The sequence below is a fragment of the Kitasatospora sp. NPDC086791 genome (assembly GCF_040685975.1).
Classification (GTDB): Bacteria; Actinomycetota; Actinomycetes; order Streptomycetales; family Streptomycetaceae; genus Kitasatospora.
The window spans coordinates 1-56685 of the sequence record NZ_JBFBOC010000010.1; the positions used below are offsets into that span (position 1 = coordinate 1).

General features: G+C 74.3%; 50 protein-coding genes and 1 riboswitch (1 of these 51 only partly in view). Of the genes, 20 read left to right on the plus strand and 30 right to left on the minus strand.

Annotation, left to right across the window (positions count from 1 at the left end):
• Positions 1 to 118: 118 nt before the first annotated feature.
• From moaA to AB0Q99_RS16100, 4 genes are all read right to left on the minus strand, one after another.
• Entirely contained in the window at positions 119 to 1108 is a 990-nt protein-coding gene (moaA, locus tag AB0Q99_RS16085; RefSeq protein ID WP_363572105.1) for a GTP 3',8-cyclase MoaA, read from the minus strand.
• A gap of 74 nt (positions 1109 to 1182) precedes the next feature.
• Entirely contained in the window at positions 1183 to 2802 is a 1620-nt protein-coding gene (locus tag AB0Q99_RS16090; protein WP_363572107.1) for a cation acetate symporter, read from the minus strand.
• On the minus strand, positions 2799 to 3155 hold the full coding sequence (locus AB0Q99_RS16095) for a DUF485 domain-containing protein (RefSeq protein WP_363572109.1): 357 nt from the start codon (positions 3153 to 3155) through the stop codon (positions 2799 to 2801). The genes AB0Q99_RS16090 and AB0Q99_RS16095 overlap by 4 nt, the downstream gene beginning before the upstream one ends.
• Positions 3156 to 3418: 263 nt before the next feature.
• Positions 3419 to 4462: a zinc-dependent alcohol dehydrogenase family protein gene (locus AB0Q99_RS16100; RefSeq protein WP_363572111.1), complete on the minus strand. Its 1044-nt coding sequence runs from the start codon at positions 4460 to 4462 to the stop codon at positions 3419 to 3421.
• Between the two features lie 127 nt (positions 4463 to 4589).
• Here AB0Q99_RS16100 and AB0Q99_RS16105 point away from each other — a divergent pair, with 127 nt between their 5' ends.
• Both AB0Q99_RS16105 and AB0Q99_RS16110 read left to right on the plus strand, forming a co-directional pair.
• On the plus strand, positions 4590 to 5573 hold the full coding sequence (locus AB0Q99_RS16105) for a DEDDh family exonuclease (RefSeq protein ID WP_363572113.1): 984 nt from the start codon (positions 4590 to 4592) through the stop codon (positions 5571 to 5573).
• Between the two features lie 31 nt (positions 5574 to 5604).
• A complete protein-coding gene (locus tag AB0Q99_RS16110; RefSeq protein ID WP_363572115.1) occupies positions 5605 to 6402 on the plus strand; it encodes an SURF1 family protein in 798 nt (265 codons plus the stop codon).
• Positions 6403 to 6418: 16 nt separating this feature from the next.
• On the opposite strand, the gene trxA is transcribed toward AB0Q99_RS16110, so the two are convergent.
• Positions 6419 to 6751, minus strand: a complete 333-nt coding sequence (trxA, locus tag AB0Q99_RS16115) for a thioredoxin (RefSeq protein ID WP_363572117.1) — start codon at positions 6749 to 6751, stop codon at positions 6419 to 6421.
• 3 nt (positions 6752 to 6754) lie between these two features.
• Complete coding sequence (locus AB0Q99_RS16120; protein WP_363572119.1) at positions 6755 to 7171, minus strand: MerR family transcriptional regulator; 417 nt, start codon at positions 7169 to 7171, stop codon at positions 6755 to 6757.
• A gap of 152 nt (positions 7172 to 7323) precedes the next feature.
• Here AB0Q99_RS16120 and AB0Q99_RS16125 point away from each other — a divergent pair, with 152 nt between their 5' ends.
• On the plus strand, positions 7324 to 8085 hold the full coding sequence (locus tag AB0Q99_RS16125) for an SDR family oxidoreductase (protein WP_363572121.1): 762 nt from the start codon (positions 7324 to 7326) through the stop codon (positions 8083 to 8085).
• Between the two features lie 16 nt (positions 8086 to 8101).
• Here the strand turns inward: AB0Q99_RS16125 and AB0Q99_RS16130 are convergent, their stop codons facing one another.
• From AB0Q99_RS16130 to AB0Q99_RS16170, 9 genes are all read right to left on the minus strand, one after another.
• Positions 8102 to 8749 (minus strand): alkaline shock response membrane anchor protein AmaP, encoded by a 648-nt coding sequence (locus AB0Q99_RS16130; RefSeq protein ID WP_363572123.1) that lies wholly within the window; start codon positions 8747 to 8749, stop codon positions 8102 to 8104.
• On the minus strand, positions 8746 to 9465 hold the full coding sequence (locus tag AB0Q99_RS16135; RefSeq protein ID WP_363572125.1) for a DUF6286 domain-containing protein: 720 nt from the start codon (positions 9463 to 9465) through the stop codon (positions 8746 to 8748). Before AB0Q99_RS16135 ends, AB0Q99_RS16130 begins: the two co-directional genes overlap by 4 nt.
• Positions 9462 to 9779, minus strand: coding sequence for a hypothetical protein (locus AB0Q99_RS16140; protein WP_363572127.1), 318 nt, complete (start codon positions 9777 to 9779; stop codon positions 9462 to 9464). Before AB0Q99_RS16140 ends, AB0Q99_RS16135 begins: the two co-directional genes overlap by 4 nt.
• 53 nt (positions 9780 to 9832) lie before the next feature.
• Complete coding sequence (locus AB0Q99_RS16145) at positions 9833 to 10024, minus strand: hypothetical protein (protein ID WP_363572129.1); 192 nt, start codon at positions 10022 to 10024, stop codon at positions 9833 to 9835.
• Between the two features lie 48 nt (positions 10025 to 10072).
• The gene (locus tag AB0Q99_RS16150; RefSeq protein ID WP_363572131.1) at positions 10073 to 10585 is read right to left on the minus strand and encodes an Asp23/Gls24 family envelope stress response protein; all 513 of its coding nucleotides are present in this window, start codon (positions 10583 to 10585) and stop codon (positions 10073 to 10075) included.
• A 178-nt stretch (positions 10586 to 10763) separates the two neighbouring features.
• A complete protein-coding gene (locus AB0Q99_RS16155; protein ID WP_363572133.1) occupies positions 10764 to 11570 on the minus strand; it encodes an enoyl-CoA hydratase/isomerase family protein in 807 nt (268 codons plus the stop codon).
• 252 nt (positions 11571 to 11822) lie between these two features.
• The gene (locus tag AB0Q99_RS16160; protein WP_030059940.1) at positions 11823 to 12056 is read right to left on the minus strand and encodes a helix-turn-helix domain-containing protein; all 234 of its coding nucleotides are present in this window, start codon (positions 12054 to 12056) and stop codon (positions 11823 to 11825) included.
• A 327-nt stretch (positions 12057 to 12383) separates the two neighbouring features.
• Entirely contained in the window at positions 12384 to 13982 is a 1599-nt protein-coding gene (locus AB0Q99_RS16165) for an ABC-F family ATP-binding cassette domain-containing protein (protein WP_363572135.1), read from the minus strand.
• Between the two features lie 233 nt (positions 13983 to 14215).
• Positions 14216 to 15319 carry a hypothetical protein gene (locus tag AB0Q99_RS16170; protein ID WP_363572137.1) on the minus strand — a complete coding sequence of 368 codons (1104 nt, stop codon included), beginning with the start codon at positions 15317 to 15319 and terminating at the stop codon, positions 14216 to 14218.
• 368 nt (positions 15320 to 15687) lie between these two features.
• Between AB0Q99_RS16170 and AB0Q99_RS16175 the strand changes: the two genes are divergently transcribed.
• Positions 15688 to 16794 (plus strand): glycosyl hydrolase, encoded by a 1107-nt coding sequence (locus AB0Q99_RS16175; RefSeq protein ID WP_363572139.1) that lies wholly within the window; start codon positions 15688 to 15690, stop codon positions 16792 to 16794.
• 4 nt (positions 16795 to 16798) lie between these two features.
• Here the strand turns inward: AB0Q99_RS16175 and AB0Q99_RS16180 are convergent, their stop codons facing one another.
• From AB0Q99_RS16180 to AB0Q99_RS16220, 9 genes are all read right to left on the minus strand, one after another.
• A complete protein-coding gene (locus AB0Q99_RS16180) occupies positions 16799 to 17974 on the minus strand; it encodes a GNAT family N-acetyltransferase (RefSeq protein WP_363572141.1) in 1176 nt (391 codons plus the stop codon).
• A complete protein-coding gene (locus AB0Q99_RS16185) occupies positions 17971 to 18825 on the minus strand; it encodes a Wzz/FepE/Etk N-terminal domain-containing protein (protein ID WP_363572143.1) in 855 nt (284 codons plus the stop codon). Before AB0Q99_RS16185 ends, AB0Q99_RS16180 begins: the two co-directional genes overlap by 4 nt.
• Positions 18826 to 18874: 49 nt before the next feature.
• Complete coding sequence (locus tag AB0Q99_RS16190; RefSeq protein ID WP_363572145.1) at positions 18875 to 19990, minus strand: glycosyltransferase; 1116 nt, start codon at positions 19988 to 19990, stop codon at positions 18875 to 18877.
• On the minus strand, positions 19987 to 20838 hold the full coding sequence (locus AB0Q99_RS16195) for a polysaccharide deacetylase family protein (RefSeq protein ID WP_363572147.1): 852 nt from the start codon (positions 20836 to 20838) through the stop codon (positions 19987 to 19989). Before AB0Q99_RS16195 ends, AB0Q99_RS16190 begins: the two co-directional genes overlap by 4 nt.
• Positions 20828 to 22624 (minus strand): lipid II flippase MurJ, encoded by a 1797-nt coding sequence (locus tag AB0Q99_RS16200; RefSeq protein ID WP_363572149.1) that lies wholly within the window; start codon positions 22622 to 22624, stop codon positions 20828 to 20830. Before AB0Q99_RS16200 ends, AB0Q99_RS16195 begins: the two co-directional genes overlap by 11 nt.
• The gene (locus tag AB0Q99_RS16205; RefSeq protein WP_363572151.1) at positions 22621 to 24144 is read right to left on the minus strand and encodes an O-antigen ligase family protein; all 1524 of its coding nucleotides are present in this window, start codon (positions 24142 to 24144) and stop codon (positions 22621 to 22623) included. The genes AB0Q99_RS16200 and AB0Q99_RS16205 overlap by 4 nt, the downstream gene beginning before the upstream one ends.
• 5 nt (positions 24145 to 24149) lie before the next feature.
• Positions 24150 to 25670, minus strand: a complete 1521-nt coding sequence (locus tag AB0Q99_RS16210) for a sugar transferase (protein ID WP_363572153.1) — start codon at positions 25668 to 25670, stop codon at positions 24150 to 24152.
• A gap of 395 nt (positions 25671 to 26065) precedes the next feature.
• Positions 26066 to 27220 carry a glycosyltransferase gene (locus tag AB0Q99_RS16215; protein WP_363572155.1) on the minus strand — a complete coding sequence of 385 codons (1155 nt, stop codon included), beginning with the start codon at positions 27218 to 27220 and terminating at the stop codon, positions 26066 to 26068.
• 230 nt (positions 27221 to 27450) lie between these two features.
• Positions 27451 to 27891 carry an SRPBCC family protein gene (locus AB0Q99_RS16220; RefSeq protein WP_363572157.1) on the minus strand — a complete coding sequence of 147 codons (441 nt, stop codon included), beginning with the start codon at positions 27889 to 27891 and terminating at the stop codon, positions 27451 to 27453.
• Positions 27892 to 27982: 91 nt separating this feature from the next.
• Here AB0Q99_RS16220 and AB0Q99_RS16225 point away from each other — a divergent pair, with 91 nt between their 5' ends.
• On the plus strand, positions 27983 to 28882 hold the full coding sequence (locus AB0Q99_RS16225; protein ID WP_363572159.1) for a HipA family kinase: 900 nt from the start codon (positions 27983 to 27985) through the stop codon (positions 28880 to 28882).
• A 96-nt stretch (positions 28883 to 28978) separates the two neighbouring features.
• On the opposite strand, the gene AB0Q99_RS16230 is transcribed toward AB0Q99_RS16225, so the two are convergent.
• The 4 genes from AB0Q99_RS16230 to AB0Q99_RS16245 all read right to left on the minus strand — a co-directional run bounded on the left by AB0Q99_RS16230 (position 28979) and on the right by AB0Q99_RS16245 (position 33871).
• Entirely contained in the window at positions 28979 to 29344 is a 366-nt protein-coding gene (locus AB0Q99_RS16230; RefSeq protein ID WP_363572161.1) for a hypothetical protein, read from the minus strand.
• Between the two features lie 164 nt (positions 29345 to 29508).
• Positions 29509 to 30999 (minus strand): S8 family serine peptidase, encoded by a 1491-nt coding sequence (locus tag AB0Q99_RS16235; protein ID WP_363572163.1) that lies wholly within the window; start codon positions 30997 to 30999, stop codon positions 29509 to 29511.
• Between the two features lie 283 nt (positions 31000 to 31282).
• A complete protein-coding gene (locus AB0Q99_RS16240) occupies positions 31283 to 32401 on the minus strand; it encodes an amidohydrolase family protein (protein WP_363572165.1) in 1119 nt (372 codons plus the stop codon).
• A 3-nt stretch (positions 32402 to 32404) separates the two neighbouring features.
• Positions 32405 to 33871, minus strand: a complete 1467-nt coding sequence (locus AB0Q99_RS16245) for a glutamine synthetase family protein (RefSeq protein WP_363572167.1) — start codon at positions 33869 to 33871, stop codon at positions 32405 to 32407.
• Positions 33872 to 34424: 553 nt separating this feature from the next.
• Between AB0Q99_RS16245 and AB0Q99_RS16250 the strand changes: the two genes are divergently transcribed.
• From AB0Q99_RS16250 to AB0Q99_RS16290, 9 genes are all read left to right on the plus strand, one after another.
• Complete coding sequence (locus AB0Q99_RS16250; RefSeq protein WP_363572169.1) at positions 34425 to 36200, plus strand: 3-hydroxybutyryl-CoA dehydrogenase; 1776 nt, start codon at positions 34425 to 34427, stop codon at positions 36198 to 36200.
• A 242-nt stretch (positions 36201 to 36442) separates the two neighbouring features.
• Positions 36443 to 37363 (plus strand): TetR family transcriptional regulator, encoded by a 921-nt coding sequence (locus AB0Q99_RS16255; RefSeq protein WP_363572171.1) that lies wholly within the window; start codon positions 36443 to 36445, stop codon positions 37361 to 37363.
• 378 nt (positions 37364 to 37741) lie between these two features.
• A complete protein-coding gene (gene ccrA, locus AB0Q99_RS16260) occupies positions 37742 to 39079 on the plus strand; it encodes a crotonyl-CoA carboxylase/reductase (protein WP_363572173.1) in 1338 nt (445 codons plus the stop codon).
• Between the two features lie 10 nt (positions 39080 to 39089).
• Entirely contained in the window at positions 39090 to 41120 is a 2031-nt protein-coding gene (locus AB0Q99_RS16265; protein WP_363572175.1) for a protein meaA, read from the plus strand.
• 43 nt (positions 41121 to 41163) lie between these two features.
• On the plus strand, positions 41164 to 42141 hold the full coding sequence (locus tag AB0Q99_RS16270; protein WP_363572177.1) for a CoA ester lyase: 978 nt from the start codon (positions 41164 to 41166) through the stop codon (positions 42139 to 42141).
• 11 nt (positions 42142 to 42152) lie between these two features.
• Positions 42153 to 42656, plus strand: coding sequence for a MaoC family dehydratase (locus tag AB0Q99_RS16275; protein ID WP_363572179.1), 504 nt, complete (start codon positions 42153 to 42155; stop codon positions 42654 to 42656).
• Positions 42657 to 42820: 164 nt separating this feature from the next.
• Positions 42821 to 44029, plus strand: a complete 1209-nt coding sequence (locus AB0Q99_RS16280; RefSeq protein ID WP_363572181.1) for an acyl-CoA dehydrogenase family protein — start codon at positions 42821 to 42823, stop codon at positions 44027 to 44029.
• A gap of 489 nt (positions 44030 to 44518) precedes the next feature.
• Complete coding sequence (locus AB0Q99_RS16285) at positions 44519 to 45211, plus strand: phosphatidylserine decarboxylase (RefSeq protein WP_363572183.1); 693 nt, start codon at positions 44519 to 44521, stop codon at positions 45209 to 45211.
• 40 nt (positions 45212 to 45251) lie between these two features.
• Positions 45252 to 46076, plus strand: coding sequence for a CDP-alcohol phosphatidyltransferase family protein (locus AB0Q99_RS16290; RefSeq protein ID WP_051710986.1), 825 nt, complete (start codon positions 45252 to 45254; stop codon positions 46074 to 46076).
• A 151-nt stretch (positions 46077 to 46227) separates the two neighbouring features.
• On the opposite strand, the gene AB0Q99_RS16295 is transcribed toward AB0Q99_RS16290, so the two are convergent.
• Positions 46228 to 47553 (minus strand): hypothetical protein, encoded by a 1326-nt coding sequence (locus AB0Q99_RS16295; protein ID WP_363572185.1) that lies wholly within the window; start codon positions 47551 to 47553, stop codon positions 46228 to 46230.
• Between the two features lie 605 nt (positions 47554 to 48158).
• Complete coding sequence (locus AB0Q99_RS16300; protein WP_363572187.1) at positions 48159 to 49271, minus strand: prolyl oligopeptidase family serine peptidase; 1113 nt, start codon at positions 49269 to 49271, stop codon at positions 48159 to 48161.
• 311 nt (positions 49272 to 49582) lie between these two features.
• Positions 49583 to 49743, plus strand: a riboswitch (cobalamin riboswitch).
• 182 nt (positions 49744 to 49925) lie between these two features.
• On the opposite strand from AB0Q99_RS16300, the gene AB0Q99_RS16305 reads away from it, so the two are divergent.
• The 6 genes in view from AB0Q99_RS16305 to cpt are tightly spaced (at most 9 nt apart) and all read left to right on the plus strand, a layout consistent with a single transcriptional unit that may run on beyond the window.
• Entirely contained in the window at positions 49926 to 50912 is a 987-nt protein-coding gene (locus tag AB0Q99_RS16305) for a cobalamin biosynthesis protein (RefSeq protein ID WP_363572189.1), read from the plus strand.
• Positions 50909 to 52447 (plus strand): cobyric acid synthase, encoded by a 1539-nt coding sequence (locus tag AB0Q99_RS16310; protein WP_363572191.1) that lies wholly within the window; start codon positions 50909 to 50911, stop codon positions 52445 to 52447. The genes AB0Q99_RS16305 and AB0Q99_RS16310 overlap by 4 nt, the downstream gene beginning before the upstream one ends.
• Positions 52444 to 54603, plus strand: coding sequence for a putative cobaltochelatase (locus AB0Q99_RS16315; protein WP_363572193.1), 2160 nt, complete (start codon positions 52444 to 52446; stop codon positions 54601 to 54603). Before AB0Q99_RS16310 ends, AB0Q99_RS16315 begins: the two co-directional genes overlap by 4 nt.
• Positions 54604 to 54606: 3 nt before the next feature.
• Positions 54607 to 55212, plus strand: a complete 606-nt coding sequence (gene cobO, locus AB0Q99_RS16320; RefSeq protein WP_363572195.1) for a cob(I)yrinic acid a,c-diamide adenosyltransferase — start codon at positions 54607 to 54609, stop codon at positions 55210 to 55212.
• Between the two features lie 4 nt (positions 55213 to 55216).
• Positions 55217 to 56611, plus strand: coding sequence for a cobyrinate a,c-diamide synthase (locus tag AB0Q99_RS16325; protein WP_363572197.1), 1395 nt, complete (start codon positions 55217 to 55219; stop codon positions 56609 to 56611).
• A 9-nt stretch (positions 56612 to 56620) separates the two neighbouring features.
• Positions 56621 to 56685, plus strand: the 5' portion of a protein-coding gene (gene cpt, locus AB0Q99_RS16330; RefSeq protein ID WP_363572199.1) for a chloramphenicol phosphotransferase CPT. 481 nt of this gene lie beyond the right edge of the window; 65 of the gene's 546 nt are visible here — the first part of the coding sequence; its start codon is at positions 56621 to 56623; its stop codon lies beyond the right edge, outside the window.

Consider the following 56685-nt stretch of genomic DNA (forward strand, 5'->3'; position numbering starts at 1 on the left):
CCTCCCCCCCGGGCCCCCCGGCGGCCCCGGCCCCCCGGGCCTCCCCGGTCAGAGCACCCCGGCTCGGCCGAGCCGGGGTGCTCTGACCGCTCAGGCCGCCCCAGCCGCTCCGGCCGCGCTAGCCGCCGATCGCGGACATCGGCCGCTCGGGCTGGTGGAACTCCGGGTCGTCGATCCCGGCCCCGGCCTTCTTGCCCCACATCGCCGCCCGCCACAGCGCGGCCAGCTCGGCGTCGTCCGCGCCCGAGCGCAGCGCCGTGCGCAGGTCCGTCTCCCCGGTCGCGAACAGGCAGTTGCGCACCTGGCCGTCGGCGGTGAGCCGGGTGCGGTCGCAGGCGCGGCAGAACGGCCGGGTGACGGAGGCGATCACGCCGACCCGGCCCGGACCGCCGTCCACCAGCCAGCGCTCGGCAGGCGCCGCGCCCCGGCGGGCGGACGGCTCCGGGGTGAGCGCGAAGCGGGCCCGCAGCAGGTCGAGGATCTCCTCCGCGGTGACCATCGAGCTGCGGTCCCAGCCGTGCTGGGCGTCCAGCGGCATCTGCTCGATGAAGCGCAGCTCGTAGCCCCGCTCCAGGCACCAGGCCAGCAGGTCGGCCGCCTCGTGGTCGTTGACCCCGCGCATCAGCACGGCGTTCAGCTTCACCGGCGTCAGCCCGGCCCGCTCGGCGGCGGCCAGCCCGTCCAGCACGTCCCCGTGGCGCCGGCGGCGGGTGAGGGTGTGGAACACCTCGGGGTCGAGGGTGTCCAGCGAGACGTTGACCCGGTCGAGCCCGGCCTCGCGCAGCGCCGTCGCGGTGCGGGCCAGCCCGATGCCGTTGGTGGTCAGCGAGAGCTCGGGGCGCGGTTCCAGCTCCGCGCAGGCGGCCACGACCGCGACCAGTCCGGGCCGCAGCAGCGGCTCGCCGCCGGTGAAGCGGACCTCGCGGACGCCCAGGTCCCGCACGGCTATCGCGACCAGCCGGACGATCTCCTCGTCGGTGAGCAGGTCCGGCTTGGCCAGCCACTGCAGGCCTTCCTCCGGCATGCAGTAGGTGCAACGCAGGTTGCACCGGTCCGTGAGGGAGACCCTCAGGTCGACGGCCCGTCGTCCGAAGGTGTCGAGCAGCACGTACGTCCTTCCCGAGATGCGGCCGGCCCGGCCACCGTGAGGCGGGCCGGGCCAGCATAGTCATCGCGGGACGATCAATGGGCGCCCAGTCCGGTCAGCGAGCGGACCTCCAGTTCAGCGTACTTCGCCGGGTCGGAGCGCTCCCCGGACAGCAGGGTGCCCAGCCAGCCGGCCAGGAAGCCGACCGGGATGGAGACCAGGCCGGGGTTCTCCAGCGGGAACCAGTGGAAGTCGACGCCCTGGAACAGCGAGTTCTTGCCCCCGGACAGCACCGGGGAGAAGATCACCAGCACCACCGAGGAGATCAGGCCGGCGTACACCGAGCTGACCGCGCCGGCGGTGGTGAAGCGCTTCCAGAACAGCGAGTAGAGCAGGGTCGGCAGGTTCGCCGAGGCGGCCACCGCGAAGGCCAGCGCCACCAGGGCGGCGGTGCTGAGCTTGCCCGCGTAGAGGCTGAGCACGATGGCGACCGCGCCGATCGCCACCGCGGCCCACTTCGCCGAGAGCACCTCCTCCCGCTCGCTCGCGTTCCCGCGCCGGATCACGTTCGCGTACAGGTCGTGCGCGAAGGAGGCCGAGGAGGCGAGGGTGAGCCCGGCCACCACGGCGAGGATGGTGGCGAAGGCGACCGCCGAGATCACCGCGAGCATGACCGCCCCGCCGGTGGTGCCCGCCCCGCCGCCGAGCTGCTCGGCGAGCAGCGGCGCCGCGGTGTTCCCGGACGGCGTCTTGCCCTCGACGGCCACCATGCCGCCGCGGCCGACCAGCGCCGCCGCACCGAAGCCGAGCGCCAGGGTCATCAGGTAGAAGACGCCGATGATGCCGATCGCCCAGAGCACCGACTTCCGGGCCGCCTTGGCGGTGGGGACGGTGTAGAAGCGGACCAGGATGTGCGGCAGGCCGGCGGTGCCGAGCACCAGGGCGATCCCCAGGCTGACGAAGTCGAGCTTGGAGGTGTTGGTGGCCCCGTACTTCAGGCCGGGTTCGAGGAAGGCCGCGCCCTTGCCGCTCGCGGAGGCGGCCGCGCCGAGCAGTTCCGAGGGGTTGAAGTGGTACTTGGCGAGCACCAGGACGGTCATCAGCGCGGCGCCGGCGATCAGCAGCAGCGCTTTGACGATCTGCACCCAGGTGGTGCCCTTCATGCCCCCTATCACCACGTAGATGATCATCAGCGCGCCCACCGCGAGGATGGTCCAGCGTTTGGCGCCCTCCCCGGTGACCCCCAGCAGCAGGGCCACCAGCGCCCCGGCGCCGACCATCTGGGCGAGCAGGTAGAAGATCGACACCACGATGGTGGAGACGCCGGCCGCGGTGCGCACCGGGCGCTGGCGCATCCGGAACGCGAGCACGTCCGCCATGGTGAACCGGCCCGAGTTGCGCAGCGGCTCGGCGATCAGCAGCAGCGCGACCAGCCAGGCGACCAGGAAGCCGATCGAGTAGAGGAAGCCGTCGTAGCCGTTGAGCGCGATCAGCCCTGCGATGCCGAGGAAGGAGGCGGCGGACATGTAGTCGCCGGAGATGGCCAGGCCGTTCTGGAAGCCCGTGAAGCCGCGGCCGCCCGCGTAGAAGTCGGCGGCGCTCCGGTTCTGCCGCCCGGCCCAGACGGTGATGACCAGGGTGGCCAGCACGAACGCCCCGAACAGGGACATCGTCAGGCCGCGGTGCTCGGTGGCGGAGCTGGCGAGCGATGTCATTCGGCGGACTCCCGGGGGGCGTGGACGACGGCTCCGTGCGCCTCGCGGATCGCGGTGGCGGCCGGGTCGATCCGCCGGTCCGCGTAGCGGGCGTACCAGGCGGCGATCGCGAAGGTGGTGGCGAACTGCAGCAGCCCGAGCACCAGGGCGAGGTTGACGTGCCCGAGAACCTTGGTGCTCATCAGGCCGGGGGCGTAGCACGAGAGCAGGACGTAGAGCAGGTACCAGAGCACGAAGCCGATGGTGACCGGGAAGGCGAAGCTCCGGAACGAGCGCCGCAGGACACGGAACTCCTCGCTGTTCTCGATGAGTTGGACTTCCGTAGGGGTAGTGGTGATCGGCGGCGAATCCACTCTTTCTCCTCACTCCTTCGGCGTAGCTGTCACACGGGGGGAACGATCGAGCGTGAGGGGCGTCACATTTCGCGGGCGCGCCGCGCAATGCTAGGAGCGTGGTGCCCACCCCGAAAGGGGATGACCGCGATCGGCCAGTCGTTCACCCCCTCGCACCATTCGAATGGCCGAAAACCACCATCCGCACCACTGCGCCCGGACCGCCCCCGTCCCATGCGAGAGGGGCGGCACCGACCAACGGTGCCGCCCCTCTTGACGATGCGTCAGAAGGCGATCCGGACCTTCAGCGCCGAGCGGTCGTCCATCGCCCGGTAGCCGTCCGGCACGCCGTCCAGACCCACCGTGCGGTCGAAGACCAGGCCCGGCTCGATGGCCCCGGAGAGCACGTCCGGCAGCAGCTCGGGGATGTACGCGCGGGCCGGCGCGACGCCACCGTTCAGCGAAACGTTTCGGCCGAACATCTGACCGATGTCCACGCCGGCGCTGCCGCCGTGCGGCACCCCGACGTACCCGACCGCGCCGCCGTCCCGGGCGATCGAGACGGCCGTCCGCATCGACTCCTCGGTGCCGACCGCCTCGAGCACCGCGTGCGCGCCCTGGCCGCCGGTCAGCTCCTTGACCGCCTCGACGGCGGCGTCCCCGCGCTCGGCCACCACGTCCGTCGCCCCGAAGCGCCGGGCCAGCTCGGTCCGGGCGGTGTGCCGGCCCAGCGCGATGATCCGGCCCGCGCCCAGCCGGTGCGCCGCCAGGACGCCGCACAGGCCCACCGCGCCGTCGCCGACCACCGCGACCGTCGCCCCGGGCCGCACCCGCGCCGAGACCGCCGCGTGGTGCCCGGTCGACATCACGTCGGACAGCGCCAGCAGTCCGGGCAGCAGCTTCTCGTCGCCCGCCGCCTCCTTGGGCAGCTTCACCAGCGTGCCGTCCGCGAACGGCACCCGCACCGCCTCGCCCTGGCCGCCGTCCGAGCCGACCTGACCCCAGAACCCGCCGTGCGGGCAGGAGGTCTGCAGGCCTTCGCGACAGAAATCACACGTCCCGTCCGACCAGACGAAGGGCGCGACCACCAGGTCGCCCTTGGCGAAGCCGCGCACCTCGGCGCCGACCTCCTCGACCACGCCCAGGAACTCGTGCCCGATCCGCTGCCCGGCCACCCGCTGGGCCACCCCGCGGTAGGCCCACAGGTCGCTGCCGCAGATGCAGGCGTTCAGCACGCGGAGCACCACGTCCGTCGGGTGCTGGATCACCGGGTCCGGAACGTCCTCGATCCGGATGTCGTTGGGGCCGTGGATCACGGTGGCACGCATGCGTTGTTCCTTCGCTGAGAACGAGCTCGACCAGGTGTACGACACCCCTGTCGACCACTCTATTCCGGGCGGTCGATCGGAACATTCCGGCCGGGCCCCGCGCGCCGCCCCCTTATCCTGTTGGACCATGCAACCGATCCAGCCCGCGCCGAGGACCGCCACGGTCCCCGCCCAGCGCTCCGCCGCCCCCACCGAGGGCTTCGCGGTGGTCGACGTCGAGACCACCGGTCTCGGCCGCTCCGACCGCGTCATCTCGGCGGGCGTCTACCAGCTGGACCCGGAGGGCGAGGTCACCGACCACTGGTACACCCTGGTCAACCCCGAGCGGGACCCGGGCCCGGTCTGGATCCACGGCCTGACCGCCGAGCTGCTCTCCACCGCCCCGACCTTCCCGCAGGTCGCGGACGAGTTCGCCGACCGGCTGCGCGGCCGGGTCCTGGTCGCGCACAACGCACTCTTCGACTGGAACATGATCTCCCGCGAGTTCTCCCGGGCCGGCCTGCGCGCCCCGGTCGAGCAGCGGATCTGCACCATGGTCCTCTCCCGCGACCTGCGCCTGCCGCTGCCCAACGGCAAGCTGGCCTCGCTCGCCGCCCACTTCGGCGTCCAGCAGCGCCACGCCCACAACGCCCTGGACGACGCCCGGGTGCTCGCCGAGGCCTTCCGCCCCAGCCTGCACCTCGCCCGCCTCGGCGGCGTGCCGCTGCCGCTGCAGAAGTGCGTCGCGGTCACCGACCTCGGCGAGGACGAGCCCGCCACCCCCGGCCGCGCCTCCTGGACCGGCGCGAACTACCGCCAGGCCAAGAAGCGGCCGACCTGCCCGTACCCCAACCCGGGCCGCTGGCAGGACGGCGAGCCGCTGGTCCAGGGCATGCGGGTGGCCTTCACCGGCGACACCTCCACCGACCGCGAACTCCTGGAGGACCGCGCCGTCGAGGCCGGCCTGCACATCGCCACCTCGGTGAGCCGGCTCACCAGCCTGCTGGTCACCAACGAGCCGGACAGCTGGAGCGGCAAGGCCCGCAGGGCCCGCGAGGTCGGCACCCCGGTGGTCACCGAGGACGCCTTCCTCCAGCTGCTGCGCGAGGTCGCCCCGCACCCCGGTGCGTGAGCCCGCCGTGAGGTCGGCGTACCGTTCCCATGTGTACCGTTTTCTGCTGACCCGCCAGTGGCTGATCACCATGCTGATCGCACTGCTGCTGATCCCCGCGACGATCAAGCTGGGCTTCTGGCAGCTGCACCGCCACGAGGCGCGGGTGGCCCGGAACGAGCTGATCGGCAAGGCCCTCACCGCCTCCCCGGTCCCCTTCGACACCCTGTCGCCGGCCCCCGGCTCCGCGATCCCCCAGGACGTCACCTGGCGCGCGGTGACCGCCACCGGCCGGTACGATCCGGCGCACGAGTTCGTGGTCCGCAAGCGGACCGACTCCAGCGGGACCATCGGCTACTTCGTCGTGACCCCGCTGAAGCTCTCCGACGGCAAGGGCACCCTCCTGGTCAACCGCGGCTGGGTCGCCTCCGGCGCCGGCGCCACCCAGTACCCGCCGGTCCCCGCCGCCCCCGCCGGCGAGGTCTCCCTCACCGGCCGCCTGCGCGCCGACGAGACCTACGGCGCCAGCGGCATCAAGGACCGCGCCGGCCTGCCCGACCGCCAGTTCAACCTGATCAACACCGCCGAGCAGGCCAAGGAGAGCGGCACCCCGCTGCTCGGCGGCTACCTCGAACTGGCCGCCACCACCCCGGCCCCGGCCGACCAGCCGGAGCTGGTCCCCGCGCCCGACCACTCCGACATCGGCCCGCACATGGCCTACGCCATCCAGTGGTGGCTGTTCACCGCGATGATCCCGGTCGGCGTCTGGATCCTCGCCCGCCGTGAGGCCAAGGACCGCGCCAAGCAGGCCGCCGAACCCGAGGTCGTCACCGAACCCGTCCCGGCCTGAGGCCCGTCCGCACCCGCTAGAGCACGTCCTCCAGCTCCCGCAGCAACCGCGCCTTCGCCCGCGCACCCACCACCGACCGCACCGGCCGGCCGCCCCGGAACACCATCAAGGTCGGCATCGACAGCACCGCGTACGCCGCCTGCGTCCGCGGATTGCGGTCCACGTCGACGCTCACCACCCGCAGCCGGTGGGCCTCCTCCCGCGCGACGTCAGCCAGCACCGGCGCCATCATCCGGCACGGCGGGCACCAGTCCGCCGTGAAGTCCACCAGCACCGGACCCTCGGCCGCCAGCACCTCCGCGGCGAACGTCTCGTCGGTCACCGCCGGCACACCCGCGATCTCCACCATCGCCTACTCCTTCGTCGGTCTCGTCAGTTCGCACCGCGGTGGCTGCTCCGAGGCCGCGAGCTCGTCCCGCGCCCGTACCGCCCGCTCGAACTGCCCGGCCACCCGGGCCCGGGCGTCCCGCAGCCGGGCGATGCAGTCGTCCAGCTCGGCGAGCTTGCGCTCGTACACCTCCAGCGAGGCCGGGCACGAGTCCCCCTCGGGGTGGCCCGCCCGCAGGCACTCCACGAACGGCCGGGTCTCCTCGAGCCCGAACCCGACGTCCTGCAGCATCCGGATCTCCCGCAGCAGCCTCAGGTCCCCCTCGTCGTACGCCCGGTACCCGTTGCCCGCCCGCCGGGCCGGCAACAGCCCCAGCTGCTCGTAGTACCGCAACGCCCGGGTGGTCGTCCCCGCCCGCTCCGCCAGCTCCCCGATCCGCATCCCGAACCCGCTCCTCCCGAACCACCGGTACCGACCGTAAACCTTCCCCCGGGCGTCAACGCCAGCCCCGCCACCGCCCTTCCGCGGGCCCCCGGCCGCCACCTCCCCCACCTGCGCCCGCCGCACTCCGCCCCACCCGGCAAGATGTCCCCATGGATCTCGGACTGAAAGACCAGGCCTACATCGTCACCGGCGCCACCCGGGGCCTCGGCCTCGCCGCCGCCCGCGAACTCGCCGCCGACGGCGCCCGCGTCCTCGTCAGCGGCCGCACCCGGCAGGCCGTCGACCGGGCCGTGGCCGAACTCGACACCCTCGGCACCGCCCGGGGCGTGGTCGCCGACAACGCCTCCCCCGACACCCCCGAGCGCCTCATCGCCGAGGCCCGGCAGCACTTCGGCCGGCTCGACGGCATCCTGATCAGCGTCGGCGGCCCCCAGGCCGGCCCGGTCGAGACCACCCCCGAGGAGGCCTGGCGCGACGCCTTCGAGTCCGTCTTCCTCGGCGCGCTGCGCCTGGCCCGCGCGGCCGCCGCCGTGCTCCCCGCCGGCGGTGTGATCGGCTTCGTGCTCTCCAGCTCGGTCCGCCAGCCGATCCCGGGCCTGGGCATCTCCAACGGTCTGCGCCCCGGCCTGGCGATGGCCGCCAAGACCCTCGCCGACGAGCTCGGCCCCCGCGGCATCCGCGTGGTCGGCCTGCTCCCCGCCCGGATCGACACCGACCGGGTCCGCGAGCTCGACTCGCTCGCCGCCGACCCGGAAGCCGCCCGCGCGGCGGCCTGCGCCGGCATCCCGCTGGGCCGCTACGGCACCCCCGAGGAGTTCGGCAAGGTCGCCGCCTTCCTGCTCTCCCCCGCCGCCTCCTACCTGACCGGCCTGATGGTCCCGGTCGACGGGGGCGCCCTGCGCACCCTCTGATCTCCCACGGCCTCGACTACTGCACCCTCGGCTTCCTCCGCCGCCGCCGGAACCACCGGTGCCGCGGCTCGGCGGGGGCGGCCTGCAGGACCCGGATCCGCAGGTCCGCGGGCAGCTCGGGCAGCCCCAGGCTGCCGCGCGCATCGATCCGGGGTCCGTCCTCGAAGTGCTCCACCAGCGCGGCCGGGTCCCCGCCCGGCGTCAGCCGCACCGCCCCGCGCAACCGCGGGTGCCGTGGCGCCCGCACCAGCCGGACCCTGACCCGCTCGACCTCGGGCAGCACCACCGTCCCGGTCTCCAGCGCCTCCTCCAACGCCCCCGCGTGGACCCGCAGCCGCAGCCCGCTCACCCCCGGAGTGGGCACCGCGATGCTCTTCAGCCCGGTCCGCCGCAACTGCGCCACCAGCCACCACGCCGTCCCCGCCATCAGCACGACCAGCCCGCCGATCACCGTCGGCCACCACCACGAGGAGGACACCCACCGCCCCCGCGAGCGCGCGCTCACCACCGGCTGGTGCGGCGAGGTCAGCGGCCACCACTGCGGCGGTTGCGCGCCCGCCCGCCGGTACAGGTCGAACCCGCCCAGCAGCACCAGCACCCCCACGCCCAGCAGCGCCACCCCCACCACCCCGAGCAGCACCCGGTTGACGAGTACCCGGCTCACCCCGCCGCCCCCGTTCCCGACTCGGGCCCCGGCCCTGACACCGGCCCGTCACCCTGCTCCGTGGCCTCCTGCTCCGGACTCTCCCCGGCCTCCGTGCTCTCCGCCGCCCTGCGCCGACCGGGCGTCCGCACGTCCAGCCGCAGCGGCCGCGCCAGCCCCACCCGGTCCAGCTCCTCCCGCAACTGCCGCTGCACCGACGCCGGGTCCGCCGGCCCGATCAGCGACACCCGCACCCGCCGCCGCCCGACCCGGATCCGCAGCTGGTCGATCCCGGCCAGCCCGGCCGCCCGGTCCGTCAGCAGGTGACCGATCCCGGCCCGGTCGACGGCCGCGGCGGTCCCCCCGTAGGGCCGCAGCACCAGCCACCGCCCCAGCCCGGGCGCGATCGCCAGCCAGAGCAGCCACCCGCCCAGCAGCGTCGCCGCCCCGGCGCCGACCAGCACCCACTGGTCGTCGAGGTGCCGGGTCGCCAGCTCGTCGGCGATCTGCGTCCGCCACCTGCGCGCCTGGTACCCCGCCCGGACCGCGATCACGTCGTAGAGCAGGGCCCCGGAGGCCACCAGCACCACCGTCGACACCAGGGTCGCGGCCGCCGTGCGCGGCGCCCGCAGCCGGTGCACCCGGACCGCGCGCGGCCGGTCGGCCGTCCCCTCGACCGCCTCCGCACCCGGGTCGCGCACATCGCTCGCGTCGCTCGCCTCGCTCACGTCGCTCATGAGGCCGCCCCCGTCACCAGCTTCTCCACCACGACCACCACGTCCGACACCCTGGTCCCGGTCAGCCCCAGCACCCGCGCGGCGACCGCCTCCCGCAGCGCGCGGGCCAGGCCCGCGATGTCCGCCGGGAACGGCAGCTCGACCTCGACCCGGACCGTCACCGTGCTCCCGGGCACCGCCACCGAGACCCGCGGCGGCGCCCCCTTCGCCCGCCCGGCGGGCCAGGCGGCGATCTGCACCTCCCGCGCCGCCCGGGCCGCGATCCGGGCGTAGACGCGGTCGGCGACCCGCAGCCGCCCCCGGCGTCCCGACACCGGGACCGGACCGGGGGCCGGGGCAGGAGCTGGGGCAGGGGCAGGGGCCGCCATCAACGGCGCCGGTCGCGGCCGCGGAGCAGGTCCCCGAGCTCGCCCAGCTCGATGTCACCCTCCAGCAGGCGCCCTCCCACCCAGCCGACCAGCCCGAGCGCGGCCACCAGCAGGAACGCCGCGAACCCCCCGAAGTACCCGGCGAAGCCGAGGGCCATGCCCACCACCAGGCCGACGATGGCCAGGTTCATCCGCTACTCCCTCGTTCCGCGCAGCGTCTGCCCCGCCGGGGCCGCCCGCTACTTGAGCTTGGTCCGCTGTCCCGGCGCCGTCGCCGTCTCCTCTTCCTCCTCGAACTCCGGTTCGTCCGGGAGGTGGACGTCGTTGACCGCGATGTTGACCTCGACGACCTCCAGGCCGGTCATCCGCTCGACCGCGGTGATGATGTTCTCCCGCACCTGGCGGGCGAGTTCGGGAATGACCACGCCGTACTCGACCACCAGGGCGATGTCGATGGCGGTCTGCTTCTCGCCGACCTCGGCCTTGATGCCCCGCCCGATGCTCGACTTGCCGCCGGGCACCCGGTCCCGCATCGCGCCGAACGTCCGGGCTAGCCCGGAGCCCAGCGCGTGGATCCCGGAGACCTCCCGGGCGGCCATCCCGGCGATCTTCTCGACCACGCCGACGGCGAGCGCCGTCCGGCCGCGCTCGTCGACCGGCTTCGCAGCGCCGGAGACACCCGGCGGCGGACCGGGCAGCGGGTTGCCGCCGGAGTTCTTGTGCAGGGTCGCGGGCGTCGGAGTGTCAGGCATGGGTGTATCTCCCGTCGTACGGCTCCAGCTATATCGCAAACCTCCCCAACTCTGGCATTTCGCCACGTTTCGCGCCTGCCGAGCGCCCGCCACGGACGCCGGGCGGAGCACCCGGGAAACGCCGGAGGCCCGGCCCCGGGACATCCCCGGGGCCGGGCCTCCGATCGGAACGGCGAGGTCAGTCGCCGATCCCGGCGAGCTCCCGCAGCCGACGGGCCTGCGCCACCCGTTCGGCCGAACGCTGCTCCTCGAAGGAGCGCCCGGCGGCCCCCTGCAGCAGGGCCTTGGTCTCGATCACGGCGCCGCGCGGAGCTGCCAGCAGGGCCGCTGCGAGGTCACGGGCGGCGGAGTCCAGCTCCGCGCCCGGCACCGCCAGGTTGGCCAGCCCGGTCGCGACGGCCTCCTCGGCGCCGACCCAGCGGCCGGTCGCGCAGATCTCCAACGCCCGCGCGTAGCCGACGAGTTCGGTGAGCGGCTTGGTGCCGGCCAGGTCCGGCACCAAGCCGAGCGAGGTCTCCTTCATCGCGAACTGGACGTCCTCCGCGACCACCCGCAGGTCGCAGCCGAGCGCCAGCTGGAAGCCGGCGCCGACGGCGTGGCCCTGGACGACGGCGATGGAGATCAGGTCCGGGCGCCGCCACCAGGTGAAGGCCTCCTGGTACGAGGCGATGGTGTCGTCCAGCTCCTGGTCGCCCGCCCCGGCGAGCTGCAGGAAGGTGGGTTCGCCCGGGATGCCCTCGGCGGTGAACATGGCCCGGTCCAGCCCGGCCGAGAAGGAGACGCCCTCCGCGCGCAGCAGGACCACCCGGACGCTACCGGGAAGGTCACGGCCGGCCCCGGCGAGGGCGCGCCAGAGCGCGGGCGACTGGGCGTTGCGCCGCTTGGGCTGACAGAGGGTGACGACGGCGAGTTCGCCCTCGATCTCCAGGCGGACGCCGTCCCGCTCCCAGCTCGGGGCCTGCGGTTCGGTGGCGGGGGCGGTCATGCGGGAACCTCCGGTGGCGAGGGATGTGGCTACCGGAGAGTAACAAAACTGCGCGCGGGTGGGCAGGGGCCCGGCCCGGAAAGATCGTCGGGACCCGCACGGAAGGAAGGGTCGGGGGCTGGCGACACCCCGGACATGACGATCGGCGGCCGGTCCACACGACCCGGGGGCGGACGCCCAGCTGTCGGTCAGCTGCCGTCTCCTCGGTCGGCGCCCTGCCGCCGCGTCATCCAGCCAATGGCTGACGAACCGTCAGGAACCGGCCCCGGCAGTCGCCTTGTTCTTGCCCCGCGTGGCACCGCCGCGGCCCCGGAGGATCACTCCGGACTCGCTCAGCATCCGGTGCACGAAGCCGTACGAACGACCGGTCTCCTCCGCGAGAGCGCGAATGCTCGCCCCGGAGTCGTACTTCTTCTTGAGATCGGCCGCGAGCTTCTCACGCGCGGCACCGGTCACCCGGCTGCCCTTTTTCAGAGTCTCGGCCACCCGTGCCTCCTCGTAGCGTTGCTCGGTCAGATTCCCATGATCACCCATCCACCGCGTCCTGGCCACCCATTCGACAAGGTCGATGTCGGAAATGCGTGGTCCTCCGGTGGTGATCCGAGCGCAGCAGGGCGCTCACGCAGAGTGCACGCCCCCGGGCGCGTACCCCCGTTCGCCGCGAAAGGGCTGATCAGCAGCGTCGGCCCGACCACGATCGAATGGCGGGCCGACGGAAAGTCCTTAAACGGAATCCGGGTCTACTTCATTCCCGGACACGCCGTAAGGACTAGTTTTTCTGGTCCGAAAAGCGGATGCCGCGTCTACTTCCGGTCAGGCCAGCGAGACCAGATCGGCGTAGGCCGGGCTCCAGAGGTCCTCCACGCCGTCCGGTAGCAGGATGATCCGCTCCGGCTGGAGCGCGTCGACCGCGCCCTCGTCGTGGGTGACCAGCACGACCGCGCCGGAGAACTCACGCAGCGCGCCCAGGATCTCCTCGCGGCTGGCCGGGTCGAGGTTGTTGGTGGGCTCGTCGAGCAGCAGCACGTTGGCGGAGGAGACCACCAGGGTGGCCAGCGCCAGACGGGTCTTCTCACCGCCGGAGAGCACGCCGGCCGGCTTGTCCACGTCGTCGCCGGAGAACAGGAAGGAGCCCAGGATCTTGCGGATCTGCACCAGGTCGGTGTCCGGCGCGGCCGACCGCATGTTCTCCAGGACGCTGCGCTCCGGGTCCAGGGTCTCGTGCTCCTGGGCGTAGTAGCCGATCTTCAGGCCGTGGCCCGGGATGACCTCGCCGGTGTCCGGCCGCTCGACCCCGGCCAGCATCCGCAGCAGGGTGGTCTTGCCGGCGCCGTTCAGGCCGAGGATGACGACCCGCGAGCCGCGGTCGATCGCCAGGTCCACGCCGGTGAAGATCTCCAGCGAGCCGTAGGACTTGGACAGGTCCGCCGCGGTCAGCGGGGTCTTGCCGCAGGGCGCGGGCTCCGGGAACCGCAGCTTGGCGACCTTGTCGCTCTGGCGCACCTGGTCCAGCCCGGAGAGCAGCTTCTCGGCGCGCCGGGCCATGTTCTGCGCGGCGACCGTCTTGGTGGCCTTGGCGCGCATCTTGTCGGCCTGCGCGTTCAGCGTCGCGGCCTTCTTCTCGGCGTTGGCCCGCTCGCGCTTGCGGCGCTTCTCGTCGTCCTCGCGCTGCTGCTGGTACTGCTTCCAGCCCATGTTGTAGACGTCGATGGCGGAGCGGTTGGCGTCCAGGTAGAAGACCTTGTTGACGACCGTCTCGACCAGGTCGACGTCGTGCGAGATGACGATGAAGCCGCCCTTGTAGGTCTTCAGGAAGTCCCGCAGCCAGGCGATCGAGTCCGCGTCCAGGTGGTTGGTGGGCTCGTCGAGGAGCAGCACGTCGGAGTCCGAGAACAGGATCCGGGCCAGCTCGACGCGGCGGCGCTGACCACCGGAGAGGGTGTGCAGCGGCTGGCCGAGGATGCGGTCCGGCAGGCCCAGCGCGGCGGCGATGGTGGCGGCCTCGGCCTCGGCGGCGTAGCCGCCCTTGGTGAGGAACTCGGTCTCCAGCCGGGCGTACTTCTTCATCGCGTTGTCCCGGGTGGCGCCCTTGCCGTTCGCCATCCGCTCCTCGTTCTCGCGCATCTTCTTCAGCACGGTGTCGAGGCCGCGGGCGGAGAGGATGCGGTCCTTGGCGAGGACGTCCAGGTCGCCGGTGCGCGGGTCCTGCGGGAGGTAGCCGACCTCACCCGAGCGGGTGATGGTCCCGGCGGCGGGCAGGCCCTCGCCGGCCAGCACCTTGGTGAGCGTGGTCTTGCCGGCGCCGTTGCGCCCGACCAGGCCGATCCGGTCGCCGGCGGCGACCTTGAAGCTCGCGGACTCGATCAGGATCCGGGCACCGGCACGCAACTCGAGGGCGTTGGCGGAAATCATGGCTGGTACTACTCCTGGGACGTGGGCGGGCGGCCGGCGGGGGCCCGGGGCCGGGCGAGCGGAAAGGGGCTTCATCGGCGGTCGGCGCCGCGTGGGGCGCCGACGCCCGCTATTGCCCGGAGAAGATAGCCATGGCGGCAAGTCTACCGGGCCGTACGGAACTCCCCCGGGGGACCGTCGCCCGGGGTGCCCGCAGGCCCGACGGCCCGTCGGTTACGGCTGCTGCGCGGTGGTCACGGCTGCTGCGCGGCCGGCTGGTCGCCCGCCGGGGCCGCGGGGGCGTCGGTCGCGGCCGGAGCGCCGGTCCCGACCGGGGTGTCCGAAGTGGCCGAGGTGTCCGGAGCGGCCGGGGCACCGGTCGCGGCCGGGGTCACCGGGGCCGTGGGAGCCGGCGCCGCCGGGGCGTCCGCGGCCGGGGGCGCCGAGGGGTCGACGCAGCCGCCCAGCGGGCGGACGGCGGCGAAGGGCGCGTCGAGGGCGCCGCAGGCCGTCTCGGGCGCGGCCGCCTTGGTGTCGAAGACCTTGGGCGGCACGATCGGGCCGTCGGTGATCTCCACCCGGCTGCGGTCCAGCACCTTGACCGTCGCGGCCGGGCCGGTGCTCATCGCCCAGCCGTTGCTGTCCAGCCGGTAGCCGGTGATGCCGCCGGAGACGGCCTGCCCGCCGCCGTTGGTACAGCTGCGCGGGATGAGCACGGCGTAGTCGGTGTGCACGGCGCGCAGCGGGTCGTAGGCGCAGCCGTTGGCGGGCTTGTCGTTGTAGCGCAGGTCGCCGTCGGCGTCCCGCAGGCCCATGGTCAGGTTCGGGGTCACCAGGGCCAGCCAGGGCGAGCCGTCCCGCTGGACGGTGTGCAGCGCGGCCGCGGCCCGCTGCTTGGCGAGCTGCTTGCGCTGGGCGTCGGTCCGCTTGTCGGCGCCGGGCTCGCCGTCGCCGCGCAGCCAGTCCGCCAGGCCCGGCACCGCGCGGTGCCAGCGCACCGCGTGGTCGCCCGGGCGCACCGAGGTGACGATGCCGTCGTCCCAGACCACGATCGCGTTGTCCCCCGCCATCGCCAGGTAGAGCGCCTCGGCGCCCTCGCGGCGGTAGGACCAGGCCTGGTCGCCGGTCTGCCGGTGGAAGGCCTCCAGGCCCGGGCCGACCCGCAGGTCCAGATCGGCCGCGCTGAGCGACTCCGAGTTCACCGGGGTCGCCTCCGCGTCGCCCGGCCCCGCCACCCGGTCGCCGAACGGCACCGGCTTGTTCGCGTGGGCCGCCGCTCCGGCCGCAAGGACCAGCATCACCGCCAGGGCAGGCAGGATCGAGCGGGGGGTCAGTACACGCAGCGGCTTCCGGGACACCGCCGGAGCGTACCTTTCACCGGGCACGCCAGTCAGCCCGGTTCCGGGGCGTGCCCGGACCGCGAACCGCGTGTCCGGCCGCGCGCGCCCCGCGCGCACGCCCGCCCGCCGACCTGCGCCGTCTCCGCCCCTCGCGCTCCGCGGGGCGGGTGGAGGCGGGTCGCGCGGGCCCGGCCGGACCGTTACAGATCTGATACACGGCGACCGCCCGGCGGACACTGCGGCAGACGGCGTTCGAATATCGCCCACTTTAGGGTGACATTCGGCTTCCCCTCCCTCCGACGGCCCTACTGTCGGCGAGCGGGGCGTCACGGTCCGTCCACGCCGAGACCGGGCGCCCCGCCCACGTGACGTCCGGAGGAGAGACCATGCGAATCGGCCGCCTGACCCTGGCCGCCGCCGCCCTGCTGCTGATGGCCACGGCCAGTGTCCCGGCCGGGGCGCCGCTCGACCGGGCCGGAGACCGCACCCTCTCCTCGGACGCCTTCGAGCCGCGCGCCGCCGCCCCCCGCCCGCCGGTCCAGCGCCCGAGGCACGAGCCGCCGTTCGGCGCCTTCGTCGGCTCCTGGGACCGGTACATCCCGCAGATCGGCCGGTACGCGCAGTGGCTGGGCGACGCGAACCTCCAGGTCGGCCACACCTATCTAGCCGGCAACGGCTGGGGGGACATCGAGGGCGACCCGGTGGTGCTCGGCCTGTGGTCGCAGTGGCGGCTGGCCGACCCGTCCCGGCTGCTCGTGCTCGGCGTGCCGATGCTGGTGCCCAACGAGGCGCACGTGTCGGACGGCGAGGTGGCCAGGCTGCTCGCCCAGGGCGTCCGCGGGGACTTCGACGGGCACTTCCTCAAACTCGCGCGGCGGCTGGTCGCGCTGGGCGGCCCGGACACCGTGCTCACCCTGGGCTGGGAGATGAACGGCACCACCTACACCCACCGCTGCAAGCCGGACCCCTCCGCGTGGAAGGCGTACTGGCGACGGATCGTCGGGGTGATGCGCACGGTGCCCGGGCAGCGGTTCCGCTTCGACTTCGCCCCCAACCGGGGCACCGACGCCGTCCCGTGGACCAGGTGCTACCCCGGCGACGACGTGGTCGACATCATCGGCATGGACAGCTACGACCAGCCCGCCGGCGGCAGCTTCGACGACTACGTGCGCGAGCCCTACGGGCTGCAGGACCAGGTGGAGTTCGCGGCCCGGCGCGGCAAGCCGGTCTCGTACCCGGAGTGGGGTCTGTTCCGCAACGGCGACAACCCCGAGTTCGTCCAGCGGATGGTCGACTGGATCCGCACCCACGACACCGCCTACCAGACCGTCACCGACTACTGCCCGCACGGCTTCTTCCAGTGCGGCAGCAACCCGCGGTCGGCGGCGCGGTACAAGCAGCTGATGTCCGGGTCGAAGGGGGCGCCGGCGGTGGTGCCGACGGCGCCCAGGGCGCCCGCCGCTCCCCCGGGTGCGACGCCCGCCCGACACTGAGCGGTCAGCCGCGGCGGCAGGCCAGCAGCGCTTCCTTGAGCGCGGGGAAGCGGGTGCGCAGCTGGTGCGCCGCCGCCTGCCGGACGAGCACCGCCCCGGCCCGGACGGCCGCGGCCGGCGCCACCCCCGCGGGGCCCAGCAGCAGCCGCTGGTTGGGCAGCCGGTCCGGGCGCCAGCGCTGCTTGTACGGCTCCTGGCCGCGCAGCAGGCCGAGCACCGGGACGCCGGAGCCGACCGTCTCGTCCAGCGCCGCGCTGAACAGCAGCCCGGCGATGTCCAGCCGCTCGCGCAGCACCGGGTGCGCGCCGTACAGGTACAGCCCGCCGAAGGAGGGGCAGAGCAGCAGCAGGTTCACCGCGACCAGCTGGCCGTCCAGGTGGAACTGGTGGACGGCGGCCTTGCCGGCGGCGACCAGGCCGGTGGTGGACTCGGTCAGGTGCCGGGCGAACCGCTCGGTGCGGTGCTCCGCGGTGACGCCGCGCCGCTGCCACTGCAGCCGGTGCAGCCGCAGCAGCCCCTCCAGCGCCTCCGCCACCTCGGCCGGCGGCGTCGAGCGGACCTGCACCCCGGCCTCGGCGATCTTGCGCAGCTTCACCCGGCTGCGCTGGGCGGTCTTGCCGGGCACCCGCTTGAGCAGCCGCTCCATCGGGACGGCCGGCAGGTACTGGCAGAGCGAGTCCTCGGAGCGGCGGCGGCTGCCGCGCCAGTGCTCGTACACCCGCTGCACCGCCGCCTCGGGGTGCACCTCGCGCAGCTCCAGCCAGTGCCAGGGGCGGCTGAGCGGCAGGACGGCGGCGAACTCGGCGGCGGCCCGGTCGGCGCAGTCGTCGTCGAGCAGGACGTCGGTGTAGTCGACCAGCCCGGCGCCGAGGCCGGTCAGGCCGCCGAACGGGCCACCGCGGCGGCGGAAGGCGCCCGCGCCGACCAACCGACCGTCCCGGCGGACCAGCACCACGACCAGGGCGCCCGGGCGGCCGTAGTGGCGCCACCAGGAGCGCTGCCAGGCGGCGGCCTGGAAGAAGGTGGCGGTCCGGCAGCGGGCGGCGAGGTCGTCCCACTCCTCGGCGAGGGTGTCCAGGGCGTCGTCCTCGCGGCGCAGCTCGGTGGTCCAGGACGGCGCCGCCGACCGGGCCGGCAGACCGGTGCCACGGGTCTCGGTGCCACGGGTCCCGGTGCTCATCGGCCGCCTCCGGCCGGGCTCTTCTCCTTGGCCGGGGCCTTCTCCTCGGCCGGGGACTTTCCGGTGGTGGCGGCCTTCCCGGTGGCCTCGGCTTTCCCGGTGCTCTGGGCCTTCCCGGTGCTCTGGGCCTTCTCGGTGGCCGGGGCCTTCCCGGTGGTCTGCGCCTCCTCCCGGGCCGGGGAGCCCTTCGCCGCTTCGGGCCCGGTCCCGGCCGGCGGCTCCTCGCTGCGCGGGCGCGGCGTCATCGGGGCCGCGGCCGGTCCGGCCTCCGCGATCGCCTCCGGCGTCTCGGCCCCGCCCCGGCGGCGGGTCATCATCGCCAGCGCGCCCAGCAGCAGCCCGGCCGCGCCGCCGACCGCGACGTCCAGCGGGGCGGAGGGCGTGGCCGGCTTGTCCGGCGCGGCGGCCGGGGCCAGGGTCACCAGCCGGACCATGGTGTCCTTGCTGTTGGTGTTGGCGAAGGCCACCAGCGAGCCGGCCACCGCGTCGGCGGTCCGGGCGGCCTCCTGACCGCTCGTCCCGGTGCCGGTGATCTCGATCATCGGGGCGTCCGGGGAGGTCGTCCCGTGCACCAGGGTCTCCAGCTCGGCCCGGGTGTGGCCGGTCTGGGCGGCCGCCACCGCGAGCACCTGAGGCTGGCCCGCCAGCCGCCCGTACGCCTGGGCGAAGCTGGTCGCGGTCGCGGCCTCGCCCGGGTTCTGCGGGACCACCAGGACGTAGGCGTTGGCGGCGTACGAGGGGTGCGAGACGACGGCGTACCCGGCGCCGGCCGCGGCGCCCAGCGGCACCGCGAGCGCCACCGGCCACCAGCGGCGGACCAGGCGGCGGGCGCTTCGGCGCGGTGTGGTCATGGGTGTGGCTCCTTGGATGGGGGAGGGCGGTTCCGGCGGGGGCGGGCGGTCAGACGCGGGCCAGCCGGTCGTAGAGGGCGCCCAGGTCGGCGGCGACCCGGGCGATGTCGTAGTGGCCGACGGCCGGCGGGTGCGGCAGCGGGTCGGCGGTGTGGTCCCCCAGGTGCCGCAGGTCGCGCAGCGCGGCGGCGTAGGCGGCGGGCTCGGACGGGATCCGGCGGGCCTGCGGGGCGGCGCTGGGCGGCAGTTCGTCGAGCGCCGGGCAGGCGCTGTGCCGCACCGGCAGCCCGGCCGCGAGGCCCTCCAGGACGCCGAGGCCGAAGGTCTCCGCGGTGGAGGGTGCGGCCAGCACGTCCAGGGCGGCCAGCAGCTCCGGCACGTCGTCGCGCTCGCCGGTGAGCACCAGCCGCTCCCGGACGCCGAGTTCGACGGCCCGGCGTTCCAGCGCGGCACGCTCCGGGCCCTCGCCGACCAGCACCAGCCGGGTGGCCGGGTCGAGCTCGGCGAGCGCTTCGACCAGCACCTCGAAGCGCTTGCCGGGGACCAGCCGGCCCACCCCGCCGACCGCCCAACTCCCCTCCGGCAGGCCGATTTCGGCCCGCAGCCGGCGGCGCGCGGCGGCCCGGTCGGCGGGCGGGAGGCGGTAGCGGCCGGAGTCGATGCCGTTCGGGATCAGCTCGATCCGGGCCGGCGGGACCCCCCAGGAGCGCAGCGTCTGGGCGACCTGCCGGGAGACCGCGACGGTGGTGCTGCCGAGCCGTTCGGCCGCCAGGTAGAGGCCCTTGACGCCCCGGGTGACCGGCCGGCCCTCGATCACCCCGGCGTGCAGCGAGTGCTCGGTGGAGACCACCGTGCGCACCCCGGCCAGCCGCGCGGCCAGCCGGCCGTACAGCTGCGCCCGGTAGAGGTGGGTGTGCACCAGGTCGTAGCGGCCGGCCCGGACCAGCCGGACCAGCCGGGGCAGTGCGCCGAGGTCCCGGTTGCCGTTCATGCCCAGGTGGTGGACGGCCACGCCGTCGGCGCGCAGGGCTGCGGCGACCGTGCCGGGGTTGGTCAGGGCGAGCACCTCGCACTGCTGGTGCGCGGGCAAGTGCCTCAGCAGGAGGTGGAGTTGGCGCTCGGCACCGCCGGAAGCCAGCCCGGTGACGATGTGCAGCACCCTCATGGCCGGTGCTCCCGGCGCGCGCGGCGCAGCTCGGTGACGAGGTCGCGCAGCCGGTGCCGGCCCTTCTTGGCACGCAGCCGCCAGGCGCCGTCGCGGTCGCCGACGTAGCAGCGGGGCAGGGCGAAGCGGCCGGTGAGCGGGGAGTGCGCGATGGCGCAGGCGTAGTCGTACCCGGCGTCGCGGACGGCCAGGGCGGCGGGCCGGTCGACGGCGCCGTACGGGTAGCAGAAGCCGGTGACCGGGCCGCCGACGACCTCCTCCAGCAGGCGCCGGCTCTCCCGGGCCTGCACCGCGAGGGCGTCGGCCGGCAGCCCGGGGAGCGCCTGGTGGCCGAGGCCGTGCGAGCCGATCTCCCAGCCGGCGGCGGCCAGTTCGGTGACCTCCGGGACGGTGAGCAGCTTCTTGCGCGGGCCCTCGGTGTCCCAGTCGTTGGCCCGGCCGAGCAGGTCCGCGACCACGTAGGCGGTGGCGGTGAAGCCGTAGGCCTGGAGGATCGGGACGGCGTACCGGGCGAAGTCCGCGTAACCGTCGTCGAAGGTGAGGCCGACCAGTTTGTCGTCCCGGCCGAGGGCGCGGGCCCGCATCAGCTCGCGGACCGAGACCCCGCGCAGGCCGCGCCGGTGCAGCCAGGCGACCTGCTCGGCGAACCGCTCGGGGCTGACGGTGAGCCGGTAGGGGTCCTCCTTCTCGACCGCCACCGAGTGGTACATCAGGATCCACGGCGAGGCGGGGCCAGGGAGCTGAGGTTCACCGGCCGGGCGACGGCTCCTGGGCAGTCGGGCCCGGTGCGGCGGGGCGTCGCCGACGCCCGCCCGGGCCGAACGGACGGTTCCCCGTTCATTGTCCATGGGGACGCTTCCCTTCTTCGGCGGGGGTTGACGGGTGCAGGGCCCGGGCGGCGGCGAGGACCGGGCCGCGCACCTCGCGGGCACCGAGTCCGGTGCCGAGGGCGGCGAAGGTCAGCGCCACGGTGAGGCCCCCCAGGAGGGTGGAGAGCAGGGGGTCGGCGGTCAGTCCGGCGACGGCGGTGCCGAGCACGGTCGCCCCGGCGGCGGCGGCCACCAGCCGGCCGTGGCCGGCCAGCACCCGGCGCAGCCGCAGCGGGATGCCGCGCAGCACCAGGCCGCGCAGCAGCAGCACGGCGGTGGTGGTGATGCCGGCCGCGTTGCCGGCGGCGAGCCCCAGCGCGCCGAAGCCGGGTGTGGCGAGCAGGCCGGTGGCGACGGTGACGCCGAGGCCGAGCACCATCACGGCGGCCGGGTACCAGTCCAGGATGCGGCGGCCGTCGTCGGCGCCGGGGTCGTCGGCCCGGCGGACCACCGGGCGCAGCGAGAAGTACGGACGGACCATCACGCCGATCAGCGCCTGGGCCGGCAGGCCGAAGCTGTACACCCGGATGACGTCGGCGGTGGCGGCGGTGTCGCGGGGGCCGAAGGCGCCGCGCTCGAACAGCAGCGAGACGACGGAGGGGGCGCAGGCCATCAGGAAAGCGGTGCCGAGCAGGACGACGGCCGCCGCCTGGCCGAGGTCCTTCTCCACCCGGTCGCGGGCGGTGGTGAGGTCCCCGGCCGCGAGCGCCCGGGCGACCAGCGGGAAGGTGACGGTGCAGATCAGGATGCCCGCCGTCATGGCGAGCTGGGAGACCTTGGCGGCGTAGTTGAGGTGCGAGATCGTACCGGGCGGCAGCGCCGAGCCGAGGTAGCGCTCGACGAAGACCTGCGACTGGCGGGTCAGGGTGAAGGCACCCACCGGCAGCAGGGCGAGCGGCATCAGCACCAGCGCCCGGCCCGCGCGGCGGCCGGTCCCGGTGCCGGTGGCGGTGCCGGTGCCGGTGCCGGTGCCGCCGCCGGTGCCGGTGCCGCCGCCGGTGCCGCCGCCGGTGCCGGGCTGGCCCTGGCGCAGCCGGTGCAGGAACGGGACGACCAGCAGGCCGGACATCAGCAGGCTGCCGGCCGCGACGCCCAGCGCGGCGGAACGGACCCCGAGGGCGGCGTGGAAGCCGAGCAGCACGGCGAGGATGCCGAGGTTGTAGACGACGTAGATGCCGGCCGGGGCGGTGAAGCGGTGGTGCGCGCGCAGCGCGGCGGCCAGGTAGCCGGCCACGCCGAAGGGCAGCACGGTGATCGCGGTGATCCGGGTACAGGTGACGGCCAGCCCGGGGTCGGGCAGGCCGGGGGCGAGCAGTTCGACCAGCCGCGGGGCGCCGAGGGCGGCGGCCAGGGCGAGGCCGCCGAGGGCGAGCAGCAGCCAGGGCAGGGTGGCACGGACCAGCTGGCGGACCGGGTCGGGGGCGTCCGGGTCCTCCTCGCGCAGCACCAGGGCGAGGGCGAAGGCGGGCACCATGAGGAAGGACATGGCGTCCTCGATCAGCAGCGGCGCGGCCGTCTCGGGGACGGTCCAGGCGACCAGGAAGGCGTCGGTGCCCTGGTTGGCCCCGAAGTAGCGGGCCAGCAGGAGGTCGCGCAGCAGGCCGAGGCCGGAGCCGGCCGCGCTGAGCACGGCGGTGATGCCGAAGGCCCTGGCGAGGAAGCCGCCCCGGGCCGGCTGGTCCGGGGCGGGGGCCGGGTGCTCGGCGCGCGCGCCGCGCGGGGCCGGGAGGGGCGAGGCCACCACGGCCGGCTGGTCGGTGGTCACCGGCCGGCTCCGAGGGCCGCCCGCTCGTTACCGGAACGCTCGAAGCCGAACCGCTCGAAGCCGAACCGCTCGGAACCGACCGCGCCCGGGTGCCGACGGTCGCGCTCCGCGGCGGCGCGCTCCTCCGGCTCGGGGCGGTGGGCGGCGGCGCGGGCGGCGAGGCCGAGGACGACGGAGGTCAGCACGGTGGTGGTGCCGCCGATGTCGGCGTACAGGTAGTCGACCAGCACCCAGGTGAGCAGGGCGAGCGCCGCGAGGCCGGAGCCGCGGGGGCGGCGCAGGCAGCCGAGCAGGAGGGTGAGGAAGAGCGCGGCGTAGGCGGTGATGCCGATCAGACCCTGCTCGCTGAGCACCAGGAAGTACATGTTGTGCGGGGACAGCAGCGGCTCGCGCCGGAAGCCGATGGTGGGGTCCGCGGCGTCGCTGCCGGAGGAGAGCCGCAGCGGGGCGTGGCTGTCGCGGAGCTGCTGGAAGGCCTTGGGACCGGCACCGTGGACGGGGTGGTCCTGCCAAATCCGCCCGGCGGTGGCCCACAGGTCGTAGCGGTCGGAGACGGACTGGTCGGGGGCGGCGGAGACGGAGCCGATCGAGCTGAGCCGCTTGGTGACGCCGGAGCCGCCGAGGCCGAGGCCGCCGACCAGGACGACCGCGGCGGCCAGGCCGAGGACGGCGCTGCGGACGGCGAGCCGGGCGTCGGCGCGCAGCAGCAGCACGGTGGCGGCGACGCCGGTGGCGATCCAGCTGCCGCGGCTGAAGGAGACGGCGAGCGGGAGGACGAGGAAGGCGGCGGCGCCGGACATCGACCGCCGCAGCCGGGCGTCGCCGGCCGGTCCCCGCTCGCCGAGCGCCAGCGCGAGGGCGGCGAGCAGTCCGTAGCTGACCACCGTGGACATCGCCATGACGTCCAGCGCGCCGAAGGTGCCGACGGCCCGGATCGGCTCGCCGGTGTAGGAGGCTCCGGTGCGGGTGAGGTACTGCTCGGTGCCGACCACGCCCTGGACCAGCGCGGCGAGCACGAAGGAGCCGAGGACCAGGCGCCGGTCGGTGCGGTCGCGCAGCGAGCAGAGCACGGCGGCGGGCACCAGCACGAACACCTGGACCAGCCGGACGAAACCGGTGACGCTGGTGGCCGGGTCGATCGAGCCGACGGTGGCGACGGCGGCGGCGGTCACGATCCCGCCGAACAGCGCGCAGGTTGTCCGGCCGACGGCGGGCAGCCGCCCGCGCAGCAGGTTCAGCGCGGTGAGGGCGACCAGGGCCAGCGAGGCGAGGTCGGCGACGGTGATGTGGACGGCGGCGGTGACGTCCTTCTCGCCGGTCGGCACGCAGACCAGCAGGACGGTGGCCGCCGCCAGCAGGCTGGGCCGGTCCGCGAGGGCGGGCAGCGCCTTCCGCAGGGCCGCCGCTCGCCCGCTCGCCGCCGGGGCACTCGGGGCCTGGGCACCCGGGGCCGCCGTCGAGGCGGCGACGGGCGCGGCCCCCCGGCTCGGCGCGGGATCGGCGGGAAGGATCAGGGCCACGCGGGTCAGCTCCCGTCCGGGTGGAGCATCAGGGCCGCGGTGCGGCACAGGATCTTGACGTCCTGCCAGAAGCTCCAGCTCTCGATGTAGCGGTTGTCGAACCGGGCCCGGTCCTCGATGGAGGTGTCCCCGCGCAGGCCGTTGACCTGGGCCAGGCCGGTGAGGCCGACCGGGACGCGGTGGCGGTCGGCGTACTCGGGGTAGGCCTGGCCGAAGCGCATGACGAAGTACGGGCGTTCGGGGCGCGGGCCGACCAGGCTCATGTCGCCGCGCAGGACGTTCCACAGCTGCGGCAGCTCGTCCAGCGAGCTCTTGCGCAGCAACCGGCCGACGGCGCCCATCCGGTGGTCCTGCGCGATGTTCCAGCGGGTCGCCGACTCGTGCTCGTTGCTCGGGCGCAGGGTGCGGAACTTGAGGACGGTGAAGACCCGGCCGTCCAGCCCGGTGCGCTGCTGGCGGAAGAGCACGCCGGGGCCGGTGTCGAAGCGGACGGCGAGGGCGCAGAGCGCCAGGACGGGGGCGAGCAGCAGCAGTCCGAACCCGGCGGCGGTGATGTCCAGGGCGCGCTTGGCGGCCCAGCCGGGGCGGCGCATCGCCGGGCGGCCGACCCGCAAGCAGGGGAAGCCCCACAGGTGGTCGCCGCCGGTGATCGGGCCGGTGGGCAGCGAGCCGAACTCGCGCAGCGCGGGCACCAGCCAGACCTGGCAGCCGAGCCGGACCGCCTCGCGCAGGGCGGCGGCGGTCTCGGCCTCGTCGGCGGCGCCGGCGGTGGCGATGACGTGTTGCACCCGGTGCCGGCGCACCTCGCGCTCCAGCGCCTCGCGGCCACCGAGGACGGGCGGGTCGGTGTCGCCGGGCAGCAGCGGCGGGTCGGCGTCGAGGAAGCCGACCGGGCGCATCCCGTACTCGCCGTGCTCGCGCAGGACGGCGGCGATCCGGCGGCCGAGCCCGCCGGCGCCGAGCACCAGGACGGGGCTGGGGCGGCTGCGGCGGATCCGCCGGACCAGGTGGTACAGGACGGCGCGGCCGACGGTGGCGATCAGCAGCTGGCCGCCGAGCAGGACGGTGAGGCGGGCCGGGGTGACCGGGCCGCAGTCGGGCCAGTGGCCGCCGAGGCAGCCGGACAGGGTGACGGCGAAGGCCGCGGCGACCACCGCGCGGGCGGCCAGCGCGGGCAGTTCGTCCAGGACGGACAGAGTGAGCCGGGCCCGGTAGAGGCCGCCGGCCAGGTTGAGCAGGAGCAGCAGGGGCAGGACGGCGGGGACACCGAGCAGGGGGTCGAGCGGGGCGGACGGGTCCACCGCCCGGTTGGCGAGCCCGCCGGCGGAGCACAGCGCGATGGCGTCGGCCTGGACCAGAGCCAGCGGCAGGGCCAGCCGGGCGCGGACCGCCCCGTGGCCCCGGCGGGGCGCCGGGGCCGGGTGCCGGGCCGCTCCGGCCGGACGGTCGAGCAGCCCGATGGCTGGCCGGCGGGGGCCGGACAGGGATCCGTTCGATCGCGACACGCTGTCGTGGTCGATGGTCATCAGCGCACGGTCTCCCCTGCTGTGTGCCCGGGGTGACGGCGCCCCGGCACCGGTTGGCGCGGGGCGGCCGTCCCGGTCCGGTGGGCGCGGTCCTGACAGCACCTGCTGCCGCTGGCGGCTCCCGGAGTTCCCGCGATGGGGCCGATCGCGGAGGTACCGGTCCCGGGGGACTCGGTTGCGAGGGGCCAGGCCGTGAATTCCCGGTATGAAATCTGAATGAAGCAGGCAAAATCCGACAATACCGAACCGGGCGCTACGGGACGGAAGTTGACTTGCCGTTTCATTCCAGCCGCCCATTAATCGGTATTTCGGATTTGACGCCCCGACCCCTGTCCGGTTGCGGGTGCGAATACCCCGACGTCGGAAACGGCGGGCATTCACGGCATGTGAAACGATCAGATCCGCTCTGGGACACGGGCCCGGCGCCGTCCCGCCGCCGGCCCGGCACCCAGCAGATGGCGGTAGAGGGCATCCACCTGTTCGACCACGGTGCGCACGTCGTGCCGGGCGACCGCGTGCTCGCGCAGGCGCGCGCCGCGTCGCTCGCACTCGATCGGATCCGACAGCGCCTCCCCCATTCGAGTGGCGAGGGCCGGCCCGTCCTCCGGCCGGACCACCGCGAGATCCCGCTCCGCCGGCGGCAGGCACTCCCGCGCTCCCGGCACGTCGGTCAGCAGCACCGGACGGGCGGCCGCCATCGCCTCCAGCGGGGCCAGCGCCATCCCCTCCCAGCGCGAGGGCAGCACCACCAGATCGGCCGCCGCCAGCCACGGGCGCGGGTCGGCCACGTCCCCGACCAGCCGGACCCGGGCCGGCTCGGCGGTCCCCCGGACCAGCTCCGCCACCCGCTGCTCCTCCGGACCGCCGCCGACCAGCGCCAGCCTCGCCTGCGGCACCCGGCGCAGCACCTCCGGCCAGGCGGCCAGCAGCACGTCCTGACCCTTCTGCCGACACAACCGCCCGACGCAGACCGCGAGCGGGGCGTCCAGGTCCAGACCGAGCGCGATCCGGGCGGCCCGGCGGTCGGCGGGCGCGTAGTGCCGGACGTCCACCCCGTTGGGCACCACCGCCCAGTCGGCGTGCACCCCGGCGGCCACGCCGTCGGCCCGCTCCTGGACGCTGACGCAGAGCAGCCGGTGCGCCCAGCGGGTGGCGAAGCGCTCCCAGCGCAGCGTGGCGGCGGCCAGCGCGCCGTCCACGGCGGCGAAGGACCAGGCGTGCGGCTGGAACACCGTCGGGACGGTGCCGCGCACCGCCAGCCGGCCGGCCAGCCCGGCCTTGGCGCTGTGCAGGTGGATCACGTCGGGCCCGGCCGCGCGGACGATCCGGCGCAGCCGCCAGGCCTCGGCGGCGGTGCCCGCGCCCGGCGAGCGCCCGGCGGGCCAGTCCCGGACCAGCGCGCCGACCGCGGCGGCCTCCTCGGCCAGCCGCCCGCCGCGCGGACAGGCGACCAGCACCCGGTGGCCGGCCTCGCGCTGCCCCCGGACCAGGTCGGCGACGACGCGGGCGACCCCGCCGTCCACCGGTTGCGAAATGTGAAGGATCGTCATATGCACGGCGGCGAGCCTAGGGTGGCTCCCCCGCGCCGGGCGGCCCTCGTCACCCGGAGGTGGCGGTTCGGCCACCCGTACGGCTTTCCGCTCGCACGAGTGGCCGATCCGCTCGAATTACCGCGCGATTCAAGCGTATTGATGGATCCAGGCGCTCGAATCGCGCTGCCGGTCGGATCACCCTGCGGCCTCGACGGGACCCAGCGGGCCCCGGCGGACCTCGCTGCGCCTCAGCGGACCTCGTCGGCCAGGTTGGCCAGCACCTGGTCGTGGATCCGGTTCAGGCCCTTCGGGGCGAAGGTGCGCTCGAAGAAGCCGCCGATGCCGGTCGCGCCCTGCCAGGTGGCGGAAACGGTGACCTTGGTGCGGCCCTCGCCGGCGGCCCCGACCGTCCAGGTGATCACCATGCTGGAGTTGGCGTCCTTCTCCACCAGCTGGTCGGGCTTCGGCGCCGAGACGGTGAACAGGCAGTCCCGCACCCGCTTCTCGGTGGCCTGCAGCTTCCAGTGCACCTGGGTGCCCGCGCCGGTGCCGCCGACCCGGACCTCGTACTCGCTGTACTGCGCGGGCAACAGCTTCGGGCGGGTCACCTGGTAGTCGGCCAGCGCCTCGTACACCCGCTCGGGGGCGGCGTCGTAGACCCGCTCGGTGGTGGCCTGCACCTGTCCCATGACCTTGCTCTCCTCGTGTGGTGGGTCGCGCTCTCACCGGCAAGCCAATCACAGGGTCACGCCCGTGACGCGGCGGGATAGGGTGGCCGGTGTGCTCGATCTGGTGACGGCAGTGCGCTACGTCGACCCGCTGCGGGCCGGCGGCTCGGTACCCGGCGTGGTGGAGACCGACGACCTGGGAACGTACGTGGTCAAGTTCACCGGGGCCGCGCAGGGCCGCAAGGCGCTGGTCGCCGAGGTGATCGTCGGCGAGCTGGCCCGGCGGCTGGGGCTGCGGGTGCCGGAGCTGCGGCTGGTGGACTTCGACCCGGCCGTCGCCGCGGACGAACCGGACGCCGAGATCCAGGACATGCTCAAGGCCAGTTCCGGCCTCAACCTCGGGATGGACCTGCTGCCCGGGGCCCGGGACTTCCGGCCGGGGATGATCGCGGTGGACTCCGCCGAGGCCGGCCGGGTGGTCTGGCTGGACGCGCTCACCGGCAACGTCGACCGCACCGTGCACAACCCCAACCTGGTGGTCTGGCACGGGCGACTCTGGCTGATCGACAACGGCGCCGCGCTGATCTTCCACCACCGCTGGTCGGGGGCCGGCGCGGCGGTCGGCAAGCGGTACGACCTCAGCGCGCACGCGCTCGGCGGCTCGGCTCCGGACGTCGGGCTCGCGGACGAGGAACTCGGCCCGCTGGTCACCGTGCCGCTGCTGGAGGAGGTGCTGGCGCTGGTCCCGGACGAGTGGCTGGCCGACGAGCCCGGCTTCGACTCGGTGGACGCCGTCCGGCACGCGTACGTCACCCACCTGGCCGCCCGGGTGGTGCTCTCCGAGCAGTGGCTGCCGGAGGGCTTCGCCACGCCCGAGCAGCTGCGCGAGGCCGAGCGGCGGCAGGCGGCCCGGACCCGGGCCGGGCGGCCGGCCTGGCTGCAGGAGGTGCCGGACCTGCACGGCAAGCCGTCGGTGGAGACGGTCTGGGAGCACCACGTCGACGAGGGTTAGCGGAGGAGCGGCCGGGGACGGCCGGGCGGCGGGGCGCGGCGGCGGCCGAGCCGGTGGCCGCGGGATCGCCGCGAACGGCCGTCGGTCGCCGCGGGCTCAGCCGAGCGCGGGACGGATCCAGCCGACGTACTCGATCGCGGTACCGAGCAGCAGGCCGAAGCTCACCGCCGGGAACGCCACGTCCCCGGGCAGCCGCCGCAGCCGGACCACCAGGAACGCCAGGCCCAGCCCGAGCAGCGGGCCGGCCGCCAGCAGCAGGGCGAGGAGCAGCACCGCGCCCACCGAGCCACCGGCGGCCATGCCCATCACCGCGACCACCAGACCGGCGGTGCCGAGGGTGGCGAGCATCGGGGCGGCGAGCAGCAGCTGGACCGCGCCCAGGGCGAGCGCGATCCCGTTCCGCTTGCCGGGAAGGGCCGGTCGGACGAGGTCGGTCCGCCGGCCGGGGACGCTCCGCGCCATGCCGCTCAACTCCTGTGGTGGCTCCGCTGGGTACGGCTCCATCCTGGGCGGCGGGCGTGGCGGCGGCCTGAGTACGGGTACTCAAACGCGACCGGGGAGCGGGGCCCAGTGGCCCCGCTCCCCGGCTCGGCGATCAGGTGTCGTCGCGGTCAGCTGTCAGCGCGTCAGCGCCACCACTGGACCGCCTTCTCGGCGTTGATGACGCCCGCGCCGTAGAAGCCGTTGTCGTCCGCGCCGCCCTCACAGGTGGCCTTCCACTGGCCGGCGCCGCCGGGGTTGAAGACACCGGTCGGGCACGGGTGCGACTCGGCCTGGTTGGTCAGCATCTCGGTCAGCTCCTCCGGGCTGGCCCACGGGAAGGTGCTGGCGAGCAGGGCGAGCACACCGGTGGCGTGCGGGGAGGCCATCGAAGTGCCCTGCATGTAGCCGTACTTGCCACCGGGGATGGTGGACAGGATGCGGCCGTCCTTGTCCGGGGTGTCCGGGAGCTGGAAGCGGCGGTCGCCACCCGGCGCGGCGACGGTCACGACGCCCTTGCCGTAGCTGGAGTAGTACGCCTTGTCGCCGTTGACGCCCACCGAGGAAACGACGACGACGCCCGGCAGCTCGGTCGGCAGCGACAGGCAGTCGTTTCCGATCGGGCGGGTGCCGGGGGTGGTGTCGTCCGGGCTGGAGACGTCAGTGGTCTTGTGCGCCAGGTCGATGTTCTCGTTGCCCGCCGCGGCGACGTTGAGGACGCCCTTGCGCTGCGAGAACGCGACGGCCTTGCGGACGGCGGCGGTGATGGCCGCCTGGTCCTTGTCGTTCGGGCAGTTGAACATCCACGGGTCGACGTAGTAGCTGTTGTTGGTCACCTTGAACTGGTGCTCACCGGCCCAGACGAAGCCGCAGATGGCGTACTCCGGGTAGATGAACCCGCCGTCGTCGACGACCTTGACGGCGGCCAGCTTCACGTTCGGGGCGATGCCGACGATGCCCTTGCCGTTCTTGGCGGCGGCGATGGTGCCGGCCACGTGGGTGCCGTGGGCACCGTCGGGGCCCGGCTGCCAGGCCTTCCAGTCGGTGTTCGGCTTGCCGCCGTCGATGCAGGAGACCGACTGCGAGGCGTCCACGTTGGCGGCCAGGTCCTCGTGCGTGGCGTCGATGCCGGAGTCCAGGACGCCGACGGTGACGTTGCGGCTGCCGAGCGAGAGCTTGTGCGCCTTGTCGACACCGATCTGGCGCATGTCCCACTGGTTGGCCTCGAGCGGCTCCTGGCCGGGGGCGGGCGCGGTGGTGGGAGCGGGGGCGACCTCGGCCTTGCCCTGGTCGGCGGCCGTGATGCCCTTGGTACGGCTGGCGCCGACGGAGTCGACGCCCTTGGCCAGGCGCAGCTTCTCGGCGAACTTGGCGTCCGTCGAGCGGGCGATGACGACACCGATCTGCTCGTACGAGTAGACCACCGAGCCGCCGAGGCTCTTGACGGCCTGCTCGACCTTCTGCACCTGGCCGTGGTTGGCCTTGGTGTTGACGACGTAGCTGAGCAGCGGGCCCGGGGTCGGGTCGGCCGTGGGAGCCGCGACGGCGGTGCCGGCCGGGAGCGCGAGGGCGCCGGCGGTGGCGAGCACGAGGCCCACTGCCGCGTACCGGGTCCGGCTGATCCGAGGAACTCTCATTGGGGTTGGCCCTCCCGAGTCGTCGTGCGGCAGCTGCGGTTGGCAGGTGCACTGGGAATGACCGGACGCTAATGAATATTCGATGAGATGCGCAAGAGGTAGTCATCTAATCGTCACATCTAGCGCTACAAGCGGAGGTTGAGAGTTCGCAGGTCAACAAGGGAAACAGGGTCAAGAGTGTTAAAAAGTGATGGTTCGCCGACGTGCGACCAGCCGGTTCGGAAGTGCCGTCACCGGCCTTGACCGCGCCCTGCGGCAGCGCCGCGCCGGCGCCGCGCTGTCGCTACAATCCGTACAGCCGACGGGCGTTGTCACCGGCGACCGAGCACGTCAGCCGCTGCGCGTCGGCCGCCGCACACGCACCGTCGGCCTGCCACCGATTCAGCAGCTCCTGAATTCCGTACCGGAACTGACAGGTACCCACCAAGAAGAGTTCGGGTAGCCCGTAGGCGTCGGTGGAGAACAGCAATTTCCCGAACGGTGCCAGTTCCAGCATCTCGCCCAGCACCGCCGCCACCCGCGGGCCGGTGTAGGAGGCGGTCAGCCCGAGGTCGGTGAAGACCGTCGGGAACGCCTGGGCCAGCCAGGCGGCCTGGCGGTGGTACGGGTAGCAGTGCAGCAGCACCAGCGGGACGCCGCTGGGCTCGGCGGCGCGCACGAAGTCCGTCAGCAGGGACGGGTCGGCCCGGTGCAGGGTGAGGTCCGGATCGCCGAAGCCGGTGTGGAGTTGGAGGGGCAGCCCGAGCTCGGCGCAGACGTCCACGGCCGTCCAGAGCAGGTGATGCAGCAGGACCGGGTCGGTCAGCCGGCCGGGCCCGCCGCGCAGCCGGGCGCCGGCCGCGGCCACCACGGCCGTCCGGGCGGGCCGTTCGGCCGGGGCGGCCAGGCCGTGCCGGTAGGCGAGCACCGACTTGACCGCGACGGCCCCGCCGGCGGCGGCCGCCAGCGCCTGGGCGACGGCTCCGGGCCAGTCCTCGGCGCCGGCCGTCACCGTCTCGGCGACGGTCTCCAGCCGGACCACCTCGCGCACCGACGCCCCGGCGGCCGCGGCGAGTTCGGCCGACGACAGCAGCGGCAGGCCCGCGGCGGCGGTCAGCCCGGTGTCCACCAGACAGGTGTCCAGCCCGGCCGCGGCGAGCAGCCGGCGCGTCGCCTCGGCGGCGCCCACCGCCCGCCGCCGGGCCAGGTAGTCGGCGGCCGGGGCGTGCGCCGGCAGACCGAGCACCGGCGGGCACCAGCGCCGTACCGCGAGGCCGAGCGCGCTGTCGAAGGGCGAGCAGCCGGGCGCGGGCGGGCGGTCGGACTCGGTGAGCAGCCCGGCCAGGACGTCGTCGGCGAGCTCGGCCGCCACCACGCTGTGGCAGTGGTGGTCGACCAGCGCGGGCGACTCCGGCCGGGCCACCGGTCAGTACCGCCAGCGGGCGGCCGCGGCCACCTCCTCGGGCGTGGCCGCGGCGTACTGCTCCGCCTCGGCCCGGCGCACCGCCAGCACCGCCTGGTACAGCGGCTCGCCGAGCGCCTCGCGCAGCACCGCCGAGCCCTCGTACGCGGCCAGCGCCGCGGCCGGGCCCTCCGGCAGCCGGGGCACCGTGCCGGGCTCGGCGGCCGCCGGATCCCCGGTGAACTCCGGTGGCAGCGCCCGGCGTTGGTCCAGCCCGGCGAGACCGGTCGCGATCACCGCGCCGACGGCCAGGTACGGGTTGGCGCTCGCGTCGAAGCACTTGACCTCGGCGTTGGCCGCCGTGGCCCGCTCCCCGGTGGAGCCGGTCACCAGGCGCAGCGCGGCCTCGCGGTTCTCCAGGCCCCAGCACTGGTAGGCCCCGGCCCAGTGCGAGGGCACCAGCCGCAGGTACCCGGCCGGGCTGGAGCAGCCCAGCACCAGCAGCTCGGGCAGGGCGTCGAGCACCCCGGCGAGGAAGCCCTCGGCCTCGGCCGTCAGGCCGTACGGCCCGGAGCCGCCGTGGCCGAGGTTCCGCTCGCCCCGCCAGAGGCTGAGGTGCAGGTGGCCGCCGTTGCCGACCGCGCCCGCCTCGATCACCGGTGCGAAGGAGACTCGCAGGCCGTGCCGGGCGGAGACGGCCCGGACGGTGTGCCGGACCAGGACGGAGGTGTCCGCGGCGCCGACCGGGTCCTCGGGGGCGACCGAGACCTCGAACTGGCCCGGGGAGTACTCGGGGTGGATCTGCAGGACGGCGAGCCCCTGCTCGCCGAGGGCGCGCAGGACGTCCCGCAGGTAGTCGGAGAGGTCGGTGAGCCGGTGCATCCCGTACGCGGGGCCGTGCGTCGGGTACTGCGGCGCCTCCTGCGGGGACCCGGCGAGGGCCACCACCCACTCGACCTCGATGCCGGCCTTGAGGCTCAGCCCGCGCCCGACCGCCGCGGCCGCCATCCGCCGGGCGAACAGCCGCTGGCAGCCGGGGTGCGGGGCGCCGCCCTGGGTGTACCTGTCCCCCGGGGCCCAGGCCCAGCCGGGCTGGGCGGCCAGCGGGACGGCCCGCTCCACGTCGGGGTAGAGCCTGAGGTCCCCGGTGGGGCCGCCGACGGCCGGGCTGGTGGCCATCGCGTCGTCGGCGAGGAAGAGGTCGAAGCAGGGCGCGGTGCCGACGCCCCACTGCGCGGCGTGCGTCAGGCCGCCGAGCGGCACGGCCTTGACCCGGGTGATGCCCGCGTTGTCGACCCAGGTGACGGCCACCGCCTCGACGGCGGCCGTGCGCAGCCGGTCGGCGGCCTCCTGGGCGCGCGCGGCCCGCTCGGCGCGCGGGGGCAGCGCCACGGCGGCCGCGGAGCCGGCGGGGCCGAGCGGCTGGCCGGCGCCGGACGGCCGGGCGGGGCCGGGCCCGGTGGGGCCGACGGTGGCGGTTCCGGTGGTCATGCCACCATGCTGCCCCGCCGGTCGGGCCCCCGTAACTCCCCTATCGAGTGGTCCAAACGGAGGCCCGTCCACCCGTTCACCCGTTCGGGGTGAACCGGGCCGCCGGCTCCCCGCCGGCGATCACCCCGGTGGAAGCCGACCGCGGGGCCCGGGCGGTTTTCCGCCCACGCCCCCTTCCTACTGACCAGTAGCTTCGCTACAGTGGCCGGACGCACCACCGCCGGGCTTCGGGAGCCGCACCGGCGGGAGCCTGCGGTCGCCGTGTCTGCGGCGCCTGCGCGGTGCGCTTTCACCGGCCGGGGCCGCGAACCGCGGCGGCCGGGTTCCTCCTCGTATCAGAGCCGCTTCCTTCACCTTCGAGCGCCTGAGCACCACGGCACACCCGCGGATCGGCCGGAGCGGACCGGCCGCCGTCCGGGTTCGCCGCACCCCGTCATCTCCCCAAGCCCCCGCGCGTGGACCCTCCTCCGGCGGCGGCCGCCCCCGGCGTGCGGGCGCGGCGGCCCGCCCGCCGGAGCACGCGCGGGCCCTTCATGACTAGGAGTCAGGACAGATGGAGCGTCCCTTCCCCACCGTCGCGGTCGTCGGCCTCGGCACGATGGGTGCCGGCGTCGCGGTGGCGGTCGCCAAGAGCGGCCGCCGGGTGATCGGCATCGAGGCCACCGAGGACTCGGCCGCCCGGGCGCTGGCCCGGATCGAGGAGGCGACCGCGCACGCGGTCGACCGGGAGCGGCTCACCGCCGAGGAACGCACCGGGCTGCTGGCCCGGATCTCGGTCGGGCACGAGCTGGCGGCCGCCGCCGGCGCGGACCTGGTGATCGAGGAGGTGCCCGAGCAGCTGGAGCTGAAGCGGGAGGTCTTCGCCGAGCTGGACCGGATCTGCCCGGAGACCACCGTGCTGGCCACCGGCACCACCGCCCTCTCGGTGACCCGGATCGCCGCCGCGACCGCCCGTCCGGAGCGGGTGCTGGGCCTGCACTTCTTCAACCCGGTGCACACCATGAAGCTGGTCGAGGTGGTCCGCACCGTGCTGACCTCCCCGCGGACCGCCGAGGACGCCGCCACCTTCGCCCGGGACCTGGGCAAGGAGCCGGTGGCGGCCGGCGACCGGGCCGGTTTCGTGGTGAACGGCCTGCTGTTCGCGTACCTGAACCAGGCCGCCGCGATGTACGAGTCCAAGTACGCCTCGCGGGAGGACATCGACGCCGCGATGCGGCTCGGCTGCGGCCTGCCGATGGGCCCGCTGGCGCTGCTCGACCTGATCGGCGTCGACACCGCGCGGACCGTCCTGGAGGCGATGTACGAGCAGTCCCGGGACCGCCTGCACGCCCCCGCCCCGATCCTCGGCCAGCTGGTCTCGGCCGGGCTGCTGGGCCGCAAGACCGGCCGCGGCTTCTACACCTACGAGGCGCCGGGCTCGTCCCGGGCCGTGGACGCGGCCACCGGGCCGGCCCTGCCGAAGGTGCCGGGCCGCGCGGTCCGCACCGTCGGCGTCTGCGGCTCGGGCACCATGGCCACCGGCATCGCCGAGGTCTTCGCCAAGGCCGGGCGCCCGGTGCTGCTGGCCGCCCGCAGCCAGGAGAAGGCCGACCGGGCGAAGGCGCAGCTGGCCAGGTCGCTGGAGCGCTCGGTCGCCAAGGGCCGGATGTCCGCCGAGCAGCGGGACGCCGCGCTGGCCCTGGTCACCCCGGTCGGCCAGTACACCGAACTGGCCGAGGTCGACCTGGTGGTCGAGGCGGTGGCCGAGGACCTGGCGGTCAAGCGGGAGCTGTTCGCGACCCTGGACAAGATCGTCAAGCCGGGTGCGGTGCTCGCCACCACCACCTCCTCGCTGCCGGTGATCAGCTGCGCGACCGCCACCTCGCGGCCGCAGGACGTGATCGGCATGCACTTCTTCAACCCGGCCCCGGCCATGAAGCTGGTCGAGGTGGTCTCGACCGTGCTGACCGCGCCGGACGTCACCGCGACCGTGCTGGAGCTGACCGCCGCGGTCCGCAAGCACCCGGTGGAGTGCGGGGACCGGGCCGGGTTCATCGTCAACGCGCTGCTCTTCCCCTACCTGAACGACGCGGTGCGGATGCTGCAGGAGCACTACGCGACGGTGGACGACATCGACACCGCGATGAAGCTCGGCTGCGGCTACCCGATGGGCCCGTTCGAGCTGCTGGACGTGGTCGGCCTGGACGTCTCGCTGACCATCGAGCAGGTGCTGCACCAGGAGTTCCGCGAGCCCGGCCTGGCCGCCGCGCCGCTGCTGGAGCACCTGGTCGCGGCGGGCTGCCTGGGCCGCAAGACCGGCCGCGGCTTCCGCGACCACGCGCGCCGGTGACCACGCCCCAGCCCGGGGGCGGCCCGCACCCGGCCGGCCCGCCCGCCGGGCCCCCTCCGTACGGCGGCGCGGCCCGCGGCAACGGTGCGGCGCAGCACGGCGTCCCGCCCGGGACCAGGCCCGGCTGGAGCGCGGGGACGGTGTCCTCGCGCTGGCCCCGGCCGGCCGTGACCGGCCCGGTCGCGCCGGTGCGCCGGGGAAGGCCCGCGGCCGTGCCCCCGGGGCCGTGTAGCGTTCCGGACATGGATCGGGTTCAGTCAGCCTCCCCGCAGCACCGCGCCGGTTCGCCCGGCACCGCCCGGACGACCCCCTCGACCGGGGGCACCGGGCCGGAGGGCGGCCCGGGCAGCCGCCGGGCGGCGGCGCAGCGCCAGCAGATGCGTCAGGACCTGGCCACGGCCGCGATGGAGCTGTTCGCCTCGCAGGGCTACGAGGAGACCACGGTCGACCAGATCGCGGCCGCCGCCGGGGTCGCCCGGCGCACCTTCTTCCGGTACTTCCGGTCGAAGGAGGAGGCGATCTTCCCGGACCACGACGACACCCTGGTCCGGGTGGCCGACCTGCTGGCCAGCGCCGAGCCGGAGGAGCACCCGCTGGACGTGGTCTGCCGCGGCATCAAGGAGGTGCTGCGGATGTACGCCTCCACCCCGGGGGTGTCGGTCGCGCGGTACCAGCTGATCCGCCAGGTCCCGGCGCTGCGGGAGCGGGAGATCGCCGTGGTGGCCCGCTACGAGCGGCTGTTCACCCGGTACCTGCTGGGCCGGTTCGACACCGGCGAGTCCATCCCGTCCGGCTGGCAGCGCGGCGGCGAGGACGACCCGATGCTGGCCGAGGTGTCGGCGGCGGCGGTCGTCGCGGCGCACAACCACGTGCTGCGGCGCTGGCTGCGGGCCGGCGGCCGGGGGGACGTGGAGGCGCAGCTGGACCACTCCTTCGAGGTGATCCGGCGGACCTTCTGGGCGGCCAGCGCCCCGGGTGCCAGACGACGGGGGTCCGTTGTGGCACCCGGTGCCAGTGGGGCACCTGGGGACGTGGTGGCGGAGAGCGCACTGAGTGCCAGCCCCGGAGGTGAGGTACTCATCACAGTCGCTCGGACGGACGCCCCGCTGGACGTGGTGGTGGACAGCATCCGGGCCGCACTGAGCGGCGCCCGGGAGTCATAGGCCCAGCATTTACGCAGGTCAGAGCAGTATCGAAGGCCCGCGCCGATTCGTCGGCGCGGGCCTTCGACTTGCCTCCGCAACGCGCGTCACGCGCCGTTTCGGCCCGTTTCGAGCCCTCGGAATTCCTGACACCCGGTGTCTTTACGAGTGGCACAGGGTGCCACTACCTTGTTACCCACCAGTCGCGGCGCCGCGGCTCCCCACCCGGCGCGCCGTCGTCCGGTGTTCCCACACCCCGGGAGCAGTGCCAGCACGGCCCGGTCCACCCCGGGCGACCAGCCTGACCCACCCACCACCCATCTCAGCGAAGCCGGTGTCCGCTCCCGGCTCCCCCAGACGCCCTGTGACCCTCGCACAGGTACGCCTTCGGAGGCAGCCATGCAGGAAATCCTCGACGCGATCCTCAGCACCGACAGCACGTCGGCGGACTTCGCAGCGATCAAGCTCCCCGAGTCCTACCGGGCGGTGACGCTCCACAAGGACGAGGAGCAGATGTTCGCGGGCCTCGACAGCCGCGACAAGGACCCCCGCAAGTCCCTTCACCTCGACGAGGTCGCCCTGCCCGAGCTGGGCCCCGGCGAGGCCCTGGTCGCCGTCATGGCCAGCTCGGTGAACTACAACACCGTGTGGAGCTCGATCTTCGAGCCGGTCTCCACCTTCGGCTTCCTGGAGCGCTACGGCCGGCTGTCGCCGCTCACCAAGCGCCACGACCTGCCGTACCACGTCCTGGGCTCGGACCTGGCCGGCGTGGTGCTGCGCACCGGTGCCGGCGTCAACGCCTGGCAGCCCGGCGACGAGGTCGTCGCGCACTGCCTCTCGGTCGAGCTGGAGTCCCCGGACGGCCACAACGACACGATGATGGACCCGGAGCAGCGGATCTGGGGCTTCGAGACCAACTTCGGCGGCCTGGCCCAGATCGCGCTGGTGAAGACCAACCAGCTGCTGCCCAAGCCGAAGCACCTCACCTGGGAGGAGGCCGCCTCCCCCGGCCTGGTCAACTCCACCGCCTACCGCCAGCTGGTCTCGCGCAACGGCGCCGGAATGAAGCAGGGCGACAACGTGCTGATCTGGGGCGCCAGCGGCGGCCTCGGCTCGTACGCCACCCAGTACGCCCTGGCCGGCGGCGCCACCCCGATCTGCGTGGTCTCCAGCGAGGCCAAGGCGGACATCTGCCGCGCCATGGGCGCCGAGGCGATCATCGACCGCTCCGCCGAGGGCTACCGGTTCTGGAAGGACGAGAACAACCAGGACCCGCGCGAGTGGAAGCGCCTGGGTTCCAGGATCCGCGAGTTCACCGGCGGCGAGGACGTGGACATCGTCTTCGAGCACCCGGGCCGCGAGACCTTCGGCGCCTCGGTCTACGTCACCCGCAAGGGCGGCACCATCGTCACCTGCGCCTCCACCTCCGGCTTCATGCACCAGTACGACAACCGCTACCTGTGGATGTCGCTCAAGCGCATCGTCGGCTCGCACTTCGCCAACTACCGCGAGGCCTTCGAGGCCAACCGCCTGGTCGCCAAGGGCAAGATCCACCCGACCCTGTCCAAGGTCTACTCCCTGGAGGAGACCGGCCAGGCCGCCCTCGACGTGCACCGGAACAAGCACCAGGGCAAGGTCGGCGTGCTCTGCCTGGCCCCCGAGGAGGGCCTCGGCGTGCGCGACCGGGAGCTGCGCGAGAAGCACCTGCCCGCCATCAACCGCTTCCGGAACGTGTGAGACCGATCCGATGACCGAGCCCCAGAAGCGCGACCGGCCCTGGCTGATGCGCACCTACGCCGGCCACTCCACCGCGAGCGACTCCAACGCGCTCTACCGGCGGAACCTGGCGAAGGGTCAGACCGGTCTGTCCGTCGCCTTCGACCTGCCGACCCAGACCGGCTACGACTCCGACCACATCCTCGCCCGCGGCGAGGTGGGCCGGGTCGGCGTCCCGGTCGGCCACGTCGGCGACATGCGCACCCTGTTCGACGGCATCCCGCTCGAACAGACCAACACCTCCATGACGATCAACGCCACCGCGATGTGGCTGCTGGCGCTCTACCAGGTGGTCGCCGAGGAGCAGGGCGCCGACGTCGCCAAGCTCACCGGCACCACCCAGAACGACATCGTCAAGGAGTACCTGTCGCGCGGGACGCACGTCTTCCCGCCCGGCCCGTCGGTGCGGCTGATCACCGACATGATCGCCTACACGGTCGGCAACATCCCCAAGTGGAACCCGATCAACATCTGCAGCTACCACCTGCAGGAGGCCGGGGCCACGCCCGTCCAGGAGATCGCCTACGCGATGTGCACCGCCATCTCGGTGCTCGACGCCGTCCGCGACTCCGGCCAGGTGCCCGCCGAGCGGATGGGCGACGTGGTCGCCCGGATCTCCTTCTTCGTGAACGCCGGCGTGCGCTTCGTCGAGGAGATGTGCAAGATGCGCGCCTTCGCCCGGCTCTGGGAGAAGGTCACCCTGGAGCGCTACGGCGTGACGGACCCGAAGCAGCGCCGCTTCCGCTACGGCGTCCAGGTCAACTCCCTCGGCCTGACCGAGGCCCAGCCGGAGAACAACGTCCAGCGGATCGTCCTGGAGATGCTGGCCGTCACCCTCTCCAAGGACGCCCGCGCCCGCGCCGTCCAGCTGCCCGCCTGGAACGAGGCGCTCGGCCTGCCCCGCCCGTGGGACCAGCAGTGGTCGCTGCGGATCCAGCAGGTGCTGGCGTACGAGTCGGACCTGCTGGAGTACGGCGACCTCTTCAACGGCTCCGAGGTGATCGAGGCCAAGACCGCCGCGCTGCTGGCCGGCGCGGAGGCGGAGATCGCCAAGGTGCTGGAGATGGGCGGGGTGATCCCGGCCGTCGAGTCCGGCTACCTGAAGTCCAACCTGGTCTCCTCGCACGCCGCCCGCCGGGCCCGGATCGAGTCCGGCGAGGACAAGATCGTCGGGGTCAACTGCTTCGACACCACCGAGCCGAGCCCGCTCACCGCCGACCTCGACACCGCGATCATGGTGGTCGACCCGGCCTCCGAGCGCTCCGTGCTCGCCGCCCTGGAGGCCTGGCGCGGACAGCGCGACGAGGCCGCCGCCCAGGAGGCGCTGGCCGAGCTCAAGACCGTCGCCGCCACCGCGGCCAACCTGATGCCGGCCACGCTCGCCTGCGCCCGGGCCGGCGTCACCACCGGCGAGTGGTCCTTCGCCCTGCGCGAGGTCTTCGGCGAGTACCGCGCCCCCACCGGCGTCGGCGGCGCACCCGTCGCGGTCGCCGCCGAGCCCGGCGGGGAGCTGGAGCAGGTCCGCGCCGCGGTCGCCGCGACCGCCGCGGAGCTGGGGGCCGGCAAGCTGCGCCTGCTGGTCGGCAAGCCCGGCCTGGACGGGCACTCCAACGGCGCCGAGCAGATCGCCGTCCGGGCCCGCGACGCCGGGTTCGAGGTGGTCTACCAGGGGATCCGGCTGACCCCGGAACAGATCGTCTCCGCGGCCGTCGCGGAGGACGTCCACTGCGTGGGCCTGTCGATCCTCTCCGGCGCGCACTGCGAGCTGGTGCCCGACGTCCTCGAGCGCCTGGACCGCGCCGGGGTGCAGGATGTCCCGGTGATCGTGGGTGGCATCATCCCGGCAGCGGACGGCGAGGCCCTCAAGGCCGCCGGCGTCGCCGCCGTGTTCACCCCGAAGGACTTCGGCATCACCACCATCATCGGCCGGATCGTGGACGAGATCCGGCTGGCCAACAAGCTCCAGCCGTGGACGCCCGCACCGACCGCGGCCACGAACTGACCAGCTGACCAGCTGACCACTGGGAAGGGACCGAACCACCCTCATGAGCAACTCTCAGCCCGCCGGCGTCAACCGCCTGCGCCCGCGCCGCTCCTGCCTCGCCGTACCGGGCAGCAACCCGCGCTTCCTGGAGAAGGCCCAGGGCCTCCCGGCCGACCAGGTCTTCCTCGACCTGGAGGACGCCTGCGCCCCGCTGGTCAAGGAGAGCGCCCGCCACACCATCGTCGACGCCCTGAACAACGGCGACTGGGGCACCAAGACCAAGGTCGTCCGGGTCAACGACTGGACCACCCACTGGACCTACCGCGACGTGATCACCGTGGTCGAGGGCGCCGGCCCCAACCTCGACTGCATCATGCTGCCCAAGGTCCAGGACGCCGAGCAGGTCAGGGCGCTCGACCTGCTGCTCACCCAGATCGAGAAGACCATGGGCTTCGAGGTCGGCAAGATCGGCATCGAGGCGCAGATCGAGAACGCCAAGGGCCTGATCAACGTCGATGCCATCGCCGAGGCCTCGCCCCGGCTGGAGACCATCATCTTCGGCCCCGCCGACTTCATGGCCTCCATCAACATGAAGTCCCTGGTCGTCGGCGAGCAGCCGCCCGGCTACCCGGCCGACGCCTACCACTACATCCTGATGCGCATCCTGATGGCCGCCCGCGCCAACGACCTGCAGGCGATCGACGGCCCGTACCTGCAGATCCGCAACCAGGAGGGCTACCGCGAGGTCGCCGGCCGCTCCGCCGCCCTCGGCTTCGACGGCAAGTGGGTGCTCCACCCGGACCAGGTCGCCGCCGCGAACGAGATCTACTCGCCCTCCCAGGAGGACTACGACCACGCCGAGCTGATCCTCGACGCGTACGACTACTGCACCTCCGAGGCGGGCGGCGCCAAGGGCTCCGCGATGCTCGGCGACGAGATGATCGACGAGGCCAGCCGCAAGATGGCCCTGGTCATCGCCGGCAAGGGCCGGGCCGCGGGCATGGAGCGCACCACCAAGTTCGAGATCCCGGAAAGCTGAGGGCCTGAGCGATGCAGTTCGGACGCACCTACGAGGAGTTCGAGGTCGGCGCGGTCTACAAGCACTGGCCCGGCAAGACCGTCACCGAGTACGACGACCACCTCTTCTGCCTGCTCACCATGAACCACCACCCGCTCCACATGGACACCAACTATGCGGAGAACACGACGGACTTCGGCAAGAACGTCGTGGTGGGCAACTACATCTACTCGCTGCTGCTCGGCATGTCCGTCCCGGACGTCTCCGGCAAGGCGATCGCCAACCTGGAGATCGAGTCGCTGCGCCACGTCGCGCCGACCTTCCACGGCGACACCATCTACGGCGAGACCACCGTGCTCGACAAGTGGCCGTCCAAGTCCAAGGACGACCGCGGCATCGTCCACGTCGAGACCAAGGGGTACAAGCAGGACGGCACCGTCGTCTGCGTCTTCCGCCGCAAGGTGATGGTGCCGACCGAGACGTACATCAAGGAGCGCGGCGGCGAGCAGCCCGGCCGCCCGACCCCGCTCTCCTGATCGCTCTCCCGATCCCTCCCCTCCCGATGGAGACCCCGGACGGGGCAGGCCGCCGTCATCGGCCGGCCCCCACCCGGTAACGGGGGCCCTGCTGCCGCAGCCACGCCGGCAGGGCCCCCGCAATCCCCCCCCCCCGCCCTCTTAGACCTTTCCGGAGCCGCACGATGGGACGCCTCGCACAGACCGACGGCCTCACCGAGATCCAGCGGGACATCCTCGCCACCGTGCGGGATTTCGTCGACAAGGAGATCATTCCGGTCGCGACCGAGCTGGAGCACAAGGACGAGTACCCGACCGCCATCGTCGAGGGCATGAAGCAGCTCGGCCTCTTCGGCCTGACCATCCCCGAGGAGTTCGGCGGCCTCGGCGAGTCGCTGCTCACCTACGCCCTGGTGGTCGAGGAGATCGCCCGCGGCTGGATGTCGGTCTCCGGCATCGTCAACACCCACTTCATCGTGGCGCACATGATCAACGCCCACGGCACCCAGGAGCAGAAGGACTACTTCCTGCCGAAGATGGCCGCCGGCGAGATCCGCGGCGCCTTCTCGATGTCCGAGCCCGGCCTCGGCTCCGACGTCTCGGCCATCTCCACCAAGGCGGTCAAGGACGACGGGGGGGAGTTCTACGTCCTCAACGGCCAGAAGATGTGGCTCACCAACGGCGGCACCTCCACCCTCGTCGCGGTCCTCTGCAAGACCGACGAGGGCGGCAGCTCCCCGTACAAGAACATGACCACCTTCCTGATCGAGAAGGCGGCCGGTTTCGGCCCGAACCCCGAGGTCCCCGGCCTGACCGTGCCCGGCAAGATCGAGAAGATGGGCTACAAGGGCGTCGACACCACCGAGCTGGTGCTGCAGGACGTCCGGATCCCGGCCGACCGGATCCTCGGCGGCGTCCCGGGCCGCGGCTTCTACCAGATGATGGACGGTGTCGAGGTCGGCCGCGTGAACGTCGCCGCCCGCGGCTGCGGCGTCGCCCGCCGCGCCTTCGAGCTGGGCATCTCCTACGCCCAGCAGCGCTCCACCTTCGGCAAGAAGATCGCCGAGCACCAGGCCATCCAGTTCAAGCTCGCCGAGATGGCCACCAAGGTCGAGGCCGCCCACCAGATGATGGTCATGGCCGCCCGCAAGAAGGACGGCGGCGAGCGCAACGACCTCGAAGCCGGCATGGCCAAGTACCTCGCCTCCGAGTACTGCAAGGAGGTCGTCGAGGACGCCTTCCGCATCCACGGCGGCTACGGCTTCTCCAAGGAGTACGAGATCGAGCGCCTCTACCGCGAGGCCCCGATGCTGCTCATCGGTGAAGGTACTGCGGAGATCCAGAAGATGATCGTCGGACGCCGGCTCCTGGAGGAGTACCGGATCGCCGAGTGATCCCCGGGACTCCCGCCGGCGGACCGCGCCGCCGGGAGTCCCCCTCGAACCGCCGGTCGACGGGCGTGCGGGCCCGTCCCGGCGGAGCGCCGTGCCCCGTCACGGGCCCGGCCTGGTCCGCCTGGGTCCGGCACGGCCCTCCGGAAGCGGCCGCAGGGCGTACAGCTGCGACAACGCGCCCTGCGGCCGCTTCCGCACACCCGCTTCACGCCGTCACGGCCGTTTCCCCGGTGGGGCTCCGTCGGCGTAACGGTTGAGACAAGTCTCACCAGCGCTGTCGGGTCCCTTGGGAACCGGACCGGGGCGAGCTACGGTCGTAGAGGCGGGACGCGCACACGCGCTCCCACCGGACACATGAACGAGCAGGCGGGTTGCCCACCCACCGTGTGCTCCCGATAGCATCCACCGGGACAGCAAGCCGTCCCTCTATTACCGATCCCGCGGTGGCCCCCGTCCAGCGGCCATGATCCCCCGCGACAAAGGTCTTCGATGCCCATCAGCCCGTCCCCTCACCACTCCGTCACGGACCGCGATGCCCTCGCACCCACGACGGCCGGTCGGCGACCCCGTGTGACCATCGCGCGCGGAGCCACCCCCTGGTTCGTCCCCACCCTCGCCACGGCCGCCGTGACCACCGCGCTCACCCGGCGCAGCGGCAAGTGGGCCCTGGCGGCGGTACCGGCCTGTGCGCTCAGCGCGGGCATGCTGTGGTTCTTCCGCGACCCCGAGCGTGAGATCGGCACGGGCAGAGTGATCTCCCCCGCCGACGGCGTGGTGCAGAGCATCGACGCCTGGCCGGACGGCCGCACCCGGGTCGCGATCTTCATGAACCCGCTCAACGTCCACGTCAACCGCGCGCCCCTGCCGGGCACGGTGACGTCGGTCGAGCACGTCGCGGGCGGCTTCGTCCCCGCGTTCAACAAGGACAGCGACCAGAACGAGCGGGTCGTCTGGCACTTCGACACCGAGCTCGGCGACATCGAGATGGTCCAGATCGCGGGGGCCGTGGCCCGCCGCATCGTGCCGTACGTGGCCGCCGGAACCAAGGTCGAGCAGGGCGACCGGATCGGCTTGATCCGATTCGGATCCCGGGTCGACACCTACCTGCCGGCCGGCGTCGAGGTCGGCGTCGAGGTCGGCCAGAAGACCACAGCCGGGGTGACGCGCCTTGACCGTGACTGATCCTGAGACAATCGTCGGCCTGGACGACGAGGAGACGGCCCTGCGCCGCCGCCGCTGGGCGCGCGACCGCGAGCTGCGCGCCCCGCGCTCTCCCCAGCACCTGTCCACCGCCGACTTCCTGACCCTGGGGAACGCCGTCTGCGGCTTCCTGGCGATCTACTCGATCACCACCGGGGTCCTCGTCCCGCACATCACCAACCCGGACGCCGCTCCGGACCGGCACAGCGCCGCCACCGCGGTCACACTGCTGCTGATCGGCTCGATGTGCGACCTCTTCGACGGCCTCGTGGCGCGCAAGCTGCGCTCCTCCGCCCTCGGAGCCGAACTGGACAACCTGGCGGACCTGATCAGCTTCGGCATCGCGCCGGCCTACTTCGTCGCGGTCTGGGGCATGGTCTCCCAGGGCTCCAACAGCAAGCTGTCGGCGCTCATCGCGATCACCGTGCTGCTCGCGGTCGTGCTGCGGCTGGCCCGCTTCTCGGCCGTCAAGATGCGACCCGGGGTGTTCCAGGGCATGCCCTGCCCGATGGGCGCGATGACGGTCATCGCCATCGTGCTGCTCGACCCGCCGTTCCTGCCCGGTCTGCTCGCCATCTTCGGCGCCGCGTACCTGATGGTCAGCCGGATCGAGTACCCGAAGCCGCAGGGGCTGCTGGCCACCGCCACGCTCTGCTGGATCGTGGTCTCCATCGGCTGCCTGGCCGCCTGGGCCACCGGCCTGCCGGGCGGCGACGCGCTGATGCACGTCGGTGCCTTCGCCCAGATCACGCTCGCGGCGATGGCGCCACTGCTGGTCATCCGCCGCAAGGTGGGCCAGAAGGTCGGCGACGTCCGCGCCCGCCGGGCGGAGTCGCGGCTCGGCTGAGGACGCCCGTACGCCGTACACGACGGAGGGCCCGGAACCGATGATCGGTTCCGGGCCCTCCGTCGTGCGCCGTGCGCGTCGTGTGCGGGCGCGCGTCGTGTGCCGTGCGCGTCGGACTCCCGGTTCCGCGCGGAGCCGCGGCCGCCGGTGGCTACGCGCCGCCGGTGTGGACGCTGAAGGCCGAGCGGCGGGCCGCCCGGGCCACCGCTGGATCCGGGTGCACCCCGGAGACCGCCGTCAGCACCGAGGCCGCCCGCGGGTGCCCGGACTGCCGGGCCCGGGCGAACAGCCGCACCGGGTCGCCGGCCGAGGCGCCCTCCACGTGGCCCACCAGCAGCTCCGTCTCGCCGTGGTCGAGCACCGCCGCCGCCGTGTCCACCCAGAGCCAGGCCGCGTCGTCCGCGCCCAGCACGTCCGCCGGGGAGACCCCCTCGTCCGCGCGCTCCGCCAGCCACAGCAGCGCGTACGGGCGCAGCACCGGCTCGTCCACCGCAGCCCGCACCGCCTGCTCGGCCGGTCCGCCGGCCACCCGCAGCGCCTCGAAGGCCAGCCCGCGCACCAGCGCGTCGTCGCCCTGCGCCGCGTCCAGCAGCTCGGCCACCGCCCGGTCCGCCGGACGGGCCGCGACCCAGGCGCGGTACTCGGCGCGGGCCGGGCCCGGCGAGTAGTCCGCGCAGGCGTTCAGCAGCTCGAAGGCGCTCTGCTCGATGTGCCCGGCCGCGGTCTGGGCGACCGTGCAGATCTCCTCCAGCTTCGCCCGCACCGCCCAGTGGCCGAGCGGCGAGAGCTCCGCGGCGTCGTTCCTGCGGGTCAGGGCGCCCACCGCGGCGAGGCCGTCCAGCATCCAGTCCAGCACGGCGGCCACGTCCGAGGGCGCGGCCGGGGTGTCGATCTGCGGCTCCCGGCAGGTGCCGCGGACCGCCGACACCGCCGAGGCGGCGTGCGGCACCGGCGACAGGCCCGGACCGCCGGCCCCGCCGCCGACCCGGCGCTCGTCCAAGCCGCGGCGCAGCAGCTCCAGCAGCTCGCTCTCGGCGACCGGGCCGTCCACCAGGTGCAGGAAGGAGAGCAGCTGCGGGGCCTGGTCCACGGCCTGCCCGGCCAGCACGGCGAACACCCCGCGCAGCGCGGCGGGCGGCACCGGGGCAAGCAGCGTCCAGGCGTCGAACAGGGCCGACCAGCCGCGCACCACGGCCTCGTCGTCGTGCTCCCAGGCGTGCAGGCGCCAGCCCGGGCCGGCCCCGGTGTCCCGGGCCTCCACCAGGCCGGACAGGAGCGCCTGCCCCCAGGCCTTGGTGGCGGCGCCGAGCGTCATGGCCAGCGCGCGGCCGGCCGCCCGGGCGTCCTCCGGCAGCAGTTCGCCGCGCTTGTCGACCTCCTCCAGCTCGCCGGCCCAGCGGGCGATCCGGACGGCGTCCACCAGCATCCGGCGGGCCAGCGGCGCCAGCTCGGCCGGCGCGGGGAAGCCCTCGGGCACCGGAACCCGGCCCCGCCCGGGCGCCGGAGCGGGCCCTCGTCGTCGGGGTACGCCGTTACGGGGTACAGCCGCCCCGCTCGGCCTGCCACCGGCTGGCCGGTGGGCCGTACCGGGGAGACGGGTCACCGTCGCACCGGTACCGATCGGAGGCGGGAGCGGGGCATCACGGTCGCGCGGATTCCGAGACGTCACGTCGAGCAGTCTTCCCCTTGTACCGGCCTTCTGTCACATCCGGTTGTCCGTACGACCGGACGACCGGTGGCGGCACCTCCGCAAGATCGGGCAACAGAGGCAAACCGCCTGGCCGGAAACGTGTGGCCTGCTCATGCCAGGTGAGCCGGAGCGGTCGCTGGGGCCGTTCGAGCGGCTACGGAACGTGAGGAAGCGGGGTGGCGGCCGGGGCCACATGGTGCCCCTGACTGGAGCTCAGCCGCCGCGGGCGGCCTCGGTGCCGTCGGCGTCCGGGGGGACTGTCCAGCCCGGATCCGGACGGATGGCGGGCGGGCCGAGCCGGTCCCGGGGAGCCGGACGTCGGCGGGGCCGACTTCCGGTGCCTGTGGCGGGGCGGGCCTGGACGGCAGAGAAGGGGGGAACGAGCCCGGGCGTCAGAGGAGGGGGGTGAGCCAGCGGCGGAGGAGTTCGGTGTAGCGGTCGGGGTCGGAGTTCCAGAGGGTGCCGTGGTCCGCGCCCGGGAACACCTGGAGGTTGACCACGTCGGGGCGGGCGGCGGCGAGGCGTTCGGCGCTGCGGAACGGCGAGACCCGGTCGGCGGGACTGTGCAGGAGGAGGGTGGGGACGCGCAGGTCGGCGCCCTCGGCGAGGCGGGAGAAGTCGGCGAGGTCGATGCCGGTGCGGCCCCGGGCGGCGAGCGCCCCGAGGTCGGCGGCGGTGCCGCGGAAGCCCAGGCGTTCGGCGTCGCGGCGGGCGGCGGCCGGCAGGTCGAGGACCGGCGAGTCGAGGATCAGGCCGCTGACGGCGTGGGATCGGTCGGAGCGGGCCGCGGTCCGCAGGACCGTCGTGGCGCCGACCGACCAGCCGTAGAGGATCACCCGGCTCGCGCCGGTGTCGAGCGCCAGCCGGACCGCCGCCTCGACGTCGCGCCACTCGGTCTCGCCGAAGTGGCTGTACCCGTCCGGGGAGGCGGGGGCGCCCTCGTCGCCGCGGTAGGTGACGGCCAGGGCGGGCAGGGTGAGGCGGTCGAGGACGGGCAGCACCGGGAGGGTCTGCTGGCGGTCCGCCTCCGGGCCGTGCACCAGGATCACCCAGGTGCCGCGTTTGCCGTCCAGGTACCAGGCGGGGAGGGCGCCGAGCTCGCCGTCCGCGGCGGTCTCGGTGTAGGCGAGGCCGAGGGCCCGGGTGGGGTCGCCGAGGTGGACGCGGGGGGTGAAACGGACCGCGGTGCCGGGAGCGAGGGTGCCCCGGTCGGCGCGGACCAGCCGACGGGTGACGCCCTGCTCGTCGCTGTGCAGGACCTCCTCGACGACGGCGTGACCGCCGTCCTCCCACTCGACCGCCCAGCGACCGGGGTTCAGGCTCTCGGGGCTGCTGGTGAAGGTGATCCACCCGGCGCCGAGACTGCGGACCAGGACCGGCCCGGACTCCTGGACGACGGTCACCGGACGGACCATCCGCTCGGAGGCCCGGCGGCCGATCACCAGGACGGCGGCACCGGCTCCGACGGCGGCGGCCGCCACGACGGCAGCGGTTCCCCAGCGCATATCGTTCCCCGCTCTGTTGGTCTCGGACCGGACGGTGGTCGTACACCAGTCCACCGGCGCCCCGCCCGCCCGGCCACCGGGCTGGCCCGTCCGGGTCACCCTCCCCGCGGCGCGTGCCACCGCGCGGCGGGGGCGGACCGGGGCGCGGCCCCGGCGCCCGGACGCACGGAGCGGCCGGGCGCCGGGGCGGTGCCGCGCCGGGTGACCCCACGGGCCGTCAGCCGGTGTCGCGTGTGACCAACCCCTCCGTGACCTCGGTTGACTCCCGGTTCGGCCGCGTGATGGGATCCTGGGGCCAATCGGAGGCATGGAGAGGAAGCCGGTGCGAGTCCGGCGCGGTCCCGCCACTGTCACCGGGGAGCACACTCGGAATTCCCTCCTTGCCCGCCGACGGCCGGGAGGGGCCACGGCGGGCCGTCAGAAGCCGCTGGAAGGCTCCGGAGGTGCGTCCGACCCGGAAGCCAGGAGACTCTCGCCCCCGCTACGTCGATCCAGGGCGCGGACCCTGAGTGAGGACACGCACGCGATGCAGGCTGCCCCGCCCCGCCGGACCCCGAGCGGCCGTCCCGTGCACGGCCTTCCGGCGCACGCTCTGCCCGGGCCCGGCCTTCCGGCGCGGAGCCTTCCGGCACTCCGCCTCCTGACGTGCGGCCGATGACCCACCGCGCCCTGACCGGGCGTCCGCTCGCCCGCGCCGCCTGGTTCGCGCTGGGCGCCGTCGCGGGCCACGCCGCCGACGCCCGCTACGGCGATCCGCGCCGGGGCCACCCGGTGGCCGCCTTCGGCAGTGCCGCGACCCGGCTGGAGCGGCGGCTGTGGCGCGACGACCGGGCCGCCGGGGCCGGGTACACGGCGCTGTGCGTGGGCGCGGTCGCGGCGGGCGCGCTCGCCCTGGACCGTACGGTGGGCCGGCGCCCGCTGGGCCGGGCGGCGCTGGCGGCGGCCGCGACCTGGACGGTGCTCGGCGGCACCTCGCTGACCCGGGAGGCCCGTACCGTCGGCCGCGCGCTGAAGGACGGCGACCTGCGGGCCGCGCGGGAACGGCTGCCGCACCTGTGCGGGCGGGACCCGAGCGCGCTGGACGAGCAGCAGATCGCCCGCGCGGTGGTCGAGTCGGTGGCCGAGAACACCGCCGACGCCGTGGTGAACGCGCTGACCTGGGGCGCCCTCGCGGGCACGCCCGGGCTGCTGGCCTTCCGCGCGGTGAACACCCTGGACGCCATGGTGGGCCACCGCTCACCGCGCCACCTCCGGTTCGGCTGGGCCTCGGCCCGGCTGGACGACCTGGCCGGCTGGCCGGGCGCCCGGCTCACGGCGCTGCTGACGGTCGCCGCCGCCCCGCAGCCCCGGACGGCCTGGCGGGTCTGGCGGCGCGACGGCTCCGCGCACCCGAGTCCGAACGCGGGTCAGGCGGAGTCGGCGTTCGCCGGCGCCGTCGGCGTGCGGCTGGGCGGAACGCTGCGGTACGGCGAACGCGTGGAGCACCGGCCGGTGCTGGGCGCGGAGCTGCGGCCGGTGACGGTGGACGACATCGAGCGGGCCTGCGCACTCTCCCGGCGGGTGGGTGCGCTGGCGCTGGGTACGACGGTCGCGGGGCACGTCCTGCTGCGCGCGCTCCTGGGGAAGAGGGGAAGGGCATGACGAACGCGCTGCTGGTCGCGGGGACGACCTCGGACGCGGGCAAGAGCGTGGTGACGGCCGGCATCTGCCGCTGGCTGGCCCGTCAAGGGGTCCGGGTCGCGCCGTTCAAGGCGCAGAACATGTCGCTGAACTCCTTCGTCACCGCGGACGGCGCCGAGATCGGCCGCGCGCAGGCGATGCAGGCGCAGGCCGCCCGGGTCGAGCCGGAGGCGGCGATGAACCCGGTGCTGCTGAAGCCCGGCGCGGACGGCCGCAGCCAGGTGGTGCTGCTGGGCCGGCCGGTCGCCGAGGTGGGCGCGCTGGACTACCGCGAGCGCAAGCCCGTCCTGCTGGAGCGGGCCCTGGAGTGCCTGGCCGATCTGCGCCGCCGCTACGAGGTGGTCGTCTGCGAGGGCGCCGGCTCGCCCGCCGAGATCAACCTGCGCGACCGCGACATCGCCAACATGGGCCTGGCGACGGCCGCCGGGCTGCCGGTGGTGGTCGTCGGGGACATCGACCGCGGCGGCGTGTTCGCGGCGATGTACGGGACGCTGGCGCTGCTGTCGGCGGAGGACCAGCGGCACGTGGCGGGCTGGTTCGTCAACAAGTTCCGCGGCGACGCGCGGCTGCTGGCGCCCGGGCTGGAGATGCTGCACGGGCTGACCGGCCGTCCGGTGCTGGGCACCCTGCCGATGCTGCCCGGGCTCTGGCTGGACGCCGAGGACTCGCTGGACCTGTCGACCGTGGTGGACCGGGTGGACGGGCGCGGGCCGCTCGGCGCGGACGTGCTGCGGGTCGCCGTGGTGCGCTTCCCCCGGCTGTCCAACTTCACCGACCTGGACGCGCTGGCGCAGGAACCGGGCGTGCTGGTGCGCTGGGCCACCCGGCCGGAGGAACTGGCCGACGCCGACCTGGTGGTGCTGCCCGGGACCCGGGCCACCGTGGCGGACCTCGCCTGGCTGCGCGAGCGCGGCCTGGAGCCGGCGCTGAAGGCGCGGGCGGCCGCCGGACTGCCGGTCCTCGGGGTGTGCGGCGGCTACCAGATGCTGGCGCGCGGGATCGTCGACGAGGTGGAGTCCAGGGCGGGCGCCGTCGAGGGGCTCGGCCTGCTGCCGACGCAGGTGCGCTTCGGCACCGGGAAGGTGCTGGCGCGGCCGGTCGGCGAGGCCGCCGGGCACCGGGTCGAGGGCTACGAGATCCACCACGGGGTGGTGACCGTGGAGGGCGGGGAGCCGTTCGTCTCCGACGGCCGGGGGCAGGGCCTGGACGGCTGCCGGGTCGGCCCGGTCTGGGGCACGACCTGGCACGGAGTGCTGGAGAACGACGGCTTCCGCCGTGAACTCCTGCGCGAGGTCGCCGAGTTGTCCGGCCGGGCGTTCGTCCCGGCGCCGGACACCTCGTTCGCCGCGGCGCGCGAGGCCCGGCTGGACCGGCTGGGCGACCTGATCGAGGAGCACGCGGACACCGACGCGCTGTGGAAGCTGATCGAGGGCGGGGTGCCGGCGGCCGGATCGCTGCCGTTCCTGGCGCCCGGGGCACCTGGGAGTGACGCATGACTGAGGTCCGCTATCCGTTCACCGCGATCGTCGGCATGGCCGACCTGCGGCTCGGGCTGCTGCTGAACGCGGTCTCCCCGGCCGTGGGCGGCGTGCTGGTGCGCGGCGAGAAGGGCACCGCGAAGTCCACCATGGTGCGCGCGCTGGCCGGCCTGCTGCCGTCCATCGCCGCCGTGGACGGCTGCCGCTTCGCCTGCGACCCGTCCGCGCCCGACCCGCAGTGCCCGGACGGGCCGCACGAGGCGGCCGCCGGGAGCCACCAACGGCTCTCCCAGCTCGTCGAGTTGCCGGTCGGCGTGGCCGAGGACCGGATCGTCGGCTCGCTCGACCTGGAGCGCGCGCTGGCCGAGGGCGTCAAGGCGTACGAGCCCGGACTGCTCGCCAAGGCGCACCGCGGCGTGCTCTACATCGACGAGGTCAACCTCCTCCAGGACCACGTGGTGGACCTGCTGCTGGACGCCGCCGCGATGGGCCGCTCGTACGTCGAGCGCGAGGGCGTGTCGGTGCGGCACGCGGCCCGGTTCCTGCTGGTCGGCACGATGAACCCGGAGGAGGGCGAGCTGCGGCCGCAGCTGCTCGACCGGTTCGGCCTGACCGTCGAGATCGCCGCCACCCGCGACCCGGCCGAGCGCGCCGACGTGGTCCGGCGGCGCCTCGCGTACGACGCGGACCCGGCCGGCTTCGCCGCGCGGTTCGCCGAGGAGGAACGGGCGCTCGCCGAACGCATCACCGCCGCACGGGAGTTGCTGCCCAAGGTCGAGCTGACCGAACAGGCGCTGCGTCAGATCACCGCCGTGTGCGCCGCGTTCGAGGTGGACGGCCTGCGCGCGGACATCGTGATGGCCCGCACGGCCGTCGCGCTCGCCGCCTGGGACGGGCGCACCGAGGTGCTGGAGGAGGACGTCCGCAAGGCCGCGCAGCTGGCGCTGCCGCACCGGCGCCGCCGCAACCCCTTCGACGCGCCGGGGCTGGACGAGGAGCAGCTGGACCGGACACTGGCGGAGCACGCCCGGGAGGACGAGCCGGAGCCCGAGGACGACGGCCCGGGGCCGGAGGGCGGGCCGGACGGCGGCGGGCCCGAGGGCGGTCCGGACGGGGACGGCCCGGACGGCGGCGGTCCCGGAGGTGGGGCTCCCGAGCCGTCCGACGGCGGCGCCCCGGAGACGCCACAGGCCTCGGACTCCTCGCCGGCCCCGGACGCCTCGCAGACGTCCGGCCCGGACGGGGACGACCGGCCGCAGCAGCCCGTCCCGGCCCAACACCCCTCCCCCGCACGGGAGTCGACACCGGTCGCGGCCGGCGACCCGTACCGGACCAAGCTGTTCACCGTCCGCGGCACCGGCCACGGCGCCCAGGGCCGCCGCTCCCCCGCCGAGACCACCGGCGGGCACACCATCCGCGCCCGCCGCCCGCAGGGCGGCCTCGGCCGGCTGCACCTGACCGCGACCCTGCAGGCCGCCGCACCGCACCAGGTGGCGCGCGGGCGCGCCGGCCGGGCGCTGGTGCTGCAGAAGGACGACTTCCGCGAACAGGTCCGCCAGGGGCGGGAGTCCAACCTGGTGCTGTTCGTGGTCGACGCCTCGGGGTCGATGGCCGCCCGGCAGCGGATGACCGCCGTCAAGGGCGCCGTGCTGTCGCTGCTGATGGACGCCTACCAGCGGCGCGACAAGATCGGCATGATCACCTTCCGCGGCGCCGGCGCAGAGCTGGCGCTGCCGCCCACCTCCTCCGTCGAGGTCGGCGCGGCCCGGCTGGAGTCCCTGCCCACCGGCGGCCGGACCCCGCTGGCCGAGGGGCTGCTGCGCGCCCACGAGGTGCTGCGGGTCGAGCGGCTGCGCGACCCGAACCGCCGCCCGCTGCTGGTCGTGGTGACCGACGGCCGGGCCACCGGCGGGCGCGACGCGCTCGCCCGCTCGCACCGCGCGGCCGCGCTGTTCGCGGCGCAGGGCACGGCGAGTGTGGTGCTGGACTGCGAGTCCGGCCCGGTCCGGCTCGGCCTGGCCCGCACCCTGGCCGGGCAGCTCGGCGGCACCGCCGTCAGCCTGGACGAGCTGCGCGCCGAGGGCGTGGCCTCGCTCGTCCGTGAGAACCGCGGGGACAACCGCCCCGCGACCGTCCGCGCCAACCGCGCGACCACCCTGCGAAAGGCGGCCTGAACCATGCCCAAGGGCGTTCCCGAGAGCGTTCCCGACGACGGCCTGACGACCCGTCAGCGCCGCACGCTGCCGATCACCGCCGTGCACACCGGCCCCGGCAAGGGCAAGTCCACGGCCGCGTTCGGCATGGCGCTGCGGGCCTGGAACCAGGGCTGGCCGGTCGGGGTGTTCCAGTTCGTGAAGTCCGCCAAGTGGAAGGTCGGCGAGGAGAACGCGCTGCGCGTGCTCGGCGCCTCCGGCGAGGGCGGCACCGTCGACTGGCACAAGATGGGCTCCGGCTGGTCCTGGATCCAGCGCTCCGCCGAGCAGGAGATGTCCAGCGAGGAGGCGGCCAAGGAGGGCTGGGAGCAGGTCAAGCGCGACCTCGCGGCCGAGACCTACCGCTTCTACGTGCTCGACGAGTTCACCTACCCGATGCACTGGGGGTGGGTCGACCCGGAGGAGGTGGTGGCCGTGCTCAAGGACCGCCCGGGCAGCCAGCACGTCGTCATCACCGGCCGGTACGCGCCCGAGGCGCTGACCGGATTCGCCGACCTGGTCACCGAGATGACCAAGGTCAAGCACCCCATGGACGCCGGCCGCAAGGGCCAGCGCGGCATCGAGTGGTAGAGCGTTGAGCAGCGTCCCCCGTCTCGTCGTCGCCGCGCCCTCCTCCGGCGCCGGCAAGACCACCGTCGCCACCGGCCTGATCGCGGCGCTCGCCGCGCGCGGGCTGGCGGTGTCCCCGCACAAGGTCGGCCCGGACTACATCGACCCGGGGTACCACGCGCTCGCCGCCGGGCGCCCGGGCCGCAACCTGGACGCCTTCCTGTGCGGCCCCGAGCGGATCGCACCGCTGTTCCTGCACGGCGCGGCCGGGGCGGACGTCGCGGTGGTCGAGGGGGTCATGGGCCTGTTCGACGGCGCCTCCGGGCGCGGGGAGCTGGCGTCCACCGCGCACGTCGCCAAGCTGCTGCGGGCACCGGTGGTGCTGGTGGTGGACGGCTCCTCGCAGTCCCGCTCGGTGGCCGCGCTGGTGCACGGCTTCGCCTCCTGGGACCCGGAGGTACGGCTCGCCGGGGTGATCCTCAACCGGGTCGCCTCCGACCGGCACGAGCACCTGCTGCGCGAGGCCCTGGAGGAGGGCTCCGGCGTGCCGGTGCTGGGGGCGCTGCGCCGCTCCGCGGCGGTCGCCACGCCGTCCCGCCACCTCGGGCTGATCCCGGCGGTGGAGCGCTCGGCGGAGGCGCTGCGGGCGGTCGCCGACATGGGCGAGCTGGTCGGCTCCTCCGTCGACCTGGACGCCCTGCTGGAACTCGCCCGTACGGCACCGCCGTTGGAGGCCGAACCGTGGGACCCGTCGGCCGAGGTCACCCCGGTGGCCGGGCGGCCGCGGATCGCGGTGGCGGGCGGCGCGGCGTTCTCCTTCTCGTACGCCGAGAACGCCGAACTGCTCGGCGCGGCAGGGGCGGAGGTGGTCCCGTTCGACCCGCTGCACGCCACGGCGCTGCCGGCCGGAACCGCCGGACTGGTCATCGGCGGCGGCTTCCCGGAGCTGTACGTACGGGAGTTGAGCGGAAACGCCGAACTGCGGTCGGCCATCGCGGCGTTCGCCGCCTCGGGCGGGCCGATCGCCGCCGAGTGCGCCGGACTGCTGTACCTGGGGCGGGAGTTGGACGGCCTGCCGATGTGCGGCGTGCTGGACACCGACGCCCGGATGACCGAACGCCTCACCCTCGGCTACCGGGAGGCCGTCGCCCTGCACGACTCGCCGCTCGCGGCGGCCGGCACCCGACTGCGCGGGCACGAGTTCCACCGGACGGTCTGCGAACCGGGCGCGGGCGAACACCCCGCGTGGGGCTGGCACCTGCCGACCGGACCGCGCACGGAGGGCTTCGCCGGGAGCCACGTGCACGCCTCCTACCTGCACCTGCACTGGGCGGGGGCACCGGCGCTGGCGTCCTCCTTCGCCGCTGCGGCGGCAGCGGCGGCGGCGGGACGGGCGGCGGCCGACTGTGACACTCCGTAGGAGGCGCGCATGCGGGTGATCATCCTCAACGGCGGCTCCAGCTCCGGCAAGTCGAGCATCGCCCGGTGCCTGCA

Bases quoted from the DNA above. Each gene is read 5' to 3' on its own strand.
- AB0Q99_RS16090 (WP_363572107.1), bottom strand. From the start codon at position 2,802: ATGACATCGCTCGCCAGCTCCGCCACCGAGCACCGCGGCCTGACGATG.
- AB0Q99_RS16100 (WP_363572111.1), bottom strand. From the start codon at position 4,462: ATGCGTGCCACCGTGATCCACGGCCCCAACGACATCCGGATCGAGGAC.
- AB0Q99_RS16105 (WP_363572113.1), top strand. From the start codon at position 4,590: ATGCAACCGATCCAGCCCGCGCCGAGGACCGCCACGGTCCCCGCCCAG.
- trxA (WP_363572117.1), bottom strand. From the start codon at position 6,751: ATGGTGGAGATCGCGGGTGTGCCGGCGGTGACCGACGAGACGTTCGCC.
- AB0Q99_RS16120 (WP_363572119.1), bottom strand. From the start codon at position 7,171: ATGCGGATCGGGGAGCTGGCGGAGCGGGCGGGGACGACCACCCGGGCG.
- AB0Q99_RS16125 (WP_363572121.1), top strand. From the start codon at position 7,324: ATGGATCTCGGACTGAAAGACCAGGCCTACATCGTCACCGGCGCCACC.
- AB0Q99_RS16135 (WP_363572125.1), bottom strand. From the start codon at position 9,465: ATGAGCGACGTGAGCGAGGCGAGCGACGCGAGCGATGTGCGCGACCCG.
- AB0Q99_RS16145 (WP_363572129.1), bottom strand. From the start codon at position 10,024: ATGAACCTGGCCATCGTCGGCCTGGTGGTGGGCATGGCCCTCGGCTTC.
- AB0Q99_RS16150 (WP_363572131.1), bottom strand. From the start codon at position 10,585: ATGCCTGACACTCCGACGCCCGCGACCCTGCACAAGAACTCCGGCGGC.
- AB0Q99_RS16155 (WP_363572133.1), bottom strand. From the start codon at position 11,570: ATGACCGCCCCCGCCACCGAACCGCAGGCCCCGAGCTGGGAGCGGGAC.
- AB0Q99_RS16165 (WP_363572135.1), bottom strand. From the start codon at position 13,982: ATGATTTCCGCCAACGCCCTCGAGTTGCGTGCCGGTGCCCGGATCCTG.
- AB0Q99_RS16175 (WP_363572139.1), top strand. From the start codon at position 15,688: ATGCGAATCGGCCGCCTGACCCTGGCCGCCGCCGCCCTGCTGCTGATG.
- AB0Q99_RS16180 (WP_363572141.1), bottom strand. From the start codon at position 17,974: ATGAGCACCGGGACCCGTGGCACCGAGACCCGTGGCACCGGTCTGCCG.
- AB0Q99_RS16185 (WP_363572143.1), bottom strand. From the start codon at position 18,825: ATGACCACACCGCGCCGAAGCGCCCGCCGCCTGGTCCGCCGCTGGTGG.
- AB0Q99_RS16190 (WP_363572145.1), bottom strand. From the start codon at position 19,990: ATGAGGGTGCTGCACATCGTCACCGGGCTGGCTTCCGGCGGTGCCGAG.
- AB0Q99_RS16195 (WP_363572147.1), bottom strand. From the start codon at position 20,838: ATGGACAATGAACGGGGAACCGTCCGTTCGGCCCGGGCGGGCGTCGGC.
- AB0Q99_RS16210 (WP_363572153.1), bottom strand. From the start codon at position 25,670: ATGACCATCGACCACGACAGCGTGTCGCGATCGAACGGATCCCTGTCC.
- AB0Q99_RS16215 (WP_363572155.1), bottom strand. From the start codon at position 27,220: ATGACGATCCTTCACATTTCGCAACCGGTGGACGGCGGGGTCGCCCGC.
- AB0Q99_RS16220 (WP_363572157.1), bottom strand. From the start codon at position 27,891: ATGGGACAGGTGCAGGCCACCACCGAGCGGGTCTACGACGCCGCCCCC.
- AB0Q99_RS16230 (WP_363572161.1), bottom strand. From the start codon at position 29,344: ATGGCGCGGAGCGTCCCCGGCCGGCGGACCGACCTCGTCCGACCGGCC.
- AB0Q99_RS16235 (WP_363572163.1), bottom strand. From the start codon at position 30,999: ATGAGAGTTCCTCGGATCAGCCGGACCCGGTACGCGGCAGTGGGCCTC.
- AB0Q99_RS16245 (WP_363572167.1), bottom strand. From the start codon at position 33,871: ATGACCACCGGAACCGCCACCGTCGGCCCCACCGGGCCCGGCCCCGCC.
- AB0Q99_RS16250 (WP_363572169.1), top strand. From the start codon at position 34,425: ATGGAGCGTCCCTTCCCCACCGTCGCGGTCGTCGGCCTCGGCACGATG.
- AB0Q99_RS16255 (WP_363572171.1), top strand. From the start codon at position 36,443: ATGGATCGGGTTCAGTCAGCCTCCCCGCAGCACCGCGCCGGTTCGCCC.
- ccrA (WP_363572173.1), top strand. From the start codon at position 37,742: ATGCAGGAAATCCTCGACGCGATCCTCAGCACCGACAGCACGTCGGCG.
- AB0Q99_RS16265 (WP_363572175.1), top strand. From the start codon at position 39,090: ATGACCGAGCCCCAGAAGCGCGACCGGCCCTGGCTGATGCGCACCTAC.
- AB0Q99_RS16270 (WP_363572177.1), top strand. From the start codon at position 41,164: ATGAGCAACTCTCAGCCCGCCGGCGTCAACCGCCTGCGCCCGCGCCGC.
- AB0Q99_RS16275 (WP_363572179.1), top strand. From the start codon at position 42,153: ATGCAGTTCGGACGCACCTACGAGGAGTTCGAGGTCGGCGCGGTCTAC.
- AB0Q99_RS16280 (WP_363572181.1), top strand. From the start codon at position 42,821: ATGGGACGCCTCGCACAGACCGACGGCCTCACCGAGATCCAGCGGGAC.
- AB0Q99_RS16285 (WP_363572183.1), top strand. From the start codon at position 44,519: ATGCCCATCAGCCCGTCCCCTCACCACTCCGTCACGGACCGCGATGCC.
- AB0Q99_RS16300 (WP_363572187.1), bottom strand. From the start codon at position 49,271: ATGCGCTGGGGAACCGCTGCCGTCGTGGCGGCCGCCGCCGTCGGAGCC.
- AB0Q99_RS16305 (WP_363572189.1), top strand. From the start codon at position 49,926: ATGACCCACCGCGCCCTGACCGGGCGTCCGCTCGCCCGCGCCGCCTGG.
- AB0Q99_RS16310 (WP_363572191.1), top strand. From the start codon at position 50,909: ATGACGAACGCGCTGCTGGTCGCGGGGACGACCTCGGACGCGGGCAAG.
- AB0Q99_RS16315 (WP_363572193.1), top strand. From the start codon at position 52,444: ATGACTGAGGTCCGCTATCCGTTCACCGCGATCGTCGGCATGGCCGAC.
- cobO (WP_363572195.1), top strand. From the start codon at position 54,607: ATGCCCAAGGGCGTTCCCGAGAGCGTTCCCGACGACGGCCTGACGACC.